This window comes from Winogradskyella sp. 3972H.M.0a.05 (assembly GCF_040493455.1).
In the GTDB taxonomy this organism is placed as follows: domain Bacteria; phylum Bacteroidota; class Bacteroidia; order Flavobacteriales; family Flavobacteriaceae; genus Microcosmobacter.
Map to the genome: position 1 here is coordinate 531,610 of NZ_JANFDA010000002.1, position 57,671 is coordinate 589,280.

38 protein-coding genes and 1 pseudogene (1 of these 39 running past the window's edge) are annotated in these 57,671 nt (G+C 36.8%); 17 read left to right on the top strand and 22 right to left on the bottom strand.

Features of this window, described 5'->3' with window-relative positions; genetic code table 11:
• The 3 genes and pseudogenes from NCE97_RS05990 to NCE97_RS06000 form a co-directional block, all read left to right on the top strand.
• Positions 1-1,026 (top strand): annotated as a pseudogene (locus NCE97_RS05990) (PorP/SprF family type IX secretion system membrane protein); the annotation flags it as partial.
• 63 nt (positions 1,027-1,089) lie between these two features.
• On the top strand, positions 1,090-9,309 hold the full coding sequence (locus NCE97_RS05995; protein ID WP_353778043.1) for a T9SS type B sorting domain-containing protein: 8,220 nt from the start codon (positions 1,090-1,092) through the stop codon (positions 9,307-9,309).
• A 30-nt stretch (positions 9,310-9,339) separates the two neighbouring features.
• Entirely contained in the window at positions 9,340-10,323 is a 984-nt protein-coding gene (locus NCE97_RS06000; protein ID WP_353778045.1) for a PorP/SprF family type IX secretion system membrane protein, read from the top strand.
• Between the two features lie 8 nt (positions 10,324-10,331).
• On the opposite strand, the gene NCE97_RS06005 is transcribed toward NCE97_RS06000, so the two are convergent.
• Complete coding sequence (locus NCE97_RS06005; protein WP_353778046.1) at positions 10,332-11,657, bottom strand: PDZ domain-containing protein; 1,326 nt, start codon at positions 11,655-11,657, stop codon at positions 10,332-10,334.
• A 288-nt stretch (positions 11,658-11,945) separates the two neighbouring features.
• On the opposite strand from NCE97_RS06005, the gene NCE97_RS06010 reads away from it, so the two are divergent.
• Entirely contained in the window at positions 11,946-12,536 is a 591-nt protein-coding gene (locus tag NCE97_RS06010; RefSeq protein WP_353778047.1) for a LytR/AlgR family response regulator transcription factor, read from the top strand.
• A 73-nt stretch (positions 12,537-12,609) separates the two neighbouring features.
• Here NCE97_RS06010 and NCE97_RS06015 read toward each other — a convergent pair whose 3' ends face one another.
• The 6 genes from NCE97_RS06015 to NCE97_RS06040 form a co-directional block, all read right to left on the bottom strand.
• Positions 12,610-13,029: a nuclear transport factor 2 family protein gene (locus NCE97_RS06015; protein ID WP_353778048.1), complete on the bottom strand. Its 420-nt coding sequence runs from the start codon at positions 13,027-13,029 to the stop codon at positions 12,610-12,612.
• Between the two features lie 3 nt (positions 13,030-13,032).
• A complete protein-coding gene (locus NCE97_RS06020; protein WP_353778049.1) occupies positions 13,033-13,995 on the bottom strand; it encodes an alpha/beta fold hydrolase in 963 nt (320 codons plus the stop codon).
• 73 nt (positions 13,996-14,068) lie between these two features.
• Positions 14,069-14,626 (bottom strand): TetR/AcrR family transcriptional regulator, encoded by a 558-nt coding sequence (locus NCE97_RS06025; RefSeq protein WP_353778050.1) that lies wholly within the window; start codon positions 14,624-14,626, stop codon positions 14,069-14,071.
• A 357-nt stretch (positions 14,627-14,983) separates the two neighbouring features.
• Positions 14,984-26,281 carry a DUF8693 domain-containing protein gene (locus NCE97_RS06030; protein WP_353778051.1) on the bottom strand — a complete coding sequence of 3,766 codons (11,298 nt, stop codon included), beginning with the start codon at positions 26,279-26,281 and terminating at the stop codon, positions 14,984-14,986.
• 15 nt (positions 26,282-26,296) lie between these two features.
• Positions 26,297-26,437 (bottom strand): hypothetical protein, encoded by a 141-nt coding sequence (locus tag NCE97_RS06035; RefSeq protein ID WP_353778052.1) that lies wholly within the window; start codon positions 26,435-26,437, stop codon positions 26,297-26,299.
• Positions 26,438-26,608: 171 nt separating this feature from the next.
• Positions 26,609-28,276: a tetratricopeptide repeat protein gene (locus tag NCE97_RS06040; RefSeq protein ID WP_353778053.1), complete on the bottom strand. Its 1,668-nt coding sequence runs from the start codon at positions 28,274-28,276 to the stop codon at positions 26,609-26,611.
• Between the two features lie 172 nt (positions 28,277-28,448).
• Between NCE97_RS06040 and NCE97_RS06045 the strand changes: the two genes are divergently transcribed.
• Positions 28,449-31,730, top strand: a complete 3,282-nt coding sequence (locus tag NCE97_RS06045) for an amidohydrolase family protein (protein WP_353778054.1) — start codon at positions 28,449-28,451, stop codon at positions 31,728-31,730.
• Positions 31,731-31,806: 76 nt separating this feature from the next.
• Here NCE97_RS06045 and NCE97_RS06050 read toward each other — a convergent pair whose 3' ends face one another.
• The 5 genes from NCE97_RS06050 to NCE97_RS06070 all read right to left on the bottom strand — a co-directional run bounded on the left by NCE97_RS06050 (position 31,807) and on the right by NCE97_RS06070 (position 36,979).
• A complete protein-coding gene (locus NCE97_RS06050) occupies positions 31,807-32,133 on the bottom strand; it encodes a YegP family protein (RefSeq protein WP_353778055.1) in 327 nt (108 codons plus the stop codon).
• Positions 32,134-32,224: 91 nt separating this feature from the next.
• Positions 32,225-33,469 carry an NAD(P)/FAD-dependent oxidoreductase gene (locus NCE97_RS06055; RefSeq protein WP_353778056.1) on the bottom strand — a complete coding sequence of 415 codons (1,245 nt, stop codon included), beginning with the start codon at positions 33,467-33,469 and terminating at the stop codon, positions 32,225-32,227.
• Position 33,470: 1 nt separating this feature from the next.
• Positions 33,471-34,478 (bottom strand): 4-hydroxyproline epimerase, encoded by a 1,008-nt coding sequence (locus NCE97_RS06060; RefSeq protein WP_353778058.1) that lies wholly within the window; start codon positions 34,476-34,478, stop codon positions 33,471-33,473.
• Between the two features lies 1 nt (position 34,479).
• On the bottom strand, positions 34,480-36,063 hold the full coding sequence (locus NCE97_RS06065) for an aldehyde dehydrogenase (NADP(+)) (protein WP_353778059.1): 1,584 nt from the start codon (positions 36,061-36,063) through the stop codon (positions 34,480-34,482).
• Position 36,064: 1 nt separating this feature from the next.
• On the bottom strand, positions 36,065-36,979 hold the full coding sequence (locus NCE97_RS06070; protein ID WP_353778060.1) for a dihydrodipicolinate synthase family protein: 915 nt from the start codon (positions 36,977-36,979) through the stop codon (positions 36,065-36,067).
• A gap of 139 nt (positions 36,980-37,118) precedes the next feature.
• Between NCE97_RS06070 and NCE97_RS06075 the strand changes: the two genes are divergently transcribed.
• Positions 37,119-37,985 (top strand): AraC family transcriptional regulator, encoded by an 867-nt coding sequence (locus tag NCE97_RS06075; RefSeq protein ID WP_353778061.1) that lies wholly within the window; start codon positions 37,119-37,121, stop codon positions 37,983-37,985.
• Position 37,986: 1 nt separating this feature from the next.
• Here the strand turns inward: NCE97_RS06075 and NCE97_RS06080 are convergent, their stop codons facing one another.
• From NCE97_RS06080 to NCE97_RS06115, 8 genes are all read right to left on the bottom strand, one after another.
• Positions 37,987-38,844, bottom strand: a complete 858-nt coding sequence (locus NCE97_RS06080) for a hypothetical protein (protein ID WP_353778062.1) — start codon at positions 38,842-38,844, stop codon at positions 37,987-37,989.
• 32 nt (positions 38,845-38,876) lie between these two features.
• The gene (gene rodA, locus NCE97_RS06085) at positions 38,877-40,157 is read right to left on the bottom strand and encodes a rod shape-determining protein RodA (protein WP_353778063.1); all 1,281 of its coding nucleotides are present in this window, start codon (positions 40,155-40,157) and stop codon (positions 38,877-38,879) included.
• The gene (locus NCE97_RS06090; protein WP_353778064.1) at positions 40,157-42,112 is read right to left on the bottom strand and encodes a peptidoglycan D,D-transpeptidase FtsI family protein; all 1,956 of its coding nucleotides are present in this window, start codon (positions 42,110-42,112) and stop codon (positions 40,157-40,159) included. The genes rodA and NCE97_RS06090 overlap by 1 nt, the downstream gene beginning before the upstream one ends.
• 38 nt (positions 42,113-42,150) lie before the next feature.
• Entirely contained in the window at positions 42,151-42,660 is a 510-nt protein-coding gene (locus NCE97_RS06095) for a rod shape-determining protein MreD (protein ID WP_353778065.1), read from the bottom strand.
• On the bottom strand, positions 42,653-43,474 hold the full coding sequence (mreC, locus tag NCE97_RS06100; RefSeq protein ID WP_353778066.1) for a rod shape-determining protein MreC: 822 nt from the start codon (positions 43,472-43,474) through the stop codon (positions 42,653-42,655). The genes NCE97_RS06095 and mreC overlap by 8 nt, the downstream gene beginning before the upstream one ends.
• Before the next feature lie 9 nt (positions 43,475-43,483).
• Positions 43,484-44,512: a rod shape-determining protein gene (locus tag NCE97_RS06105; protein ID WP_353778067.1), complete on the bottom strand. Its 1,029-nt coding sequence runs from the start codon at positions 44,510-44,512 to the stop codon at positions 43,484-43,486.
• 120 nt (positions 44,513-44,632) lie between these two features.
• Complete coding sequence (gene purH / locus NCE97_RS06110; protein WP_353778068.1) at positions 44,633-46,165, bottom strand: bifunctional phosphoribosylaminoimidazolecarboxamide formyltransferase/IMP cyclohydrolase; 1,533 nt, start codon at positions 46,163-46,165, stop codon at positions 44,633-44,635.
• Between the two features lie 255 nt (positions 46,166-46,420).
• Entirely contained in the window at positions 46,421-46,876 is a 456-nt protein-coding gene (locus NCE97_RS06115; RefSeq protein WP_353778069.1) for an XrtF-associated fRMsr-like GAF protein, read from the bottom strand.
• Positions 46,877-46,965: 89 nt separating this feature from the next.
• Here NCE97_RS06115 and xrtF point away from each other — a divergent pair, with 89 nt between their 5' ends.
• The 11 genes from xrtF (at position 46,966) to NCE97_RS06170 (ending at position 55,309) form a co-directional block, all read left to right on the top strand.
• The gene (xrtF, locus tag NCE97_RS06120; RefSeq protein WP_353778070.1) at positions 46,966-47,508 is read left to right on the top strand and encodes an exosortase family protein XrtF; all 543 of its coding nucleotides are present in this window, start codon (positions 46,966-46,968) and stop codon (positions 47,506-47,508) included.
• Positions 47,508-47,936, top strand: a complete 429-nt coding sequence (locus tag NCE97_RS06125) for an exosortase F system-associated membrane protein (protein ID WP_353778071.1) — start codon at positions 47,508-47,510, stop codon at positions 47,934-47,936. Before xrtF ends, NCE97_RS06125 begins: the two co-directional genes overlap by 1 nt.
• A gap of 58 nt (positions 47,937-47,994) precedes the next feature.
• Positions 47,995-48,408, top strand: a complete 414-nt coding sequence (locus NCE97_RS06130; protein ID WP_353778072.1) for an HYC_CC_PP family protein — start codon at positions 47,995-47,997, stop codon at positions 48,406-48,408.
• Positions 48,409-48,527: 119 nt separating this feature from the next.
• A complete protein-coding gene (locus NCE97_RS06135; protein WP_353778073.1) occupies positions 48,528-50,765 on the top strand; it encodes a TonB-dependent receptor in 2,238 nt (745 codons plus the stop codon).
• Positions 50,766-50,886: 121 nt separating this feature from the next.
• Positions 50,887-51,252, top strand: a complete 366-nt coding sequence (locus NCE97_RS06140; protein WP_353778074.1) for a heavy-metal-associated domain-containing protein — start codon at positions 50,887-50,889, stop codon at positions 51,250-51,252.
• 103 nt (positions 51,253-51,355) lie between these two features.
• Positions 51,356-51,853 carry a hypothetical protein gene (locus NCE97_RS06145; RefSeq protein ID WP_353778075.1) on the top strand — a complete coding sequence of 166 codons (498 nt, stop codon included), beginning with the start codon at positions 51,356-51,358 and terminating at the stop codon, positions 51,851-51,853.
• A 117-nt stretch (positions 51,854-51,970) separates the two neighbouring features.
• A complete protein-coding gene (locus NCE97_RS06150; protein ID WP_353778076.1) occupies positions 51,971-52,375 on the top strand; it encodes a helix-turn-helix domain-containing protein in 405 nt (134 codons plus the stop codon).
• 32 nt (positions 52,376-52,407) lie between these two features.
• Positions 52,408-52,803 carry a VOC family protein gene (locus tag NCE97_RS06155; RefSeq protein ID WP_353778077.1) on the top strand — a complete coding sequence of 132 codons (396 nt, stop codon included), beginning with the start codon at positions 52,408-52,410 and terminating at the stop codon, positions 52,801-52,803.
• Between the two features lie 16 nt (positions 52,804-52,819).
• Positions 52,820-53,368: a VOC family protein gene (locus tag NCE97_RS06160; protein WP_353778079.1), complete on the top strand. Its 549-nt coding sequence runs from the start codon at positions 52,820-52,822 to the stop codon at positions 53,366-53,368.
• Positions 53,369-53,572: 204 nt separating this feature from the next.
• Positions 53,573-54,268, top strand: coding sequence for a hypothetical protein (locus NCE97_RS06165; protein WP_353778080.1), 696 nt, complete (start codon positions 53,573-53,575; stop codon positions 54,266-54,268).
• 63 nt (positions 54,269-54,331) lie between these two features.
• Positions 54,332-55,309, top strand: a complete 978-nt coding sequence (locus tag NCE97_RS06170) for a hypothetical protein (protein ID WP_353778081.1) — start codon at positions 54,332-54,334, stop codon at positions 55,307-55,309.
• Positions 55,310-55,402: 93 nt separating this feature from the next.
• Here NCE97_RS06170 and NCE97_RS06175 read toward each other — a convergent pair whose 3' ends face one another.
• Positions 55,403-56,050 carry a DUF6090 family protein gene (locus NCE97_RS06175; RefSeq protein WP_353778082.1) on the bottom strand — a complete coding sequence of 216 codons (648 nt, stop codon included), beginning with the start codon at positions 56,048-56,050 and terminating at the stop codon, positions 55,403-55,405.
• Positions 56,047-57,671, bottom strand: partial view of a hypothetical protein gene (locus NCE97_RS06180; RefSeq protein ID WP_353778084.1) — the 3' portion only. Its footprint extends 760 nt past the window's final position; the window shows 1,625 of its 2,385 coding nt (coding positions 761-2,385); its start codon lies beyond the right edge, outside the window — the gene reads right to left on this strand; it ends in the stop codon at positions 56,047-56,049. Before NCE97_RS06180 ends, NCE97_RS06175 begins: the two co-directional genes overlap by 4 nt.

Here is a 57,671-nt window from a genome sequence, read left to right on the forward strand (position 1 = left end):
AAACTTGAAGCGGAACAAAAAGCTAAAGAAGAAGCAGAAGCACAAGCCAAACTTGAAGCTGAACAAAAAGCTAAAGAAGAAGCGGAAGCTCAGGCTAAACTAGAGGCTGAGGAAAAGGCTAAAGAAGAGTTGATCACTAATGCCAAAGATGAGCTTGGTAAAGCAATGTATGCTATCATTCAGAAAACTAAAGAATCAAAAGCAACTCAAGATGAATTATTTGATAACATCAATGATATTGTTGTGATCAAAGGTCAAGATCTTAAGGATCTTAAGGAAGAGAATGACCTCAACGAACAAGGTATTGTTACTCAACCTAAACCATTTAAAAATTCAGCTGAAGAAAACAGAAGATTAAACGCAATGATAGCTGACCTAGATAGTGTCATTAATGCACGTAGTAATGATATCAGAGAACTAAAATCACTATACGATGAACGCTATAGAGAAGTTGAAGGAGATACCATTTACCTAGATGAAGTGTATGTCTTCTATCAAAAAGAAATCAATCGTCTAAATGCTGAACAAATAGAAGCAGCTCAGACTAAAATAAGATTACAACTAGAATTAGAAAACATTAGAGCAGCTACTGAATTTGAGCGTAACAGAAGAATTAAACGTGCAGCATTCGATAATGAAACAGAACGCTATACTAGTGATAGAGCTGCATTAAAGAATATTAAAGACAATACTGTCGCTGGAAGTGAAGTCTACCAAACAGAAGATTTCGATTTTGGAGAAGAACAAAGTAGTAACATACAGATTCTCAAAAACGTAGGCAACGTTAGCAGTGGTTATTATTTAATTATTGCTGTACATAGCGACACCGAAAAACGAAATGAGTTTATCACTAAGGTTTATGCCTCTGGGCGAGCAGATGTAGACTTCTTCTATGATGTCAATACTAGTAAGTACTACATCTACTACAATAAGTTTAGTGATATACAATCTGCTAATAGAGCAATGGAATTAAAAGGAAGTCAACCATATAATGTCAACATGTCCCTCGTGAAAATAGAAAACTAAATATATAAGGCCCCAATTCCTTTTTGATGCCCCAAGCTAAAAAGGAGTTAAAAATTAAGCACTATGAAAAGACCTACATTTTCAAAAACCGCCATCACAATTTTGCTATTATTTTTTGGCCTACAACTATATGCGCAGAATTACGTCCCATTCACGCCTAGATTCGATCTGGATGTTAAAGGTGATATTATTCTTATTGGTAATAATATTCTGGGACCAGATAATAATGCGTTCAACGATAACTCTGTCTACAATCACAATGTCAATATGCAGTATATTGATATTGATAGTGATGCCTCTACCTTCAGTTCATCGAGTGCAGACTTAGACATACCAAACCCTCAATGTTATAGAATAATCCACGCAAGTCTTTATTGGGGTGCAGTTAGTCCCGGTGCCGAACCAATAACAGAGGTTAAGTTTAGAGGTCCAACTGGTGGTTACAATGACATACAAGGAACCATCATTTTTGATGCTAATGGAACATCTATCGACGGCGGTGATAGTTTTTCATATGCTTGTTATGCAGACGTTACAGACATCGTCACAAATTTAGGAACCGACTTAGGTACCTATACAGTAGCAAATGTATCTTCAGCTGAAGGGGAAACAGCTCTAGACGTACCTTATAACGGAACAGGTCATTCAGCAGGATGGTCATTATTTGTTGTATATGAAGACCCTACCTTACCTGGTAAATCAATTACAAGTTTTGACGGATTTAGTGCCATTAGTGTTCCTGGTAACAATCCAAATCTAGATATTCCTATAGATGGATTTAGAACTGTTCCTGCTCCGGCACCTGTAAGAGCTAATTTTGCGTTCGCAACGCTCGAAGGTGATAGCCCAATCCTAGGAGATCGCTTAAGATTGAATGGTGTGAGTCTTTCTACTGTAGATCGTCCTGTGGCGAATTTCTTCAATAGTTCAGTAACCCAGTTAGATGCAACACCCGTTAACGATAGGGTTCCAAACAGTACAAACACCTTAGGTTTCGATACAGGAGTTATGGCTATACCAAATCCTGGCAATTCAGTAATCGCCAATGATGCTACTTCAGCAACTGTACGATTAGAAACCAGTGGAGATACATACTTTCAGTATTTCTTTGCTTTTGCAGTAGATATCATTGAGCCCGACATAGTGCTTACAAAAATTGTAGAGGATGATGCCGGAAATGATATTGGTGGACAACTCGTTGGTCTTGGTTCATCATTAAATTATGTTATTGGGTTCCAAAATACAGGAAATGATAATGCAACAAATTTCCAGATACGAGATATTCTACCAATAAATATTATATATAACCACCCAACTGATCTTGTATTGCCTCCTGGAGTAACCGTACAAAGTTATAACCCAGCAACACGAGAACTTATTTTTAATATAGATGATTCACTAGTTGAAGAAAACGATCCAGTGTACGAAATTCGAATTGAAGTACAGGTAGTTGATTCATGTGATCAGCTAGCTGATGCTTGTTCAAATATAGTAAGTAACCAAGCTTTTGCAACTTATAATGGATTCTATAATCCTACGTTCCAAATTACAGATGACCCAAGTTTAAATAGTAACACTGGATGTTTATTAACGCCTCAAGCAACAAACTTTTTAGCCGATCTCGATTGTACTTTTACTGAGAATGTAATTTTATGTGGTGCTAGTGTAGATTTAACAGCAGCTGACGGATACGATTCATACTCATGGTCTACCAGCCCCACAGGAACTCCAGTTATTGGGACATCTCAAACCATAACGATTACCTCTCCTGGTACTTATTATGTATTCAATACTGCTCTAGCACCTTGTCAATCTACAGAGCAAGAATTTGTTGTGGAGTTATTTGGTGCAGACATTCCAAATCCAGTAATTCCTTTTGCAGATGAAGTAGTTACTTGTCCAAACGACGGAAAGCTATTGCCTAATATATTTTTATGCGGTGCGAATGATTCTAGAGATATACAAACCAATATTGCAGGTGCAACTTCAATTATTTGGGAAGTACTAGACGAAACCAGTTGTCCTCCAGTAGCAAATCAAGATTGTGCCAATGAAGATGCATCATGTACATGGAACCAAGTAGGAACAGGTCCAGATTATGAAGTAGATACAGCAGGTCAATATCGATTAACCATAAACTTTTCAGGAGGTTGTGTGGTGCAATTCTTTTTTAATGTATACACTAACTTATTGAATGCAACGGTGTCCTCTACAGATATCATCTGTACCACACCAGGTACCATAACAGTAAACAATGTACCGTCTGGCTATGAATACAGCTTAGATGATGTTAACTACCAAACGAGTAATGTATTTACTGTAACAACACCAGGCAACTATACGGTTTATATAAGACAAATAGGTGTTCCAACTAATCCGTGTGTATTCACAGTACCGGATGTACAAATTAATGAACGTGATTTCTCAGGATCATCCACTGTCCTTCAACCTTTATGTTTTGGAGATAAAGGAACTATTATCATTGCTGCCAATGAAGCAGATCCACAGTATTCGTATGCACTTTACCAAGGCGCAACACTAATTAATTCTGTTGGTCCAATAGTTGACAATACCTATACGTTTGCCAATCTAAATCCTGGCACCTATACTGCTACGCTAGTCACAGAGAATGGATGTACCTATTCTGAAGACATCACAATTGTAGAACCACCTTTACTAACGGTTTCTGCAGCAGTTACAGTACCGCTTACTTGTGAAGATGGTGAGATTACAGTATATGCTCAAGGTGGTACACCACCATACTTCTACTTTGTTAACGGATCACCTGATTTTCAAACTGTTCCTGAAATTGTAGTAACTACTGCTGGAACATATACTATAGAAGTCATTGACTCTAACAATTGTAGCGCAACAACCTCGATAACTGTAGATGATATACCAGAGCCGGAGTTTACTATAGCAACAACGGATATCCTTTGTTCAGATTCTGGAGATACAGGAACCATTACTATTAATGTGACAGCAACCAATGGCTACAGTTTAGAGTATAGTATTGATGGAGGTGTTAACTTCTTTAGCTCACCTGTATTCACAGGATTAGCAGCAGGCGATTATGATGTTGTAGTGCAATACGCTGCAGGTTCAGCTATCTGTACAACTGATCCTCAAACTGTGAGTATTTCAACAAATACTGCCATTTCTGGTACTGCTGAATTAACTTCAGATTATACATGTACTTCAACGGGAACTATAACAGTAACTGGTGTTACGGGAGGCTTACCACCATATATGTATAGTATTGATGGTGTCAATTTTCAAGCAAGTAATACATTCACTGGTTTAACTGCTGGTAGTTTTACTATTACCATACAAGATGCTAATATTTGTACTGCCGTTAGCAATACAATTACGATAGATCCTTTGGATCCTCCTTCGGATATGACCTTTGATCATACGCCTGTAACTTGTCCTTCTAATACAACAACGGTTACTATTACAAGTGTAACTGGTGGTACAGGAGTTTTAGAATATCAGATTATAGCACCAGCAGCGAGCGCGACTCCTTATCAAACATCAAATGTATTTCCTGGATTAGAGCCTGGTACTTATACATTTCAGGTGAGAGATGAAAATGATTGTGTATACTTTGAATCTTATACTATCGATCCTTTAACAATGCCAACAGTCGATGTTGTTTTAACTGAAGCTTTGGATTGTACGGCTTCACCTGACGCTGAAATTACAGGAACTATAACAGGTACAGCGCCATATACGTATGCTGTATCTATAAATGGAGGTGCGTATACGCCTTTGGGTGCAACAGGAACACCATTCAATTATACAACGTCTACTGCAGGAACTTATCAATTTGAAGTTACGGATGCCAACGGATGTACAGCCGAGTCAAGCATCATAACAGTAGAGCCTCTATCATTACCAGATATTATTTCTGTAGTGGAAACAAGACCAATATTGTGTAGTGGAGATTCAAATGGTTTTATAGATATTACTATTGATACTACAACAGGTACACCGCCTTTCACAATAAATGTAAATAACGATACTACTGGTACAAACTACGGAACACAAACTACTGGATTACCAGCTGGAACCTATACTATAACAGTAACTGATGCGAATTCTTGTACAGATACCGAAACCATTACTATTAATGAACCAGATCCAATTTTTGTTAACTACCATACTGTAGATATTACATGTTCGGCTGGTGGTGTTTCTCAAGGTTCAGTTATTGTAGATTCTGTAACGGGAGGTACAGCGCCATATACCTATCATGTTACAGGAACTAATGGATATTCTAATTCAGAATTTAATGCTTCTGGAACAACCTCCGTAAGTTTTGATGTTGTTGATTTTGGTTTGTATCAGATCAATGTGATTGATGCCAACGGATGTTCTGTATTAGTACAGGATGTTATTGTAGCCTCTCCTCCTACTGATTTGGACATTAATGTCAATGCCACTGTAGATTGTGCATTAGGCGGACAAGCTGTAGTGAGTGTAGGTTCAACGCTACCAAGTTCTGGACCGTTCTTTTTCAGTATTTATCAAGGCCCAGTATCTGTGTATCCTAACCCTCCAGGTTCTTGGATTCCAGAAGATTCCCCAGGCAGTCAATCGGCCACTTTCACAGGTTTAACACCAGGCGTGAGCTATACATTCATTGTATATGATGCGTCTACCAATTGTCATTATTATGAGCCTGCCACTACACCAATACCTACCAGTTCAACATTGGTGCTAAGTGCTATGAGTTCAAACAACATTACTTGTACCGGAAGTGCGGATGGAACTGTGTCTTTTACTGTTGATAGCAGCTACGGTATTAACGTAGATGTTGATTACGAAATATTCGATTCTTTATCATTAACAACAACAGGGATTAGCGGGTCTGGAACTATTACAGCAGGCGGTACACTTACAGTTACTGACTTAGGCCCTTTACCGTTTGGAAACTATATTGTGGTAATCAGTGAGACTTCGGGTCCTAATGCTGGTTGTGGAATCGTTACGACACCTTTCAACATTACAGAATCTGAAATTTTATTGAATTTAACTACATCTGTTGATCAAAATGCTAATTGTAATACAGCATCTGGAGTAATCAGTGCTATAGGTCAGGATGGTACAGCGCCTTATGTGTATCAAATTACAACAACTCCAGCGGCTCCACTTCCAGGAGATCCGTCATGGGCTTCAGCCAATACTTTCAATGTAGATGCTGGAAACTATTATGTCCATGTTATGGATGCCTATAATTGTATTATATCAAGTCCTGTTGTGGTTGTCCCTGCGGATCCATCTCCAGTGATTTCAGCTACGCTAAACAATCAATGTACAACTGCAGAAGGTGAGTTTGAAATTGATGTAACTCTAGATACTACAGGAACTGCACCATATAGCTATAGTATTGATGGTGGAGCTTTTCAAAATTTAACTGCTCCTTTTACCATTTCGAATTTATTCTCTGGAACACATACTATAGAAATTCAAGATGCGAATGGTTGCGGAAACTTAGTATCAGTAGATATTGCTGCACCTCTAACGATAACGCCAGAGGTAACTGGTATTGCATCGTGTAATGATGATGATGGTGAAATTACGGTAAACGCATCAGGAGGTTCTGGAACCTTCACATATACGATTAGTCCAAATCCAGCATCTGTAAGTTTAAGTGGAAATGTGTTCTCGGGAGTACCTTCAGGAATTTACACAATCACAATAACAGATACCGTTACATCGTGTACAGAAGAGGCTACGATATCAATACCTGAGGCAATTCCTCCAACGGTTACTACTACTCCATTGACAGATATAAGCTGTTTTGGAGATACTAATGGTTCATTCGAAATAAATATAAATGGATATTCTGGTGCATATACTTATGAAGTTATTGATGACAACTCAGGAACTTCTGTGACAGGAGTTGTAAATGCCAATACCTCAACAAACCCAGTAACAGTATCTGGAATGCCAGGCGGAAGTTTTACAGTAGTGATTAATGAAACTGAAAGTCCTTTCTGTTCTACTACTGCTAACGTAATTATTAATTCTCCTTCTGAAGCGTTAACGCTTTCAGCAACAGAAACCTCTAATGTTACTTGTGATAACAACCAAGGGACTATTACAGCTATTGCGAGTGGTGGTTGGGGAGACTATGAATATGAATTGACAGGAGATGCCAATGTTCCGTATTCTTCAAATGGAACATTTACTGACTTATCTGCTGGAAACTACACCGTAAATGTAAGAGACGCTGAAAACTGTATCGTTTCTGTGAATGTTTCACTTGTAGAGCCTACACCTATTGATGCTACGTTTACGCCTAGTACAAATATGTTAGCATGTTTTGGTGATCAAGATGCATCGATAACAATAACTAATGTCACAGGTGGTCAAGGTGCAGAATATCTGTATACACTAAACACTATTTTACCAGTACCTAGTTCTTCTGGACCACAAACATCTAATGTCTTTACAGATTTAGGCGCAGGAACTTATTCAGTAAGCATAACTGATAGTTATAACTGTATTCTAACATCAGTTGATATTGTTATTTCTGAACCAACTTTAATAGAAGCCGACTTAGTGCTTACGTCTTCTCAAAGTTGTTTAACAGAATCAACACTTACCTTAAGTGCCACAGGCGGAACTGGAACGTATGAATATAGTGATACTGCTTCATTTGCTACTGTTTTAGGATCCTTTACAACATCGACAACATTCTCAGTACCAGATGGAACTTACATGTACTATGTTAGAGATGCCAACGGTTGTATTTCTCAGGTGTCAAATGAAATCACTATTGACCCATTACCAGACTTAGTTATTAATCTGGAATCAGAAGATCCAACCATCAATTGTACTGGAGATAACACAGGTTCTATAGTCGCGACAGCTCAAGGTGGTTTAGGAAATTATGTATATACACTACAGGACACACTTGGAAATACAATTCCTGCTACGCAGAATAGTCCAGGAATCTTTACCGAACTAGTTGCTGGAACTTATGTGGTATTTGTTGAAAGTGGTGACTGTGATACGGCTTCGGCTCCAATTACAATAGTAGAACCTAGTAATCCATTGATTGCTGATTTCATAGTTAATGATATTACGTGTAGTGGAAATGATGATGGTGTTCTAGAGATCAATGCTTCGGGAGGAACCGGAATTATTAAATATGCGATTTCACCTCAACTGGATCAATTCTTTGAGACTAATATTTTTGAAAACTTAGCTGCTGGTGATTATGATGTTATTGTACAAGACGAATTAGGTTGTTACTTAACTTTCAATTTTACTATTTCTAATCCTGAACAGGTTATCCTTTCTATTGTTCCTGATTCATTGCTTGAAGAAGTTTGTGAAGGAGATGCCAATGGAGAGTTTAGTATTGATATTTCTGGCGGTACCTTGCCTTATAGCGTAAGTCTAGATAATTATGATGGTCCATATACTACAGGTGCACCAAACCAAACCATATTTGATTTTACTGGATTAAGTGGCGGTGACCATACTGTTTTTGTTCGAGATGCTGAAGGTTGTCAATCTGAATGGAATATTACCTTCCCAGAGTCCATTAGCTTCATCCCTATTGCAGAAGTAACTTATGCTTGTGAGAACAACACGCTGGTCAATACAGTTACCGTTACTGTTGACGAAGATAGCGTGGATCCATCTGAGCTAGATTACTCTCTAGATGGTGGTGATTATCAATTGAGTAATGTATTTACAAATGTATCTCCTGGTGATCACACTATAGATGTTAGACATACTAATGGTTGTATTCAAACTACAGAAGTAATTGTTATAGAAGATTTTCAACCTGTAGAACTTGCCTTAGTTGAAGGTGTAGAAGCTGGTCAGATTATTGCCAATGCTACTGGTGGTACTGGAATTTATGAATTCTACCTTAACGACGAGAATTATGGCACTACCAACATATTTATCGTTTCTGAGTCTGGAGTATATACAATAACAGTTATTGATAGCGCTGGTTGCGAAGCCACTGCTCAAATAGACATACAAATTCTTGGGCCTTGTATTCCAGATTATTTCACACCAAATAACGATGGTGTGAATGATGGCTGGACGGTTGAATGCCCTGAGAAATATCCTAACCTGAAGTTCGACATTTTTGATCGATATGGCCGTAAAGTTGGTTCTTATCGTGTTGGCGAATATTGGGATGGTAAATATAATGGCACCGAATTACCAACAGGTGATTACTGGTATGTCGTGAGACCGAATAGTGAAGCATTAAATGAAGAATACGTTGGACATTTTACGCTTTATAGATAAAAAAATTCGGTTGATTTAAAATCTAGAGATATGAAAAAAATTACATTATACATTCTTTTACTGTTCTGCTCTTATGGCTATACACAAGAGTTAAACCTACCTGTATGGACACAGTATCTGGCAGATAACCCTTTTATTATCTCACCTACTTACGCTGGGATTGGAGATAATTTTAGAGTTAGAGCCAATGGTTTAACACAATGGGTAGGTATTAAAAATGCCCCAGACAATCAGGCCTTATATGCAGACGTAAGAATCGCCAACAGAACAGGTATCGGTTTATCTATGTATAATGATAGAAATGGTAACACACGCCAAAAAGGTGCTAAACTATCCTATGCTCACCATCTTATGTTGAGTTATACGGAAAAGATGTATTTGTCTTTCGGATTGTCTTATAACATTAACAGTTTTAGGATTGCGATAGAAGATTTCCAATCTATTGACGGAAACCCAATTGATGATCCAGCAATTACTGATGATAGGTCACGTACCAACCACAACTTTGATGTTGGTGCCTTATTTCGTTATAAAGATTTTTATGCAAGTTTGAATGCCAATAACATTCTTCAAAAAGATATTGATGATTTCTTTGGTGCAGAGCCAGGCGATCTTTTAAATTTTCAATTATACTCTGGACTCATTATCACTAATAAAACCAATAAAGATATTGAATACGAACCTTCAGTATTTTATCAGTTATATTGGAGTGATAAGCGTTCTAGTACTGACATCAACTTTAAAACGCGTTGGTTCAATAGACAAGGTGATTACTTTTGGGTAGGTGGCTCGTATCGTTTCTTGAACGATCAATTTTTCAAGCCTCTAAATATTGGACCTATGGCTGGTATTATGAGAAATGGGTATTACTTTGCTTACTCTTATCAAATTACCATAAATGATCTTACAGCCTTTAATTCTGGTACACACTCTATCACCATCGGAATAGAATTCTTGCAAGGTGCTAGTAACTGTGAATGTACAATTGGTACTAGCTGGAGAAAGTATCGATAAGTCATAGGCTACTCCAAACCTGCCAGTTCTCTAGCCCAATTTACTATGATCATGCTAATGTCATCTTCCCATTCTCCTGGGTTTCCAACAAATGAATCTTTAGGAGTTTTATGGATGGTATTCCAATGATCTAAACCTGGATATTCATAGAGAACATGATCTGTATGGCCATTCTTTTTTAAGACATCTACTATCATTTTATTATCAAAGGAAGACATAATCCAGTCGTTAGTGCCTCTCATAATTCGCACAGGGGCTTTTATTTTCTCCCATTCGCCAGCCAAGTCATAATCTTGTAATTGCTGATAATAGGCAACAGGACGTCCATACATGTGTTGGGCACTATGATAATTGAACTCTTTTATAGCTGGGTATTCATCCTCTATTTCTTTATATGTTTTCTTTTGAATAAGCATCCCGTAATACAATGGTATGTAGTAATTGTTCATCTTCTTCAGAATTTCTGACTCGGTATCACCACGCATTTCTCTTATCCTTCGCTCAATCTCCAACATGTGTTCAAACCAGGTTTTAAAGAATGTACCATCAGATATGACACCTGCCAAATCAAACTCATTGGCCATTAATGGTGCTAAAGCACTGCCCATACTAGATCCGTAAACCACTATTTTTGAAGCATCCACATAAGGTTTTGATTTTAGCATCTGTATCGCTGCTCTATATCCTGCCAAGTCTGTATTGAAATCACTTTTAGAGCAATCGCCTTGACTATCGCCTACTCCTGGTTTTTCTATTCGCATCACAACCATCCCAGACTTTTCGACAAGGTCATTAATGACACGAACCCAATTACCTCGTCTTCCTGGGTACACTTCAATACTCGAGCAGCTCAAACCTCCAAGTAACACAACTGCTGGTTGTTTCCCAGGCTTATTGGGTTTAGTGATAATGATTCTCTGTGTAATACCGTATCTACTGGTCACCTCTTCATAATAAGTCTCTAAATCGTCATGTATTTCAATAGGCAAAGGATTGAGTTTGACTTCTTTTTTAACTACAGCACTTCCTCTGAGTGCTTCAATAACTGTCGTTTTTGTTGATCTTATACCATAGGTCATTTCTGTCCAGGCTTCATCATTTTCAACTAGAACATTGTCTACTCTAATGATGATATCATCAGCCTTAAACCCTGCTTTTTCGAGAGGGCTATTGCTTTCTACCGATACAATTTTTGCGCCTGGGATATTATCAGCTGGGCTCGAGATGTTTGCGTCCCAACTTGCTCTTCGTTCAAGAGTTTGAGAATAGCAGTAGCCTGCTGAGACTAGTAAAAGGATATAAACGATTGAAATTTTCTGATACTTTTTTAACATGACTTTTTAATTTCTGAATACCTGCTTAAAATTATATTGCTTACTTTTAATTAAATCATAAATTATACGAAGCCATTAGTATTTTATACGAAAAGTCAGATTCAGATGACTTGGATTTAATCATAACTTTAAATGAGTCCCGATAGGTTTTATTTGTTCAACTCGAGAATAGCTACTCACGTCGTTTTTTGGATAGCCTATTACATTTTTTTCAGTCTTATTTGGGCAACTGGGCAGGGTTTGAAAGCTTCTTTTTTCCTTGAGTTTATCTTACTTCCCATTCGAATCATGGCAGTATATGTAACTATCTATGTGTTGTTACCAAAGTTTTTGGTAGAACGACAGTATATAAAGTTCATTTTGGGATATGGAGGACTAATTTTATTCAGTGCCATTTTACAGCGAATCTTTATACACTTCTTTTATGAGAGTTTAATATTGAATAATCCTTCGGAAGAGTTATTCAGTTTCAAAATGTTGCTCAGAGCAATGATATTGATAAACACAACTGTGTTTCTTATTCTGAGTTTTAAGATATTTCAGCTATTTCAAATTGAAAAAAGAAAGAATGAAGTAGAAACGGCCATGTATATAGAACTAAAAGCGGATAGACGATTTTATAGAATTAACACCAACGAAATTCTGTTTATTCAAGGGAAAGGCAACTATACTACGTATCATTTGCAAGGTGGCTCAAAAATCACCACTTATGGCACTATTAAAAAAGCCTTGGAAGAATTGCCGGCAAACTTCATTAGGATTCACAAGTCATACATTGCTAATAAAGCTGAAATACGATCTTTTGACACGAACTCCATCGAAATAAAGGATCAGTTTATTCCCAGAGGAAAAAGTATTACAGATGAAGAATTGCTCTAGTGGTTCTTATGCTCATGACTTTTATTAAACTCATAAAACCTCACCTTATTTGGAGAGGTTTTATAAAAATGATCTAGTTTTTAAACTTTCTATCTTTCTCTTTTATTGGCAAATCATTAATACTCGCATAGCGCTTACTCATTAGTCCATCGTTGTCAAATTCCCAATTCTCATTCCCATAAGCCCTATACCACTGTCCGCTATCTGTCCTATATTCGTATTCAAATCTAACTGCTATACGATTACCAGAGTGAGACCAATATTCTTTTTTTAGTTTATAATCTAATTCGGTCTCCCACTTTCTTTTCAAAAAAACTTGTATTTCTTCTCTACCATTAATAAAATCACTTCTATTGCGCCATAGGCTATTAACAGAATATGATTTCGAAATTTTTATGGGATCCTTAGAATTCCAAGCATCTTCAGCCATTTGAATTTTTTGCTTTGCAGTTTCTTCCGTAAATGGTGGCAATGGATATTTCTGTTCTTTCATTGTTTATCTTATTTTATTCTTCTTTAAAAACTTAGAAATATAGTTGGCAATCTCTGCTCCTTTTTCTTCTAAAGCAAAATGCCCTGTATTGAGTAGATGCATTTCTACATTATTCAAGTCGTTCTTATACGGATAAGCACCTTCAGCAGGGAATATTTGATCGTTTTTTCCCCAAACAATAAGCGTCGGTGGCTGATGATCTCTAAAGTATTGCTGCCATTTTGGGTAAAGAGGCACATTTGTTCTATAATCATAAAACATTGCTAATTGAATATCGTTATTACCCTCTCTCGTTAAATGCTGTAAATCAATATTCCAGTTATCAGGACTAATTTTAGAAACGTCTTGTACGCCATGTACATATTGCCATTTCAATCCTTCGAATGAATTAAACTCTTCTAAAGGTTTTCTATTTTCTAATGTTTTGTTATTCCAGTATTTCTTTAGGGGAATCCAAAAGTCACTTAATCCTTCTTCATATGCATTTCCATTCTGGACAATTAATGATTGTACTTTCTCTGGGTATTTTGAAGCAATTCTTAATCCAATTGGTGCACCATAGTCCATAATGTAGATGCTATATTCATCTATATTCAACTTATCCAAAAAAGCTTCAATAACATTTGCCATATTATCAAAAGTATATTCAAATTCATCTATTGAAGGTTGGGAACTTCTACCAAAACCAGGATAATCTGGTGCTATCAAATGATACTCAGAAGATAAATCTGAAATTAAATTGCGGAACATGTGTGATGATGTGGGATAACCATGCAGCAATAATATAGTTGGCTTTTCTCTATCCCCTGCTTCACGATAAAAGATATCTAGTTCATTTACTTCAACAGTCTTGTAAGTTGTTGAAAAATCTTTCTCTTTTAACTTTTGTGACTGACCTAGTATGGTAGGTGTAATCGTGATGACCATAACAGCAGCCATTACATAATTTCTAATAATTGTTTTCATTGTTTTATGGTTTATAAATTATCATATTTTAATTTATTACCGAATGTTCGGTAAAATATTATTTTAAATTTTTTTATATGTATCTTAATCTAATTTTTTCTAAACTATCAATAAATGGCTTTGTTGTCTGTAGTGCTTTTGACATTACTAAACTTCCCTGAATCTCTATAAAAGTTTGATTTGCTTTTTCGGTTGCGTCAGTTTCAGACATACCACTGGCTAATCCAAATTGCTTAAATCCATTTAAAATTAGATGAATCCCTTGTTTAATTTGAGCTCCAAAAAGTTCTATTCCACTATCTAAAGATAATGACCTATAAATACATACCTCGCTCCCACCATCATACAAAGTTTTTATATTTCGAATAGCTTCCTCTAAGCGTACTTTTTTTCCTTTTTCAGAATCAGTCAAGACATTATAAACATGTTTTTTGATGTTTTCTTCTAAGTACACTAAAACCGCTAATGTCATGTCTTTCTTGCCTCCAGGGTAACGATGATACAAGCTTGCCTTTTTTAAACCAGTAGCTTCAGATAATTCGGCCATGCTTGCACCTTCATATCCTTTAGATCTAAACACTGACATAAGGCCATTTAGCATTTCTATATCCTGTACTTTTTGCGGTCTCATACTGCAAATATAGATGAAAATAGTTTTTTACCAAACGTTTGGTAATTATTTAACACTTGTTTAATAAATGTGACATATTGTATAAAAACCTCCTCATCCATAGACAAGGAGGCATTTATGAAGCCGCTAATTTTTCCCCTTTAAACAAAAATTAGACAGCCCTGCTTCTGTATACAGCTCGTTATAGCTATAAAAAAGCTTTTTCGTTTTAGGTTACCCAAAAGGCATGGCTACGTAAACCTGTTATATTTATACTATTAATCATTATATAAAAGAATATTACCATGCCTACTTGGTGTAACCGCTTCTAAAAATGTGCTAACATTTTTAACATGTGAGGTTAAGCTATCTTGGTTATTATCTCAATATTAGTTTCTGTGTTTTTCGTCTGTTATTGTTCTTTAACTCTACTACATACACACCGTCATTGAACATGCTCACATCAATACTCTGTACCATCGTTTGTGTCTGTAGCTCTGTATCTAACACCATTCTTCCCTGAATATCATATAATTTGAAGTTTGTGCCTTCTGAAAGCAATCCACTGATCACAATCGTGTCTTCTGTATGATTTGCATAGATGTTCAGGGTTTCCAATTCGTTTTCAACTGTGCTCAATGCATCTTCTTCAAACCTCAAATAAAAACGTCCCGTACCATCTATGTCCTGATTTGGTGTAATGATATAGGCTCCTGTGGTCAACAGGGTTATCGTATTGGTCAAAGTATCTTCCAAGTAAACATTTACAGTTCCTGGGAAGGTGGTCTCCAGAATCTCAAAACTCAATTGTTCTCCAGCATTCGCATTAACGCCCAGTGGAATCACAACATTATTGTAAAGATCATCACTGTGCAAGGCTTGTATCGCCATTGGTATTCCTGCATTGTCCTCTACCAGATGTGAGTACACTGCAAAGGCTGGTGCCGTGCCTCCCCATATCGCTGCATCATAGCCTGGGTCGAGTCCTAATGAGGCATTCTCGTTGAAGTAGAAGTCCGTCGTGTAATTATCATCATCTGAGGAGATGCCCAGTCTTAAATGCTCGGAAGTATTTCCTGAACGTCCCAATATGAAGTCATCACTATTCCCTGTAGTTCTCATACTTGGTGTAAAGGCTATGTTACCCGTAGCCTCAGCCTGTACGAAGAAGCCCTGTCCTGGGGCTATCACAGTAGATGCATCTGTTGTCAGAAGATTATAGATCGTCCACCCGTCTGATGCTGCACCATCATATCCGTACAGTCCTGTAGCGGTCTCATCGATAAGTCCTGAGTTGACCAAGTCATTCAAGAAATCTTGAACTTTCATGTAGCTTGGATATGGGTTACCGATAAGGTACCAATCACTAGTTGCTGATGCATCAACTGGTACACTCACGATGCCATTTTCAGCAGTTCCAGTAAAGGTAAATGTACTGTTATCTGTTGACCCTGTACGGTATCCAATTCCTGCTGTAAGTGCACTAGCATCATCTGAAGCATCATACGTTTCATAAGCGCCTGTAGTATTGTTGAATGGTCCGAATAAGAAAGCTGGACTACCTCCTATTGTTCCAGATAACAGGTTTGGGTTAGCTGCTCTAAACGCACCAAAGTTTTGACCTGAAAGTGGTGGGCTAATCAAGTCATTATTGCCAGTCACTGTTCCACTATTTGCTGCATTGTTGACATGACGCTTGTATTCAATATTTCCTGAAATAAATCCATCCAATATCAAACTCGAATAACTTGTTGAAATCGACTCTAGAGTCATTCCTCCGGCTGTGTTGAGTATCACTCCAGTATTCACCGTAAGACCAGCTCCTGGCTTCACTGTTATAACCTTACAATCTGTATTAGCTGTTATTGAAGCATCACCTGCTTCGATCACTATATCATTGGCCGAAGTTGATACGCCACTAGGATCTGATGGGAACCAGCCATTGTTATAGGTATAGACAGCTATAAGATCTGAACTCAACACTACATCATTACCATCCCCCTGATCATAGTAGATATACCATGTCTTGCCATTACCAGCAATAGTCGCCCCATTTGGCAATCCTGTAAAGGTTCCTACCACTGGATCGGTTCCATCATTATCTATAAGCACAAGTGTTTCAGTATCTTCAGATAAAATTCCTGAAGTGTCCAATATGTTCAAAGTAGCGCCATTAATATTCACAATACCATTGACCACGATCTGATCATAATCAATACCAGCAGTTGTAAAATCATCGACTTCTATTTCCAAAGTATCTCCTGAACCCATTTCAATATCGCTATTTATTCTTAATTGCCCAGGGGATTGACCTGGTGCCAAATACCCATCAATAGTCGTGGTTGCCACGCTAAACTGAGTTTGGACTGTAATTCCCTCTGGCGTATTGATTGGACCAACATTTGAAGTCAATGAAAGGTTTCCGCCAGTTGTAACTTCTGTTGTAGGCGAGACAAAATCTATTGCCGGAGCATTTATTGCTCCACTTGTTCCTTCTAAAGAAATATCACCTGAACCTAATGTGGAGATCTCTCCATTCAACTCTGATCCCACATGACCAATACCTTCAACATTAATGGTTCCTATACCTCCAGTTTGAATCGTTGTATTAGACGTTGTCCAAACACCAATATTAGTAAGGTCTGGTTGACTCCTTCCTATACCAAAAATATCGATATCGCCTCCATTACTTTGAATGCTTGATGTCCCTTCAATACGCACACCTCTATAATTGACATTCCCATTCTCTACACCGTTTCCTCTTATAATAATATTTCCTGTATCGGATACAACACTACTATTTTGCGCCATCCAAAACCCATCTACTGTGATGCCTACAGGGATATTTATATATATCGTTCCGTCGAGTATAATATCTCCTGGTCCTGTGGTTTCCACATGACCATTAGTCATATATATCCCCCCAGAACCAGACACAACTTCTGTACCTGCAGTCATTGTAATACTTCCCCCATTAGACTGAACTGTTCCAGCGATAGTCGTTGTACTCTTTGTAGTGGTTGTAATCAATCCTGTGGTAACGAGACCACCATCACTATCGATAGTGAAATTTCCAGTATCAAGATTGAAGTTACCATTACCGATATTGGTTGTATTGGTATCGAAACGCACAAAATCACTTTCGGTTGCAGTGATAGTCATATCTGCATCAAATCCAGTCGCTAATCCTTGTATTACAATACTTTTTGCATTATCAGTATTTGTATTATTGATGTTTAGCGAACTATTGGGATTGTTATAATATACTTTTGTTGATGTAAACACATCGATTTGATTATCTAAAAGACCTCCAGCTGATAAGGCCATATAAAAATCTTTCCCCATATTAAAGGTTCTGTTATTAACATCCAGATTGTCTATAATATGCTGATTCAAATCATCATAGCTTATCTGGCTATTCCCTGTCATTTGAATGGTTCCTGTGTGGGTGTCTGTAAACGTATGCTCGACATTCGTATAGGTGCCTGGGCCAGATATTGACATACTATTATTTCCTGTATCGCCTCCATAGAACAATTCATCTGTAAAATTACCTCCGCTTAAATCTATATTTAGGTTGTCATTCCCGTTTTGGGTATTAATAAAAATAATTCCTGTTACTGAAGCTATAGGTGCTGTAACTTCGTTTCCGTCTTGAGTAGTTCCAGGTCCGGCAATTACAGGTTTTACTGAGTCGCTAATGCGATAATTAGTACCATCTACAATAATGGTGAGATTATCATCAAATTGAAAAGGATCTAAAAACACTAGATTACCCGACCCATCTATACGAACGTTAGGAGCGGAAGTACTTAGCTGAACATCATTACTTCCTGCAAGATTGTAATAGATGTACCAGGTTTTTCCATTGCCAGATATTGCAGACCCATTAGGTAATCCATTGAATTCTCCAACTACAGGATCAGTTCCATCATTGTCAATTAAAATAAGGTTTTCAGGACTAGAAAAACTTCCCGAAGTATCAATGATATTTAAAGTCGCTCCTTCTATATTTACTGTTCCATTTACTACTATTTGATCAAAATCAGTTCCTGGAGTGTCAAATCCAGAAACTTCAATATCTAGTGTATCTCCAGTGTTAATTTCAAAATTTCCATCCACAGTCACCTGCCCAGGAGATAACCCAGGCGCTAAAGTTCCGTTTATTATTGTATTTACAGCACTAAACTGAGTTTGATTAGTGACTCCAAATGGTGTATTTATTGATCCTGTATTTGCTGTTACTGTTAAGTTTCCACCAGCATTAAATTGTGATGTAGATGAGGGTAGGAATATTGATGAATAATTTGCCGCACTACTTGTCCCTGTAATTGAAATATTACCTGTCCCAGTGGTACTCACAACACCTACCGATATAATTCCAAATTGATTCGATCCTGTATCGTCTGTACTAATTCCAATAATAGATATATCACCATTTTCGGCACTAACTACAGCGTTAGTCCGTATATCTAAACCATAGTTCGTATCTGTTCCCACACCGCCAGTTCCATTGATTGATATATTACCTGAGCCCGAAGTTTGAATACTGGCTCCATCAAACATAAGGATGCCTTTGTTGTTTTCACCTATACTATTACCTCCAGTTCCTGCAATATTTATGTTTCCGCCTTGACTTTGAATGACAGTAGAAGTCGCCATATTAATTCCTCTGTTGGAATCAGACCCCGTTGTGGCTCCTACACCATTAATGTTAATATCTCCTGTTTCTGAAATAATATTAACTTCTTGAAATTGCACTCCAGTTACAAAAGCGAATGTATCTTCTAGATATGCAGTCCCATTGAGTGTAATGGTTCCTGAACCTGTGGTTTGTATTGTTGAAACTCCTATTTCTAAACCGCTAAATCCGGTACCTGGTGCTGGTGAAGTTCCAGCATTAATGGTAATATCTCCATCAGCAGAAGATATGATATCGCCTTCTCCAACAAAAGTGGTTTCAGAGCTAGTAATCGTTACTGACCCTTGTGTAGTTATTTCAGATCTCACCAAAACAACTCTTGCCGTTATATTAAAATCTCCTGTTCCGATATCGGTATCAGTTCCTGAACCACCAGTAGTACCAAAGCGAATAACATCTTCCAATTTGGTTATAGTTAAATCTGCGTCAAATCCGGTAGCAAATCCGTCGATACGTGTAGACCCTTGTGTTTGGCCTTCGCCTTCTAAAGTCAATGAGCTATTAGGGTTGTTATAATCTATTGTAAAAACACCACTGGCAGATACTCGATTTTCTAAACTCCCAGTAGGTTCAAACAATGTAAAATCGCTTATATTGAGTTTAAAGACTCTATCGTTGACATCCAAATTATCTACAATAGCTTGTTCTAATCCAGTATATGTAATATCACTGTTTCCAGAAATATCAACTGAACCTTCGCCTGCACTATTGATTGTATGTGTTACACCATTATAAGTTCCTGTTCCTACAAATGATATTCCATCGGTATCACTTCCTGCATCATAATTAAGTATATCCGTAAAATCGCCTCCGGTTAAATCAATGTTTAGGTTGTCATTACCTGTTCCAGTATTGATATTAATATCTCCTGTGACAGAAACAATCGGTACTAATACATCATCACCATCTTGTATAGTTCCTAGACCAGCAGACAAAAACCTTGAAGCGTCACTGATACGGTAATTGGCACCATCTACTATTAGTGTTAAGTCATCATTTAAGCTACTCGCATCTTCAAAAACCATATTTCCAGCAACATCTACAAAAACATCCCATTGACGCGAACTAAGTACTACATCGCCTGTGTAGTAGATATACCAGGTTTTACTGTTTCCTGCTATAGCAGTTCCATTAGGCAATCCATTAAACGTTCCGTTAATAGGATCTGTTCCATCATTGTCGATGATGATAATATCTATATCTCCCTCTGGTAAAGGCCCACTATTATCCACCAACTCCAAAGTTGTATTTGTGATATCAACAGCTCCATTGACTTTAACCTGGTCGTAGTCAAATCCTGCGCTAGTAAAGTCGTTTATCTCAATACTCAAAACATCTCCTGTGCTCATCGCAAAGTTGCCATCCACAATAATCTGTCCTGGTGATTGCCCTGGGGCTAGCGTTCCATTAATGATAGTATTGTTTGCCACAAACTGTGTTTGAGATGCAGCCCCTGCGGGAGTCTTTATTGGTCGCGTGGTTGCCGTCATGACAAGATCACCTCCTGAAGTAATCTGAGCACTTGGGGCAACATTGATCGATGTATTACTATTACTTGGGCTGTTTACCGCAGTCCCATCCAATATCACATTCCCAGTACCTGTAGTTAAAATGAAGCCTCTAACTTGCATCCCATCATTATTAAACCCTCCTATATGAGTACCTATCCCAGTAATATTAACATTCCCATCTACTGTGCTAATCAAGGTTCCTCCATGGGCTATAACACCATAGTTACCTCCCAATGTTTCGCTCTGCCCTCCTGTTCCTGTCATAGTAACATTTCCATTGCCAGTAGTCTGGACATTTGCTGTACCTCCCATGTATATACCAATATGAGTACCTGAGTATTCATTATATGTTGTATTGGATAATCCAGTTATAACAATATTTCCTCCAATACTCTGAACGGTTGATGCATGGGTCATGTAAACTCCATAGGATTCTCCATCATCCGCTCCAGCTGTACCATCTAAAGTGATATTCCCTGTTTGAGAATAAACCCCACTAGTGTTCTCCAATAGAATACCCATCGTGTTAAAACCAGTAGTGAATGTTCCCTTACCATTAAGCGTGATGTTTCCAGATGTGGTCCTGATCTCTGACCCAAGCCTCAAATGAATCCCCCTATCTTGCGGTGCGTTGGTACCTGAAGATATGTTGATATCACCCGTTGTACTTTCCAGAGTACAATCATTTATCGCAGTCTTTCCTCTTGTGCTAGTCGTTATCGATCCTGTAGTAGTAATGGACTGGTAGATGTTCAAGGTTCTTGATAACAGATCTAGATCTCCGTTGCCTAAGTCCATTGCCACATTAATGTCTATCGTATTGTTGAGTGACGCAGCATCATGCGGACCATTGACAATAAGGAAATCTCCATCTACACCAATTCCGAAATAATCAACGCTAACTGAATTTTCCGTAGCGATGGCGATACCGTTATTTCCATAATTAAAATCTACCCAATCTTCTGTAGCTGTTCCTATACGATATTCTAATGCTGTTGGGGAGTTATTCAATAGTATAGCTTCACTACCTTCATTAACAATAAAAGCTCTAGAATTTATATTTAATTGGTCTAGAACCGCAGACTCAAGTCCAGTATAGGTAATCGGATTTCCTGTTAATGAAATCGCATTGTTTTGCGTATTATTATAAAAAGAATAGAATGCATTTTCATAAGTACCACTCCCTGATAAGGTTAATATATCGTTGTTGTTCCCTCCATCATAATTGATCCTATTTGAAAAATCACCACCGTTGAGATCTATGTTTAAGGCGTCATTTCCATTTCCTGTACCAATATTAATATCGCCAGTCACAGAAGTAATAGGCACTAGCACGTCATTACCATCTTGGGTAGTACCTAACCCTGCTATTACTGTACGAGCTGAATCGCTAATGCGGTAATTGGTGCCATCAACAGTAATCGTTAAGTTGTCATTAGCATTAATAGGATCTTCAAAAACTAGATTACCCGAATCTATGTAAACATTTGGCGCACGAGAACTCAAGACCACATCATTTCCGTCTCCTCCATTGGTATATATATACCACGTTTTGCCATTACCGAGAATTGAAGATGTGCTAAAATCTCCAGTTATAGGATCCGTTCCATCATTATCAATGATGATAATATCTGTATCTCCAGCTGGGAAAGGTCCGCTAGTATCAATTAACTCCAATGTTGCGCCTGTAATATCTACATTGCCGGTGACCTTTACCTGATCATAGTCAGTTCCTGCAGTACTGAAGTTGTTCAACTCTATACTCAAAACATCTCCTGTACTCATCGCAAAGTTACCATCCACGATCATCAGCCCTGGAGATTGTCCTGGCGCAAGGGTTCCATTGATAATGGTGTTGTTGGCTACAAATAGTGCTTGCGTCGGAATACCTCCTGCTGTCTTTATTGGCTGTGTAATTCCCGTCATCACAATATCACCTCCTGAAATGATCGGTGAACTTGGAACAGCATTTATTGCAATATTATTGGTACTATCATTTATCGCCTCACCTTCCAGTATGATATTTCCTGTTCCTGTAGTCGTAATAGTACCACCAAATTGTATCCCATCACTATGTTCATCAGTACCTTTTCCAGTGATATTTAAATTACCATTTTCTGCACTGATCAAAATCCCTCCATGAGTTATAACCCCATGATTTTCACCTAAGGCCAAGGCCTGACTTTTTCCACCTGTACCTGTAATAGTTACATTTCCACTATTAGAGTTTTGTATGCTTGCCGTTCCTGCTATCAACACACCCACTTGTCTTGGGGAATTATTATTAAATTGTGTTGTTGATAATCCTGTAATGGAAATATCACCTCCGACACTTTGAACAGTTGACGTACTGGTAATAAAAACTCCATAGGACTGTGCGTCATTTGAACTAGCTGTACCATCTATAGTAATAATTCCTGTCTGGGAGTATACACCACTTGAATCCTGGATTAAAATGCCCATGGTGTTGGTTCCGATATTGAGCGCTCCAATACCATTAAGCACTATATTTCCTGATGTGGTCCTAATTTCTGATGTTGATCTTAAATTAATTCCCCTATCTATTGGAGCACTGGTACCTCCTGACATATTAATATTACCTACAGTGCTTTCCAGATTAGAGTCAAATAGAGTCGTTTTTCCTCTTGTACTGGTCGTTATTGAGCCACTAGTAGTAATGGATTGATTGATGTTCAAAGTTCTGGATAGTAAAACCAGATTACCACTTCCTAAATCCATTGCCGTATTAATGTCTATGGTATTATTCAGGGAAGCAGCATTGTGTGGGCCGTTGGCAATAGAGAAATCAGCATTTGTTCCTGATTGAATATAATTGACACTTACTGGGTTTCCAGTCTCGATACTTAAATTTTGATTTGTATTTGAGCTTGGGTTGAAATCAATCCAATCCAGAGTAGATGTTTCCAATCTATACGCCAATGCTGTTGGGGAACTATTTAGTTCTAACGTTCCGCCACTTATAATTTCATTAAATGTTATGGCTCTATTATCCGTATTGAGATTATCTGTAATAATACCTTCTAATCCTGAATAACTTATTGTACTATTTCCTGTTATTGCTATAGTTCCCTCACTGTTGCTTGTTGCACTGATAAATGTATGAGCTACAGTATTTTGAAGGTTTGTTCCTGAAAGTGTTATGTTATCAGAACCATTACCGCCATCAAAATTGAAAGCATTTGCTGTAAAATTCCCGCCATCAAAATCTATATCTAAACTATCATTCCCATCTTCGGTATTGATATTAATATTCCCTGTTACTGAAGCTATTGAGACCAAAACATCATTTCCATCTTGTGTAGCTCCTGGTCCAGCTACTAGTGCTCGTATTGAATCACTGATTCGATAATTAGAACCATCGACAACTATTGTTAGGTCATCATTAACATTAAAAGGGTCTACAAAAATCAAGTTTCCTAAGCCGTCTACTATGACATTGACATCTGGCACATTAGGAATTAAGACTACATCATTACTACCATTATAATTGTAATGTATATTCCATGTTCTTCCATTTCCAGAAATCGAAGCTCCTTCAGGTAGTCCATTAAATATTCCTGAAATAAGATCAGCGCCATCATTGTCAATAATGACATATTCTCCATTTAAAACTGCACTAGCACTGTCAATAAAATTTAATGTAGTACCATTAATATTTACTGCACCATTAACTTTAAGTTGATCGTAATCTTCTCCTACTGCTAAAGGGCTCTCAAATTCGACCTCTAGTGTATCACCTGAACCTATATTAATATTTCCGTTTACCTCAACTTGGCCAGGAGATTGTCCTGGTGCTAGAACCCCATTAACTGTTGTATTGGCCGCATCGAATATGGCTTGGGGAGCTGCTCCATTGGGTGTATTGATTGGTCCTATGTTAGCTGTTAACGTTAAGATATTTGCAGACTGAACTAGGGCTCCAGTTGAAGTTACGTTTATAGCTGACGCATCTGTTACTGCACTAGTTCCTTGTATAAGTATATCTCCAGGGTTAGTTGTCGTTAATGTGCCACTATCTATTTGTACTCCTTTATATCCTGTACCAATGACAACGATATCAGCTGGACCTGTTGTACCTTGAATTGACCCTGAATTTATTGATACACCGATATTAGAATCATTCGCTGTATTTCTCCCTGTGCCATTAAGGATTATATCACCGCTTGTACTTTGTATACTTGCGTTACTTTCTAACCGTACGCCTCTAAAATTAGCTCTACCATTATCTATCCCATTACCAGTAATATTTATATTTCCAGCATCTGATGTCACACTACTGCCTTGCCTCATATAAACACCATTAAGCGTAAAACTTATATTATTATTTGAGTACGCAGTACCATTGAGTGCAATATTTCCCGCACCACTAGTTTGTACATGTCCATTATCCATAAGTATAGTACCAAAATCCCCAGGGACTAGCTCAGTACCTGCAGTGATGCTAACATTTTGTCCTGTGGATTGAACTATACTTCCACTATTAATACGTGTTACATTTTTACTCGAAGTAGTGATAGAACCTGTAGTAGTAAAACTGCTAGAAAAACTCAAAACGTCACAGGTTACGTTAAGATTTCCGTTTCCCAAGTCTGTGGCACTTACAAAACGAACATCATCATCAGTTTCACCATTAATGGTAAGATGAGCATTAAAACCACTATCTAATCCTCTTACATCTAAGAGATCTTTTCCAGCACCAGTAATATTAATTGTCAATGAATTGGTTGGATTATTAAAATCTACGGACTCTCCATAATCAGAATCAATTTGATTATCTAAAGTACCTGCTGAATCCAAGGTGATAAATTCAGTATTTCCAAAATCCCCTGTAAACGTAAATACACGATTTGCTCCATTTAGATTATCTGTAATGGGCTCCAGCCCAATATAATTGATAGTACTATTTCCTGAGATATCGACAAAACCGTCATTATTATTTATAAATGTATGCTCTACAGTATCGTAAATAGTATCGCCACCAATTAATACCATATCATCACCAGATGCAGTATTTTGTTCTCCTCCATTATACTGAATTGGAATTTTGATATTTCCATTGGAAAGGTCGACAGTAAAGGTATCATCACCGCCTTTGGTATTGATCACAATTTTGCCTGTTACCAAATGGATTGGCACCAAAACTTCATTACCATCTTGTTTAGTACCCTTTCCAGAGGTTAACCTCGTCGAAGAATTACTCAGGCGATAATTAGTACCATCGATGACTATACTAATATCATCATCAATGCCAGTGTTGTCAGTATAAACCAGATTTCCTGAATCGTCGATTTTCACACCATTTCTAGTGTAATTGGGTTCAATGGTTTTGTCTGTAGTTTTGAATTCTAAACTGGAAGCGTCTTGAAATTTTTGAAAGCTCCAGGTACTGATAGAAAAACAGAAGCATAAATACAGAATGCTGTAGTGCAAAAGGGATTTCATAATAAAGGGGTTGTTTTAGTTTTTGGAATGATTTCCTTTTAATTTTTTCCTCAACTTTTCTAGTGCATATAACTCGGCTTTAAGGCGTTCGTTTTCCTCCTGAATGACTTTTTGGTCTTTCAAAAAAAGGGTAGAGAAAAATTGCCTTATCGACATCTTATAGCATTTTGAATTGTTTACTTCAAAACTATTTACAGTAAGGTCTGAAAGGAAAAAAACACCATGCACAAATCATGTACAGGTTCTAAAAACTCATGTACAAATCATGTACAAATGAAGAAAATAAAATTATAACCCTTTGATTTAAAGTAATTTATATAATTCACCTTAAAATTGATTCAAAAAGGAGTTAAGATCGTCTTTTGGAGAGAGATTTAGCTTTTTTCTGAGCCTAGATCTGCTTCTGTATACAGATTCTAATGCTACATTTTGTAGCAATGCTATTTCATTATTATCGATATTCAATCGAATAAAAGAGCATAATTTTGCTTCTGTTTTGGTGAGTGTTGGAAACTGTTCGCGTAGCTTTTCATAAAAGGCTGTATTGAGAATATCTACCTTATTTTGAATATCAATCATGTTACTATCTACAATTTCTCTTTCTAAAACTGCTTTTTCTAATGCTTTAAAATTTGAATCGCCTTTAAGTGAATTCGACTTCTTTATTTTTTTGATATAGTTTAATAGTTCCTCTCTCCATTTACGGTTTCTGGAAATATTCAAGGCAAAGTCAGAAATGTCTTTTTGCTTGTAATCTATTTCCTTTTGAAGCATTTCATTTTTGAGTTTTCCAAGTTGAATTTGCTCTTTTCGCCTTCTGGACACAAAAATGATTCCTGCTATAATCAATCCAAAGATGCCCACAATTATGGCAGTAATTTTCCAGAATCTGGTAGAAGCTTGCTGCAATAAGCGCTCTTCATTTATCTTCTGTTGTTCTACTAATTGTATACTATCTATTGTTTTTCGGCGCTCATAAGTGTATTTAGCTTCTAACTCAGCAAACTCTTTAATGCTTTTTACATTCATATCTTTTATTTGCTGACGTTTATAGCCTCTATAATATGCAAATGCGCGTTCATGATTTCCCAAATCGGTATACGCATTGCTTAAGGACAAACAACGATTGGCAATGGAGCCTTCAAGCCCTATATCTATGACCAGGTCGAGCGATTTTTTATAGTTTTCAACAGCCTTTTCTGGTTGCCCCAATTTTCTGTAGGCATAGCCCAAATTCTTATAACACCTTTCCAAGCTGATTCTGTCATTATTCCTTTGACATATTTCAATATTTTGGTTCGTCAATGCAATGGAAGCTTTATAATTCTTTTTTTGACGCTCATAATTAGATAAGCGAAAAATTGCTAAAGATCTACCATAATCATAGTTTATAGAATCCGAATAGGCTAACACTTCATGGTTATATGCTGCACTTTTTTCTAACTGATTATGAGTCAAGTAATAGCCGCTAAAGGAATTTAATACGCGTACAGTCTCCTTATCGTTTTTATATGTTTTGGATGATGCAAGGGCTTTTTCATAAAATTGAAAGGCTTTAATACTATCTTTATTATGGTGATGTAGTCTACCATAAATTCGATATGTAGTGGGGAGTGTATATGTTTCGCCAATAGCTTCTTTAATTTTTAGACTTTCCTGAATAGCTTTCAGACTTGGTACATAATCGGTGTCCTTTCTATAATAGTAACCCAACTCATCTAACATCAAAGCCTTTTTAAGCAAAAAATACTTATTATTTTCATCCTTGGACAGGATACTATCATTAATAATGCCTATGGCTTTCTCAAAACTACTTATCGCTTTTTGCGCTTTTACTCTTCTGTTTTCCAAGCCTAGCTTATAAAGCTTTTCAACTTCAAGACTATCATTTTGTGCATTAAGTGGTATGGTGAATAACAATACAATTAGTGTACTGACTACATAGGCAGATACGCTTAAACTGTTCTTTAAAAAAAGAAGATTAAGTGAGTTCAATTCTTGAGGGTAATTTTCTTAGTTCTATCCAAAGATAAATAAACTGAAATAGATTAGTAAATTAAATCTTACCCTATGGGTAGAATGTTGCTCTTTATGGGCTCTCTTTAAAATGACACCTCTACTTATGAAGATAAGAATTATCTTTATAGCTAAAATTAATACATTAACTATGCGCAATTTTATATTATTTCTTGCCCTTGTTTTACTTTCACCCTCAATAATTGCACAGAAGAAAGATGATGATAAAAAAGATACTTGGGACGTAAATAATCCTCATGAAGATTGGACCTATAAAACCTTCAACCTGAATACTGATGAAGGTACCTGGATGAATTTAGACGTTAGTCCAGATGGGAAGACCATTGTATTTGATATGCTGGGAGATATTTATACCATACCTATTACAGGTGGCAAAGCAAAAGCATTACGCACTGGCTTAGCGTTTGAAGTACAGCCAAGATTTAGTCCAGATGGTAAATATATTTCTTTCACCAGCGATTTGGAAGGCGGGAATAATATTTGGGTAATGACAGCAGATGGCAAAAACGCTAAATCTATAACCAAGGAGAAATTTAGACTTTTAAATAACGCTGTTTGGACTCCAGATGGCGAGTCACTAATAGCCAGAAAGCACTTTACTTCTCAACGTTCCATGGGAGCAGGTGAAATGTGGCAGTATTCATTTTCTAATAGTGGCGGACTTAAGTTGACTACAAGAAAGAATGATCAGCAAGATGTAAATGATCCTTCTGTGTCACCAGATGGAAAATATTTGTACTATTCAGAGGATATGTATCCTGGTGGTTTCTTTCAGTATAATAAAGATCCAAACAAACAAATCTATGTGATCAAAAGGTATGACTTAGACACTGGCAAAACCATTACAATAACTGGTGGTCCTGGTGGTGCTACACGACCAGTAGTTTCCAGAGACGGAAAATCCTTAGCTTTTGTAAAAAGGCTTAGGGAAAAAAGTGTGCTATACGTCCATGATTTAGAGTCTGGTGTAGAAACTCCTATTTATTTCGATTTGGATAAAGATCAGCAAGAAGCTTGGGCTATTTTTGGTGTCTATCCTTACTTCAGCTGGATGCCTAACAATGAAGAGATCGTGTTTTGGAGTGGTGGAAAAATTAATAAAGTAAACATCGATACCAAGGCTGTAACTAACATTCCTTTTGAAGTAGATGCTTCACTAAAAATTGCTGAAACTCATCGTGTAAAAAGACCTGTATATACAGAGACATTTACATCAAAAATGATTAAGGATGCCAAGACATCTCCCGACGGCAAAACAATTGTCTTTACAGCGCTTGGGCACATCTACAAAAAGAGCTTGCCAAACGGTAAGCCAACAAGAATCACTAATCTAAATGATTTTGAAGCTGAGCCTAGCTTTTCTCCCGATGGGAAGTCTGTTCTATTTGTAACCTGGAATGATGAAAATTTAGGCAGTATTTATAAAGCCGATTTAAATGGCAGCAATGTCACTAAACTTACGAAAGACAAAGGCATTTATCGTATGCCTTCATACTCAAACAATGGTTCTAAAGTCACCTATAAAAAAGAGTCCGGAAATGGCGATCAAGGTTTTGATTATACCAAAAATACAGGAATCTATGTGATGAATTCTGACGGCTCTGAAGCAAAAAAGATTTCAGACACTGGAGACTACCCTACTTTTTCGGTAGATGATAAACGTGTGTTCTTCCAAACTGGAGGTTACTTCTTTGGAAGTCTTACAAAACATTTAAAGAGTGTAGACCTAGATGGACATAACGAGAAAAGTCATTTTAAATCTAAACTTGCTAACAGAATTGTCCCTAGTCCTGATAATAAAATGGTTGCTATTATTCACTTATACAAAGTATACATTGCGCCTTTTATACAAAATGGTAGTGAGATTAATATCGATCATAAAACCAAGGCTTTTAAAGTTGAAAGCTTATCGAAAGATGCTGGAATCAATTTGCATTGGGCTGCTAGTAGTAATAAGGTGCATTGGACACTTGGAGGTGAATACTTCACCAAGAATGTGATCAATAACACATCGGACCCTTTTGCTGAAAGTAATTTAAGTACAGAAGATGCCAAAGGCATTCAGATTAATTTAGAAGTAAAATCAGATGTTCCTGAAGGTAGAGTAGCATTTACAAATGCACGTTTAATTACCATGGAAGGTGATGCTGTTATTGAAAATGGCACTATCATCATTAAGGATAATAAGATTGAAAAACTAGGTGCATCTTCAACTGTTAGTGTGCCAAGTGATGCTAAAGTATACGACATGAATGGTAGAACCATAATGCCTGGAATTGTTGACGTTCATGCGCATGTTGGTGCTTTTAGAAATGGATTAAGCACCCAAAAGCATTGGCAATTCTATGCTAATGTCGCTTTTGGAGTTACTACAGCTCACGATCCGTCTGTGCATACCGAAGCCGCATTTACACTAGAAGAGTTACAAAGAAGTGGCAATACGGTTGGTCCAAGGTTATTCTCTACTGGATTCATTCTGTATGGTGCTGAAGGTGATTTTAAAGCAGTTGTCAATAGCTTAGATGATGCGCGTTTTGCTGTAAAACGTACTATGGCTTTTGGAGCAAAGTCTATAAAGAGTTACAATCAACCGAGACGTGAGCAACGTCAGCAAGTGATGCAAGCTGCGAGAGAACTTGGTGTTAATGTTGTTCCAGAAGGTGGATCGCATTTCTACTCTAATATGAGTATGATCTTTGATGGTCATACTGGTATTGAACACAACATTCCAGTTAATCCAGCTTATAAAGATGTGATTACGCTCTGGAAAAATAGTGAGACAGGCTATACACCTACTTTGATTGTAAATTATGGTGGTATTAATGGCGAATTTTACTTCTATGAAAAGAGCAATGTCTGGGAAAACAGAACACTTCTTAAGTATACACCAAGATATGTCGTAGATAGTAGATCTCGACACAGAACTATGGTCCCTGAAAAGGAATACATTAACGGACACATATTGTCTTCTAAAACAGTTACAGAATTGTCTAATCATGGTGTAAAAGCCAACCTTGGTGCTCATGGTCAATTACAAGGTTTGGGAGCGCATTGGGAATTATGGATGTTACAACAAGGTGGCATGTCTAATATGGAAGCTCTGAAAGCTGCTACGATTAATGGCGCTGAATATATAGGTGCTGGAGATGAAATCGGATCTTTAAAGGAAGGTAAGCTTGCAGACCTCATCATACTAGACAAAAACCCATTAGAGGACATCCAGAATTCTAATTCGGTAATTTATACAATGATTAATGGTCGTTTATATGATGTATCGACAATGAATGAAATTGGTAATTACGACAATAAGAGAACTAAATTTTATTGGGAAAGTGGAAATTACAATCAAGGTGTTCCATTTAATCTCAAAACCATGAGCTTCACAAAGCATACCTGTAGTTGTCATGAGTAGATTAATATAAAAATAACACATAATAAAAAAAGCCCTGCTTCTTAGCAGGGCTTTGATGTTTTATAGCTAATCATTTTTAAGCTTCAGATACTAAAGCATCTGGTGCATTACTCTTTACAGAAGCAATGCCATTCTCCATTGCAGATGTCGACGAATACATCTCACTGTTTCCAATGACTTGGCCATTGGCTGCCTTAAGATTGAAGTAAGGGCTTCCATCTTTGGCCGTAAGACGATCGTACATATCATCATTTTGCGAGTTGGTTCTTACCGACTCAATACCATTGTTGCATCCATCTTTAGATGCATACCCTTGGCTACTTAAAATAACTTGCCCATTATTGGCTTTTAAGTTAAAACGATACTTACCTGCTTTGTCTGTTGAGACTTCGAATTTTCCCATAATAAATGATTAATAATTTAAAGCTTCAAAATAACAAAAATGTTATGAATGCATAGTATTTTGTTGAAAAATATTATTGAAAGTCAATGATTTAAAACTTTCTATCTGGATGGTAAGGCTGTAAGTCTAAAGATGGTAATTGCTCAGAAATGATCTCAGCAACTAATTTGCCAGTTGCAGGTCCCATACTCCAACCCATCATGGCATGTCCTGTGGCTATAGTAAGATTCTTATAGGCATTAAAGCGACCAATGTATGGTAAACCATCGGGAGATAGAGGTCGTAAACCACATTGAGCTGCTGCTTTTTCAGCATCAGTAATCTTTAAACCTTTGTAATAATGTTCCGAAGCTTTTGCAATCGCATTCACTCGTACTGGATTGATGTTATGGTTAATCCCTCCTATTTCCATGGTTCCTGCAAAGCGTGTATAGCCTTGCATTGGCGTCACTGCTACTTTGGCTTCACACAAAATGGTAGGAATGCTAATATTGGTTTCTCGTTCCACATTGATACGATAGCCTTTTCCGGCTTGTAGCAGTAATTTCAAACCTAACTTCTTATTCAGAAATCCACTCCAACTTCCAGCAGCTAAAACAAATTCATCCGCTTGCATACTACCAGTTTTTGTAATGATTCTTGAAATGGCATCTCCAGATATTTCAATATCAATAACTTCTTCGTTTTGAATACTAACTCCTACAGATTTGAGATATCGCTTCATGTCCTTCATAAAAATCTCTGGTGTCATGTGCGCATCAGAATGAAAATACACTGCGCCTTTAACATCGAGGTTTGCTTTAGGTTCAAGTTCAGCAAGATCTTTCTGAGATAAGTGTTCCACCTTCAAGCCTAAATCAATTGCTTTCTGCCCTACGTCCCACTCTTCTTCACCTACCTTATCATCTTTGTAAGCTAGTAATAATCCTTTGCGTTCGTAATGGAAATCAAAATCTCCAGACGATTTCATATCACTGTACAATTCTCTGCTGAAGACATTAATATCTTTGATTGGCCCTATAGATTGTTCTACATTCTGCTTAGTCGCCGAACGTTTGAAGGCTAAAGCCCATTTTAAAAAGTCACCATTTAATCTGGGCTTAATGTAGAAAGGACTGGCAGGATTAAGCATCCATTTCAAACCTTGTGTGATAATCCCTGGTGACGCCAAAGGCACAATATGACTTGGTGTAATGTAGCCTGCATTGACATAAGAAGCACCTTCCGAACCATTGGATTTATCGACAATAGTCACCTGATGGCGTTCCTTGTGCAAGTAATAGGCTGTGCACAACCCAATGATTCCTCCTCCTATAATGACTACACTTTTACTCATTCTATATCACTTGAAATCCGTGTGCATACGGATCGTCTTCATCATCAATAATAATGGTATTATATCCATAAACCTTTGCCCAACCTTTAATACTTGGAATAATGGCTGGTTTTCCGCCCAACTCAGTTTCGGCTTCAACACAACCAATAAAGGTACTGCCGATAAAACTTTCATGACTATAAGATTCGCCCTTTTTGAGTTTGCCTTTAGCATGCAATTGAGCAAGTCTAGCAGAAGTTCCTGTTCCGCACGGTGAACGGTCTATAGCTTTGTCACCATAAAAGACTGCATTCCGTCCTGAAGAATTAGGGTCTAATGGATCACCTGTCCAAAGCATATGACTCACATCTCTTATGGTGTAATCTTCAGGGTGAATAAATGCATCTGGATATTTTTCGTAGATACGATCTCTTACAATTTGTGAATATTGAATGATCTTGCTTGCCGTAAAATTGTGAATCCCTGAAAAGTTTTCCTGTGGATCTACAATCGCATAAAAGTTTCCACCATAAGCCACATCAAAGGTGAGTTCACCAAGTTCAGGACAATCTATAGTCAAACCTTCAGCAGCTAAATAGCTTTTTACATTAGTCAATTTCACCCAATCTACTTTGCTACCTGTTTGTTGATATTCGATATGTACTAAACCTGCTGGGGCTTCCATTCGTATTTTTCCAAGAGTTTTAGGCTTTATGAGTCCTTCTTCTAAACCAATGGTAATCGTCCCTATGGTACCATGACCACACATGGGCAAGCAACCTGAAGTTTCGATGAACAAAATGGCGAAGTCATTCTCTGGATCATGCGGTGGGAATAGTATAGAACCGCTCATCATGTCGTGACCTCGTGGTTCAAACATTAAGCCTTTGCGAATCCAATCGTATTCTTTTAAAAAGTGTTGACGCTTTTCACTCATGGTCTTTCCAACGAGCTCTGGGCCACCGTGTTTCACAACCCTAACTGGATTTCCACACGTATGACCATCTATGCACTCAAAAACAGATCGCATACTATAGATTTTGAGTAGAATATTCTCCGTTTATTAATCTCGAAATCCCTAGTGGGTTTCCATTCTTTAATTCATCTGGCAGTAAATCATTTGGCCAATCCTGATAACTAAAAGGACGTACCCAACGTTTAATAGAATTAATCCCTACTGCCGTAAATCGACTATCTGTAGATGCTGGATAAGGTCCTCCATGCACCATCGATGGGCATACTTCTACGCCTGTTGGCACACCATTATAAATAAGTCGTCCTACTCTATTTTGGAGTGTCTCGATGAGTGATGGATATTGATTGGCTTCGGAAGCTTCAGCAATAAGCGTTCCTGTCAGTTGGCCTTCAAGCTGTGCAATAACAGCTTCTAATTGTGTGATATCTTCACATTGCACGACCATGGAAAATGGTCCAAAAACTTCTTGATGCAAAGTTGGGTTATTCAGAAATGTATTGCCTTCAACAGCAGTAATAACTTGTCTCGCAAAATTAGTTTGAACAGTATCAGCATAATCTACAACCACATCGACATTAGATTGCGACACAGCTTTTTGTTTGTTTTGCTCATAAGCACCAATAATATTAGGATGCAACATTACTGAAGGTTCCAATTGTATGATCTCTTTCCCTAAATGCTGAATAAAATGCTGTAAGGCTTCACCTTTAATCCCCAAAATCAACCCTGGATTTGTACAAAATTGTCCTGTGCCCAAGGTTATGGATCCAGCATAGGTTTTTGCTAATGCTTCACCTCTGGTTTTAAGTGCTTCAGGCAATATTACCACTGGATTAATGCTACCCATTTCAGCAAATACAGGAATAGGTTCTTCTCTTCGTGCCGCCAGATCTAATAAGGCTCTACCTCCTCGAATACTTCCTGTGAATCCTACTGCTTTCACGTCTGGATGTTCTACCAATTGTACACCGACTTCAATACCGCTGCTGTTCAAATTAGAAAACACACCGTTTGGCATTCCTGTTTGTTCGGCTGCTTTTATTATTGCTGAAGCCACTAATTCTCCTGTACCTGCATGCATAGGATGGGACTTTACAATAACTGGGCATCCAGCGGCTAAAGCTGCTGCTGTATCACCTCCTGCTGTAGAATAAGCCAATGGAAAATTACTTGCACCAAAAACGACTACTGGTCCTAATGGAATATTCATTTTCCTTAAATCTGGTTTTGGTGCTGGAGTTCGATCTGGTACGGCTGTATCGATAGAGGCTTCTACCCAAGAGCCTTCGGCAACCAATTCCGCAAAACTTCTCAGTTGAAAAACGGTTCTGCCTCGCTCACCTTTGGCTCTACCTTCTGGCAACCCGGTTTCTGAACAATACACTTGAATAAGTTCATCATCTAAGGCTAAAATTTCATCTGCAATCGCATTCAAGAATTCGGCCTTACGTTTCCCAGAGACTGTTCTAAATGTTTTAAATGCCTCTGATGCCAAAGCCACTGCTTTATTGATTTCGTCCTCTGAAGCTTCGGTAAAGACATGCTCATTGTCAATGTTGAGCAAGGGATTGAACGTACGATAGGTTTTCTGCCCTGTTGCAGACAATGTGTGTCCTATATAATTTTTTCCTGTAATCATCTTATAAGTTTTTGTAATCTGGTAAAGTAGGTCTGCGTTTAAGACCTTCTTCTATAACACTGAGCACGTGTTGTCGTTCTTCTCCTATTAATGGTAGTCTAGGTGCCCTTACATGCTCTGTGCCTATTCCTGTAGCTACTTCAGCTAGTTTTATATTCTGAACCAATTTAGGGTTTATATCCAACTCTAGCAAAGGCAAAAACCATCTGTAGATGTCTACTGCTTCTTGTATTCTTCCTGCTTTTTGAAGCTCATAGATGGCAACGGTCTCTCTAGGAAATGCACAGACTAAACCAGCTATCCAACCATCTGCTCCCATCAGCAAACTTTCTAAACCTAAGGTATCAACGCCTGTCATAATCTTCAAACGATCACCAAATCTGTTTTTTATTCTGGTAACGTTCGAAATATCTCTTGTAGATTCTTTCACAGCTTCTATATTATCGCATTGCAACAGGTCTTCGAACATATCCAAAGTAACTTCAATCTTATAATCTACAGGATTGTTATATACCATAATTGGTAGCGATGTGTTATTCGCCACAGCTTTAAAGTACTCGACAGTTTCTCTATCGCCTGCTTTATAGCGCATTGGTGGCAACATCATTAAACCTTGTGCACCATCGGCTTCTGCTTTTTGTGCAGCGGAGATAGCGCCTTTTGTAGACTGTTCTGCCACATTCATAAGTACTGGAACTTTCCCCTGTACCATTGCTACTGTTGCCCTGGTAAGCTCACGTTTTTCGTCTTCTAACAAAGTACTTGCTTCTCCCAAAGTACCACCTAATACAATACCGTGTACACCAGCGTCTAATTGTGCATTAATGTTGGTTTCAAACATTTGTAAATCTAACTGATCATCTGCTGTAAACTTGGTTGTTACTGCTGGCATTACGCCTTTCCATTCTATAGCCATTATTTGATTTTTTTGATAGTGTAAAATTAAACCAAGTGTATAGGATAGCTCAGTCTTATATTATCCAATACTAATACCATATATTCCGTAATATTAATTTTTGAATACATACTGAATAGTATTTGCGTATATTTACTGAATGAAAGCACTACCCTTTCAGATTCCAAAACCGACTTCAGATGCGCTTATTTATCAGGAAGACCATGAGTATGTGTTCTATGATAAGTTTCATTTGCATGAAGAAATACAGTTGAGTTATATCCATGAAGGTGAGGGCACTTTGATTGTAGGCGATACGGTTTCGGACTATAAAAAAGGTGACATTATTGCCATTGGAAGTAATTTGCCACATGTTTTCAAAAGCGATGTTACCCTTGAAACAAAGTCGTTAATGCTCACACTTTTCTTTACTAAAGACAGTTTTGGAGAGGTCTTTTTTGATCTTGAAGAACTTTCAGAAACAAAACATTTCTTCAAGAATATCAATTCTGGTTTCAAAGTATTGTCACACAATCAGGCTCTCAAAACTGTGTTTCTATCATTACGAGATAGTAGCAAACTCGAGCGGTTTACCTCATTATTGTTAATCTTGAAATCACTTGCAAAAGCAAAGAAGCTTCAATTGTCTTCTTATAGTTATGAAAAAGAATATACTGCTGTGGAAGGTAAACGCATGCAAGATGTGATGGACTATACCATGAAGCATAGCCATGAGAGTATTTCTTTAGACGTGATTGCAAATGTCGCTAACATGACCAAAAATGCGTTCTGTAAATATTTCAAAAAGAGAACGAATAAGACGTATACGCAATTTCTGAATGAACTAAGGATTGAAAATGCCTGTAAATTAATTTCTAATAATGGAGAACTGACACTATCTGAAATTGCTTTTCAGTGTGGTTATTTCAATATTTCAAATTTCAATAGACAGTTTAAAGCTATTAAATCTATGACGCCTTCTGAATACAGAATTGCTAAATTAGGTGCTTATGGTAATTTGGTATAGATTATCTATTAAACGCCTTTTTTAATTCCTCATAAAAAGCTATAGATTTCAAACGGTCAAATGCTGTGCTGCCTCCCCACGGATATATTCCTGAAGTTCCATTAGTAGTAATTTTATAGTCCAAGAAGATAAAATAAGAATCTCTGACCTCAGCATGCTTTACAAAATTCTGCTTGAGATTATTAAAAGCATGTCTGAGTTTATCTAGACCATATTTTGCCTGCAATGAATCTACCATAATATTCGCATAGTACTCATTATTCAAAAGGTATTTCATACCATATTCTAGAGCTTTATCATTTTCATTAAGGCCTTTGAATGTTTCGAAAAATAATTTTCCTAACGTTGAAAAATGATTGAGATATCCATTATAGCAAGTAAACCTCACATTAGGATTTTCTAAAAAATTATTTTCGCGCAAAAGCTCTAAAGATTTATTGTACAGCCCTTTTTTATTGTAGTTAACAACCAAAGTAGTCAATACATTAAGAGTCCTTAAGCGCTTTCTAATTTTTGGATTATCTAGTCGTAATAAGCTATAGAGCTTCTCACTACACTCTATCTTTTTTTCATTTTCTCCAACTACATCATAGTAACTGATAAGTTGTCCATAAGCTGAAAACACATTTTCTTTATCTGAGGAATTCTTGACCAAAAATGCTTCAAACTCTTTAATATACTTATTAATCTCAGACTTAATGTCTTCTGAAAACTCTTCATCAAAATAATAATAATCATAAAACAGGTCTGAGGCATAAGTCAAACCATTTTCCTCTTTATAGAAAAAAGAATCTTCTAAATCATTACTCTGAGAAATTACAAAAAAAGGAATCAGGAAAAATAATAGATGCTTGACCATAAACGTATAACGCTACTTTCTATTAATAATTATTACCACTCATTAATCTTATTGGAGTCCAGTTTTATAAAGACGAATAGCAAAATCGTGAAGCCCCAAAGCCCAGAACCTCCATAACTAAAGAAAGGCAACGGAATTCCTACTGTTGGGATTAAGCCCATAACCATCCCAACATTAATGAGAAAGTGTATAAAGAATATAGATGCAACCGAATATCCATATACACGACTGAATTGTGACTTTTGAGATTCAGCCAAATACAAGAGCCTTACAATAAGCATTACAAAAAGAATCACAGTGATACTACTCCCAACGAAGCCCCATTCTTCACCTACTGTACTAAAAATATAGTCGGTATGCTGCTCTGGTACAAACTTCCCTTTGGTACGAGTACCTTGTAAAAAGCCTTTTCCTAACATGCGCCCAGAACTAATTGCCTCTTCTGACTGAATAAGGTTATAGGCCTGATTCTTTTTCATGGCTTCCAGCTTGGCAGGATCTTTTTCCAAACGCAACCAAAGGCTAATTCTATTCTGCTGATGTTCCTTTAAAACATGCTGATAAAACAACTTCACACCATAAGAAAAGCTTATACACACCATGAATACGACTACGTATTGGAAAATGTTTCTTCGTTTTCGCCTTATGAAGAAAAAATGCAACACCAAGAGTAATATTACAGCGATGGCTGTGTATACTATCCCAAACTTTAAAACGCTAACAGCCAGACCAATCAATAATGATCCTACAACTAAATAGATTTGCTGCAACCCTTCACGATAAAACACGAAGAAGAATGCTGCATACACCATGGTACTTCCTGCATCATTTTGCAAAAGAATCAGCAACGCAGGGATTACAATAATGGCTATGGTTCGCAACTGATGGTTGATAGTGCGCATATCCGTTTGTAAATCACTGATATATTTGGCTACTGCCAAAGCTGTGGCAAACTTGGCAAACTCACTCGGCTGTATTGTAAATCCTCCGATACCATACCAAGACGTAGCACCGTTGACATTCTTTCCAAAGATGAATAATCCCAACAAGGACAATATCGAGAGCAGGTAAATAATACTTGAAAACCGTTCGTAGAATTTGGCTTCAAATGAGAGGATGAGAATAATAAGTACAAACGTAAACCCGATGAATATCAACTGCTTGCCATAAGGCTGGCTCATATCAAAATAGCTCACAATATCACCTGAATGTGAAGCAGATAAAATATTTACCCAACCAAAGCCTACTAATAGCAGGAACAGTATAATGGTTAACCAGTCAAACTTAAATCGCCTTTGATTCTCTCTCTGCATTATTCTTCAGTAATAGATTGGTTTTGTGATGCTTCTGCTCGCTTCAATTGTTCATACTCATCAACTCGCATGATTCTCGTTTCACCATTAATCTTGAAAGGTTTTCCAGAATATGGTTTCTCATACTCGTGTTCTAAAGTATGATCCAAAATCCATCGTTCCATATCGGTGCGTGTGATTTCACCTTTGATATACTTTTCAATCATTAATCCAGCAATGCGCCCTGCAAATCGTCCTCCCCAATATCCATTTTCCACAAACACAGCAATGGCAATTTTAGGATCTTCTTTTGGTGCAAACGCCACGAAAATCGAATGATCGGTAAGCTGAGTCTTAACACTATCGATGATTACAAAGTTTTCTGCAGTACCTGTTTTCCCACAGATATCTATTCCAGGAATTTTCAGATGCGCAGCTGTACCTTTATTGTACACATCAAACATGCCTTGTATCACTGGTTCAAAATGTTGACGGTCTATTGTTGTATAGTTTCGCTTTTTGAACTTACTAGGAATGGTGTCATTTTCAACAGATTTAATGATATGAGGTGTATAATAATAACCTCTATTAGCGATCGCTGCCGTCATATTTGCCAATTGAATTGGCGTTGCATCAACTTCGCCTTGTCCAATGGCATTAGATACTACATAAGTTGAAGCCCATCGTGGTCTTTTGGTAGCTTCATCATAGTAAGCTCTATCGTAATAGGCTCCATCTGGTATTCTTCCTTTTTGTCCAACGGCTAGGTCATTGCCTAAATAGTTGCCGAGTCCAAAACTTTTCGCATGATTACTCCAAACATCCATAGTCTTAGAAATGTCACCATGTTTATCTAAGATTCGTCTATAAACATTTACAAAGTAGGCGTTACAGGATTCATAGATTCCTAAGTTCATGTTGGCAGGACTACGATGCGCATGACAGCCTGTAAGCTTTCTGCTACCATAGTAATAACCTAGCCTGCAAGAAAATGTTTCTCCAGTAGTAATTACACCTTCCTGTAAACCAATCAAAGCGTTGATCACTTTAAATGGTGAACCTGGAGGGTAACCTGCTTGCAAACCTCTATCAAACAAGGGTTTGGCTATACTATCTCTAAAGAGTTTATTAAAATTCTTTGAACGATTTCTACCGACGAGAATATTGGGGTTATAGCTTGGTGCTGAAACCATTGCTAAAATCTCTCCACTGCTAGGCTCAATGGCAATAATGCCGCCTCTCTTGTTCTGCATTAACAATTCTCCATACTCCTGAAGTTTTGAATCAATTGTGATGGTTATATCTTTTCCAGGTTGTGGCAGAGTATCTAGCGTACCTTCTTTATAAGGTCCTATGTCTTTATTGAATCTATCTTTCTGAATGAACTTAATGCCTTTTACACCTCGTAACGTTTTTTCATAAGACAATTCGATGCCTTGCTTACCAATGAGATCTCCCATTCTGTAATACGCATCTCTAGCAATATTTCGTCGATTTACTTCACCTATGTCTCCAAGAACATTAGCGCCTATTGAGGTTTGATATGATCTAAGTGAGCGCTTTTGGATATAGAAGCCATCATACTTTCGCATCTTTTCTTGAAGTACTGCATAATCTTCTTTGGAGAGATGAGACAAGAATACTGAGGGAAGTCTTGGTGAGTAACGATACGCTCTTTCGTAAGTTCTAAGAAAGTCTTCTTTACTGATTTTTAAAAGGTTACAAAATTCAAGTGTATCTAAAGGTTCAACTTCTCTTGGGATTACCATAACATCATACGAAGGTTGGTTTGCTACAAGCAAAGCACCATTTCTATCATAGACATAGCCACGTTTAGGATAATCAAAGACTTTCCTTATCGCGGTATCTTCAAAAATATCGTAAGCTTTTGGATTGTAAACCTGGAGGTAGAATAATCTCGCGATGAATACCAATCCAACACAAATAACAATAGATAAAAGTAACAGTTTCCTCATGGTTCAATTTACGCCTTGGAGTGCTTCAACAGATAAATTCAACTCTTCTTTTTACTGGTAAAGAGCAATAGCAACAAGATACTCAGAATTACAGTAAAGATAGTTGAAAATAGGGTTTTCTGAAGCACTAAAAGTATTTGGGACATGTTAAATATTTCTAAAGCAAACAATACAAAATGATGGATTATAGCCAATAAGGATACATAACCTAATAAGCTTCCAAATTCGGCATTACTGTATTTTATATTTTGGTGTTCGTACAGCATTCCGAAAGAAAACTTTAGTATTACCGGTCTTACATATGCAGCAAAAACACATGCTGCGGCATGGATACCTCCCGAATCTGAAAACATATCTACAAATAGTCCTAATAAAAATGCTAGAATCAAAAAAACGATGCGATTACTATTTGCAGGATATAGAATAATAAACAACAGATAGACATAAGGGTTTATGTATCCGAATAAATCAATATGATTGAATATCAAGACTTGGGCTAAGAGTAAAACGACAAAACGAAGGGCAATATTTAATCTCAAGCTATTCATCTATACTCTCTTCTAAAACTCTTATTTCTTCGAGATCAACATTCTCAATGATATACACATGACCAATATTAGTCATATCGTTGAACAATTTCACTTGGATGATATAGGTATCACCGCTAATATCAATTTCGAATGAATCCACTACACCTATTGGCACTCCTTTTGGAAAAATAGACGACTGCCCTCCAGTGATTATAGTATCACCCACTGTCACTGGGGCAAACGTATTGACATCTTCTAACTGAACATACTCTGGTGATGTCGTATTCCATTTTAACGATCCAGAATGATCAGATTTTTTAAGCTTGGCGTTGATTCTACTCAGTGTATTCAGTATGGATTGGACTGTAGCATAGTTTGCCGAAGTGTTATCTATAATCCCAACAATTCCTTTTGAAGTAATAACACCAAAATCTTGTTTTACACCATCATTCTGCCCTTTATTTACCAATAGATAATTGTTACTCGCTGAGTAACTGTTCTTATACACCGAAGCTGGTGTGAACTTATAGTTTCCAGCTAAAGCATTAGTATCAATTACAGTGGAATCGATTTCATTGGTATTATTGAACAGAAGAGATTTTAGTCTATTGTTTTCTTCGAGAAGGACTTCATTTTCATGCCTTAAATTGAAGAACTGCTTAATCGCATTAGTGCTTTCGTATAATCCGCCAGACAAAAAATTCGCCGAATTAACAACCTTGCTTTTGTGGTAAGAATGGGATTGAACGATAAGTATCAACGAAATACCAAATAGCAACAGAAACGTAAGAAATGTTTTATTTCTTAGTATAAAATTGATAATTTGTTGCATCTAGGCTTTTTATTTTATCAGTACGCTCTTATACTTTTGAAGGTTTTTGAGTACAATTCCTGTACCTCTAACTACAGCTCTCAAAGGATCTTCAGCTATGTAAACAGGAAGATCTGTTTTTTGTGACAAACGCTTATCCAAGCCTCTAAGCATCGATCCACCTCCTGCTAAATATATTCCAGTATTGTATATATCTGCAGCTAATTCTGGTGGCGTTTGTGATAAGGTCTCCATTACAGAATCCTCAATTCTCAAAATTGATTTATCTAAGGCTTTAGCAATCTCTCGGTAAGAAATTTGAACCTGCTTTGGCTTTCCAGTTAATAGGTCTCTACCTTGAACACTCATCTCTTCTGGTGGAAGTTCTAAATCTTCGGTAGCAGCACCAATTTGAATCTTAATTTTTTCAGCAGTACGGTCTCCAACATACAAGTTATGCTGCGTACGCATGTAATAGATAATATCGTTTGTAAACACATCACCAGCAACTTTTACTGACTTATCGCATACAATGCCTCCAAGTGCAATCACAGCGATTTCTGTAGTACCTCCTCCAATATCCACAATCATGTTTCCTTTTGGTTGCATGATATCTACACCAATACCAATAGCTGCTGCCATAGGCTCATGGATAAGGTAAACTTCTTTTCCATTAACACGCTCACACGATTCTTTTACAGCTCGCATTTCTACTTCAGTAATTCCTGAAGGAATACAAACTACCATTCTTAATGCAGGATTGAACCATTTCTTTTTTAATGCAGGAATGTTCTTAATGAACATGCTAATCATCTCTTCTGAAGCAGCAAAGTCTGCAATTACACCATCCTTAAGTGGTCGTATGGTTTTAATGTTCTCATGCGTCTTTCCTTGCATCAAATTGGCTTCTTTACCAACATGAGTTATCTTTCCTGTAATTCTGTCTCTGGCTACTATAGATGGACTATCCACAACAACTTTATCGTCGTGAATAATAAGTGTATTTGCAGTACCTAAGTCAATGGCAATCTCTTCTGTTAAGAAGTCAAAAAATCCCATAGGCGTTTAATATTGTTTGGGTCGTTTGTATTAAAATTTCGAATAGTCGTAAATGTAATAAATTATACGAAATAAATTCGAATTCGGATGCCCTAAAACCGTATTATTTTAAAATCATTATTAATGCTTAAAATGACGGGTTCCTGTGAAGACCATCGCCATGTTGTTTGCATTACAATAATCGATGCTCAAAGCGTCCTTAATTGAGCCTCCGGGTTGTATCACAGCAGTGATTCCTGCATTATCTGCAATCTCTACACAATCAGGGAATGGGAAGAAGGCATCACTCGCCATAACAGCACCATTGAGATCGAAATTGAAAGACTTCGCCTTATGGATCGCTTGATTCAAAGCATCTACTCTACTGGTTTGTCCTGTACCACTAGCACAAAGCTGACCATTCTTGGCTAAAACAATAGTATTTGACTTGGTATGCTTACAAATCTTTGACGCAAAGATTAAGTCTTGTAACTCTTGCTCTGTCGCTTTTGAATTTGTGACAGCTTCAAGATCTCCTATAGCATCGGTCTTGGCATCTTTATCTTGTACCAAGACTCCGTTTAAGCAAGTTCTCACAATAGTTTGAGGTAATTCAACTTCATTCAGTGTTAAAAGGATTCTGTTCTTCTTACCTTTTAAGATGTTCATTGCTTCATCTGTAAAGCTTGGTGCAATCACCACTTCGCAAAATAATTTGTGAATCTCTTCAGCTGTAGCTGTATCAATTTCAGTATTAGAAATTAAAATACCTCCAAAGGCAGATACAGGATCACCTGCCAAAGCATCTACATAGGCTTGGTGTACAGAATCGCGTTGTGCTAATCCGCATGCGTTATTGTGCTTAAGAATTGCAAATGTTGGCGCTTCACCTTTGAACTCATTCATAAGATTCACAGCAGCATCAACATCTAAAAGATTATTGTAACTCAACTCTTTTCCATGATGCTTGGTAAACAAGGCATCGAAATCACCATAGAAGAATCCTTTTTGGTGTGGGTTTTCGCCATAACGCAAAGTCTTCCCTTTGTTTTCACTTAGCTTGAAAGATGAAATAGAATTATCTGAGTTGAAATAATTAAAAATTGCTGTATCGTAATGCGAAGACACGTTGAATGCTTTAGCAGCAAATCGTTGTCTGTCTTCTTCTGAAGTTTCTCCATTTTTGGCTTGAAGCAATTCTAGAAATTCTGAATAATCTTCAACTGAAGATACGCAAACGACATCAGCAAAATTCTTTGCAGCCGCTCTAATCAATGAAATGCCTCCAATATCTATCTTCTCAATAATATCCTGATGACTTGCTCCTGAAGCTACCGTTTTTTCAAAAGGATATAAATCCACAATAACCAAATCTATCTGTGGGATATCGAAATCTACAAGTTCTGCAATATCGCTATCGTTGTTTTGCCTGTTCAGAATGCCTCCAAAAACTTTTGGGTGTAAAGTCTTTACTCGACCTCCTAAGATTGAAGGATACGACGTTACCTCTTCAACAGGAACGACTTCTACGCCTTGTTCTCTAATAAAACGCTCTGTTCCACCTGTAGAATAGATGGTGACGCCTAAGCTATCTAGCTCTTTTACAATAGGTTCTAATCCGTCTTTACTAAAAACGGAAATCAATGCAGATTTTATGGTTTTGGTATTGCTCATGGTGTTGTGTTGTTAAGCCGCAAAAATACGTTGCTTAATGTGTTTTTCACAGCACAAATCGCATAGATTTTTCAACCAAATCAGGAAGTTGTTAACAGTGAGTTGGGTTTTGGGTATTTGGTACTAGGTTTTGGGTATTTGGTGTAAGGAATTAGGAATAAGAATTAATTATTGTCATTCTGAATGAAGCAAAGTGGATGAAGAATCTTAATTCATAAAAGTGAGATTTCTCATTTCATTCGAAATGACAAAACCTTAAAGAATCCCTGAAACTTTTTTACACACAAATTCCAAAAAGCGTTCATCTGCTTCTGTAAATGGATCTGGAGTTTTGGAATCGATGTCTATTTGACCAATGTTTTCTCCATTGACAAAAATCGGCACTACAATTTCAGCCTTAACCGTAATGCTACATGCTATGTAATTGTCTTGAGCAGAGACGTCTGGCACTACAAAGTTTTCATTACTCACTGCTACTTGTCCACAAATACCTTTTCCGAATGGAATAATCGTATGGTCAGTAGGCTCACCGACATAAGGTCCGAGTTTTAATTCTTCTTTGTCGCCATTTCTGAAATAAAATCCAACCCAGTCATAATGTGATACATTAGCCTCCAAAAGCTCACATATCTTTAACAATCGTTCATCTACATTAGTATCGCTGTTAGCAACAATAGTTTCTATCTCTGGTTTTAAGTGATCTAAGCTCATTTACAAATTTTTGGTAAAAGTATTTAAAAAGTGGTAATTTCATCAACCCTAAAACACTAAATTTATCTTAAGAACAGATTGCGTATTATTTGAAAAAACTCATCCAAAAATATAAGCTCGTTATAAAGTTTATCCTCACTTTTTTGATGGTTTACTTCGTACTAACAATCTCTTACAAGACATACCTCGATGTGTCCGATGGATCAAAGCACTACCCTGACTATGTGACCAACTTGGTCGCAAGACAAAGTCAATCCTTAATAGAATCTTTTGGGTACGATACCAACATACGTCCTCACCCTAAGGCTGCATCCATGAAACTTATCATTAATAAGAAATATGTAGCACAGGTTGTAGAAGGTTGTAACTCACTAAGTGTTATTATTCTCTTTGTGTCTTTTATTATTGCGTTTGCTGGTAAATTCAAGCCTACATTCTTCTATATTATAGCAGGAAGTATATTAATTTATGTTGTGAATTTGGCAAGAATTGCAGTAATATCGGTTGGATTGTTTCATTATCCTTGGCGAAAAGAAATTTTGCATAATGCCATTTTTCCTTTGATTATTTATGGGATGGTATTTTTGCTCTGGATGTTTTGGGTTAATCGTTTTTCTAAAGCAAAACAGTGATGAAAGGATCTTTAAAGCTTGTTGCGCTTCTCGTATTATTTGGGCTCTTAATTCTCATAAGGATTTTTGAAAACGAATTGTTCTATGATCCTTATTTACAGTTTTTTAAGAGTGATTACCTAACTATTGATTCACCTAGACGCGAAATCTTTAAACTTACCTTGTTTACAACCATCAGATATGTGCTTAATACTATAATTTCACTAGGCATCTTGTATGTATTTTTTAAGGATAAAGGCATCATTAAGTTTTCATTGTTTTTCTATGGAATAGCATATGTTATAATATTACTTCCATTCTTATACTTTGTTTACAACCCTAGACAAGAAGACTATTATCTGTTCTTTAATGTGCGTAGATTTCTTATTCAACCTATTTTTCTTATTCTATTAATTCCTGCGTTTTACTATCATAAATTGAAGCGGTAAGTGTTAAGTCGGTATTAAAAAAGAGGGCATAATTATCATTTTTTATAATTTTGTAGCGATGTTCAAAACAATTGCACATAAAATAGTTTCAGTAACAATGGCATTGACCGTGTTGTTCTCAACACTGTCGTTTACCGTAGAAAAGCATTTCTGTGGTGAATTTTTAATTGATTCTGCTATCTTTTCTGAAGTTGAAAAATGTGCACAAGAAACTTTCGAATTAGAGCAGGAAGCCATTACCAAAAAGCCTTGTTGTAAAGATGTTGTCGATATTATCGAAGGTCAGGATGAATTGAAGAATCAATCCTTTGACGACCTGGAGTTTCAGCAACAACTATTTTTGCAGGCTTTTGCGTATAGCTACATCAATCTATTTGAAGGCTTACCACAACATGTTGTTCCTCACAAGAACTACAGACCTCCTAACCTAGTCTATGACATACAAGTCTTAGACGAAGTCTATTTAATTTGATTTGACAATTTCCGTCAGGTCGAGTGATTTTCATTTGTTAAAATCACTCGAAGTGACGACACGTGTAAGGATGATGTTCTTACCCGAGATTCAATAAAAATCAAATTAAAACCAAATCATTGAAACATTTATTATTAATACTAGTTTGGCTTCCCATACTAGCTTTCTCTCAAGACACGATTGAGGGTGAAGTTTTAGAAGCCAACTCACAAAATCAAACGATTCCAGTTGTTGGAGCCAATGTCTATTGGCTGAACACTTCAGTTGGAACGATAACAGACGAGAATGGAAAGTTTTCCATTGCTTACGAACCCTCATATACTCAGCTCGTTATTAGTTATGTTGGTTACAAAACCGATACCTTAACTATATCTAGTCCAAGGTATATAAAGCATGAGTTACAACTGACAGATGCTTTAGACGAAGTCACAGTTACCTCGCGTAAGCAAGCTACAGCCAAGTCTTATCTAAAAGCTACAAACACATTTACGGTTAGTAGTGATGAACTACTTAAAGCTGCTTGTTGTAACCTTTCTGAGAGTTTTGAAACAAATCCATCTATTGACGTCAACTTTGCTGATGCAGTTTCAGGAACGCGTCAAATCAAAATGCTTGGGCTCACAAGTCCTTATATATTGATTGCTACTGAGAATATCCCATCGATTCGCGGCGCATCTCAGGCATATGGCTTGAGTTTTATTCCAGGAACCTGGGTAGAAAGCATCCAAATTACTAAAGGTGCAGGAAGCATTGTAAACGGTTACGAAAGCATGGCTGGACAGATTAATGCTGAATTACAAAAACCTAGCAAAGACAGTAAACTTTTTGTTAATGTCTTTGGCGCTAGTAATCAGCGTTTCGAATTGAATACACATTTCAATACGCAAGTTTCAGAAAAGTGGCATACAGGATTGTATCTTCATGGCAATACACATCAAGAAAAGCATGATGTTAACAATGATAACTTCTTAGATATGCCATTGTATAATCAAATTAATATAATGAATCGTTGGCAATATACAGATGCTGAAAATGGTATTGTGAGCTTTTTCAACGTTAGATATTTGTATGATGAAAAGCAAGCTGGTGAGCAGAATTTCAATCCAGATACTGATAAGTTAACCACCAATGCATGGGGAAGTGAGATCGATACCCAACGTTTTGATGTATCCGGAAAGCTTGGTTATGTCAACCCTGAATTACCTTGGCAAAGTATTGGAGCTCAAGTTGCTTTTAGCAACCATAAACAAGAATCTTATTTTGGTTTGAGACAATACGACATTAGACAAAATAGTTTGTACTCCAACCTCATTTACAATACCATTATTAGTGACTCGAGACATAAAATTAAAACTGGGATTAGTTTTACTTACGATCACTATGACGAAATTGTAGAGTCAGAAATGTATGAGCGTGATGAAAATTCTGTTGGTGCCTTTTTTGAATATAACTACGATAATTTAGAAAAGCTAAACCTCACAGCTGGGATTAGAGCAGATAATCATAATCGCCTAGGGTTCTTCGTAACACCACGATTACACTTGCGCTATACGCCTTGGGAGAAATCTGCACTAAGAGCTTCGGTTGGTCGTGGCATACGCAGTGCCATTATTTTTGCAGAAAACCAGAATTTATTTGCAACATCTCGTAATATCATTATTGAAGATACCGCAGGTAAAATCTATGGTTTAGATCCTGAAATCGCCTGGAACTTTGGAATCTCGTACTTACAAGGTTTCAATTTGTTTGGCAGAAAAGCAGATATCACATTAGACTTTTACAGAACCGATTTTCAGAATCAAGTTGTGGTGGATTGGGAAAATCCTCAGGAGATTCGATTCTACAACCTAAAAGGTGATAGCTATGCCAATAGCTATCAAGCAGAATTCAATTACAATGCTTTTGAAGGTTTTGACATGCGTTTAGCTTATAAGTATTATGATGTAATGACGCAGTACAATTCTGGAAAGCTAGCTAGACCATTAACTCCCGAGCATCGTTTCTTTGCCAATGCTGGTTATGAAACTACTCGCAAGGAGAATGGTTCGCAATGGAAGTTCGATGCAACCTTTAATTGGTTGAGTGAGCAGCGTTACCCAAGTACTGTAAGTAGTGCTGCAGAATTTCAGCGACCAGAGTTTTCACCAACGATTGGTACACTGAATGCACAGATCACCAAAGTTTTTTCTCCTAAATTTGAAGTATATTTAGGCGGGGAAAACATTACAAATGTTAGACAAAGCAATCCTATTATAGGTGCAAACGACCCATTTGGACAAAATTTTGACTCTACCTTTGTGTATGGTCCAATTTTTGGAAGCATGTATTATACAGGATTACGATTTAGAATAAATTAATATGTATAGAATGTCATTCAGAGCGAAATGAAGTGAAGCGAAGAATCTCAAAATTGTATGTTAACATAGATTCTTCAGTCGCTCGCTCCTTCTGAATGACAACAAAACAAAACATAAACCCATGAAAAAAATACTAGTTATACTAACCTTGTTTATCGGCGCAACTGCATTTGCGCAAAACAAAAACGCTAAAGCATCTTTAGAAGTAGATGGTGTTTGCATGATGTGCAAAGAACGCATTGAGAAAGCAGCCATTAGAACCAAAGGCGTAAAGTCTGCGGTTTGGAATGTAGAGACGCATGAGTTAAAACTCATCTTTGATGAGCGTAAAACAGACTTAACGAAAATACAGAAGAAGATCATTGCAGTTGGTCACGATACGAAGGAGATGAAAGCTACTGACGAAGCTTACAATTCTGTACATCCTTGTTGTAAATACAGAGACGAGGAGATTCGAAAGAATCACGATAGTGTAAAGAAAAACTAATATAAGGCCCAAACGAGAGTTTGGGCTTTTTTATATGCCTTTTCCGTTTTCAAATAAAACTCATATCTTCTTCGTTACTAATAAAAAGTAACATTGTTGTCACATGAAAGAACTTAAACGAAATCTAATATTATTTCTCATTTTAGGTTTTAGTATCAACACTATGGCTTTTAATATCAATCAGACTCAAATAGAAGTCAAACAAGATACTTTATCTGATTATCAAATATTAACCGACTCAAAAATTAAATATGATTTTGGAGACGCTTGTTATTATGGAGGGACGCCTCCTGAAGGTAGGATAGCTATTGAAAGTTTAATCTATAGGAAAGAATATCAAACAATCAAGTCCGTCCTTGATGGCAATAATAAAGAAGGAAAGATATATGCTATAGAAGCCTTATTAACCTTAAATTTAAAAGGCAAACTACTATTAAATCAAGCTGATAAAGAAAAAATCAAATCTATCATTGAGGAAGATATCTTGATTAATCGATGTCAAGGATGTTTGGTCTCAACAATTAAGTCGATTGATCTTTTTAACGAAAGACGATTTAAAATACTTTTAAAGAAAAATAATATAAAAATTGTTAATCGCTAACCGTTGATAAACTACTTTTTCTTCCAACACTTACATCATCTATAGCAATCCATCACAGCTTTTTGTATTCTCAATAAAAACTCCGAACTTAGTTAGCACAACACCCAATCCACATAGATGACGTTTTACGAAGCAGAAATAGAACGCATTCGAAATGCTGTATATTCAAACGACAAGCAGATAGAGACTGTGATTGCAATCCGTAACTTCATCAACAACAATTATGAGTCTGATATCAATTTGGACTTACTGTCTCATATTCGATTTGTTTCCAAATATCATTTGTTGCGTCTGTTTAAGCGTTATTATGGTTTGACACCGAGACAATACTTGATGGACAAACGTATAGAGAAATCCAAAGAATATTTGAAAAACGGAGCTTCAGTCACCGAAACTTGTTTTGCTGTTGGGTTCAATAGTTTGGGTTCATTTAGTACATTATTTAAAACCAAAACAGGGAAATCTCCTACCGAATATCAAAAAGAGCAACTTTCGAGAAGCAAATCTAATTTTGAATCTTGAACTTGCGGACTTTAATCATTAACTGAATTACAATGAGAGTAACTGTCATAAGCATTCCTGTGCTAGATCAGGAAACAGCCCTTCAGTTTTATACCAAAAAATTAGGGTTTCTTAAAAAACTAGACATGCCACTAGATGGTGGACACAGATGGTTAACCTTGGTGTCGCCAGAAGCTCAAGATGGCCCAGAAATCTTGCTAGAACCTGCGCCTCTACATTTTGAACCTTGTAAGGTCTTTCAAACTTCGTTAAAAGATGCTGGCATTCCGTGGACGCAATTTGACGTAGACAATGTACAGGAAGAGTATGACCGATTAATTGCTCTTGATGTTGAATTTAGTGTAAAACCAACAGAAATGGGTACCGTTAAATTTGCTGTATTTAACGACACTTGCGGAAATTACATTCAAATTGTAGAAATGCTTTAACCAAAAATCATAGATCATGAAACCAATTATAACCATCATCGTTTTAGCATTACTAATAAGTAGTTGTGTTGACCAAAAACATAACACAGAACATAACGAAGCATTAACTGCTTTGCAGGTTGAACTCGATAGCTTAAAACAGGCAAATGCAGACTTGAAAACTGGTGCTAAAGAACAAATCACGACATTCTTAACGTTTCAAGACGACAATGCAGAAGAAGCGATGAACTTCTATGTAAGTTTATTTGAAAACTCCAAAGTAATCCATATCCAACGCCATGGCTCAGATGGCCCTGGAAAAGAAGGCAGCATTTTGCATGCTACGTTTGAGTTGAATGGCAGTCAATTTGCTTGTAGCGACAGTCCTCCGATACATGATTGGGATTTCACTCCTGCCGTTTCAAATTTTGTGGATTGTAAGTCCGATGAGGACATCGAAACCCTCTTTGCCAAACTCTCAGAAAACGGACAGGTTATGATGCCATTGGGCAATTATGGTTGGAGCCAAAAATTTGCCTTTGTGGAAGATCGATTTGGCGTGTCCTGGCAATTGAATTTGCAGTAAAAGAACAACTAATTGGTAAGCCCAAACGAGAGTTTGGGCTTTTTGTTTACTTAATTCTATTAGAGCCCTCTTCTGTAAAAATCATTATATATTGTTATACACAAAAAGATAATTCTTCCTCACTAAAAATACTGTTTTACTCATTTTGACTTTTCTCAACAAGAGAGAAGAATTACTTTTAGTAAAACATAAAATGAACTTCTTTTGAAAAAAGCTTTATTTCTAATTTTTGTTTTGAACATATCATTTTTAGCGAATGCTCAAATAAGTGGAAGGTATAAACACAACATCTGTAAATTTGGACCAAACTGTTTTGTATATAAATTCAATAAGAATGGAACATTTGAATATCTATACCACCAAGATATTTTAGGTAGTGGAACATTAAAAGGAACATATAAAAAAATAGGAGATACATTAAAACTAAGCCCAAACAAGGTGTTGTATGCTTCAAAATCCAAAATAATCGAGAAAGAATATGAAAATTCGGATTCTACAAAGATTGAGATAAAATTTCAACGATTAGCTGAAAAAGGGGAAACTGACATAGAAATTTGGGATTGGTATGTATCAATTAATAGCCAAGAATTTATTAAAACTAACAAAAATGGTGTTCTAATTATTCCAAGAACTAAAATTGAAAAAATTGAAATTAAAGACATTTTAAAAATGGCAGTTGAAAGCAATTTACTAAAACTCACAGACTCTATTTTCAGACCGAAAACGGATAAAAATTACATTGAAATTTTTGCATCAGAAAGTGAAGAAACTGGAGACATTGCAATAATTGAATGGATGACTAAGACTTTTCTTCTAAAAGGCAGAAAATTATATCCGCTAACATTTGAGCCAGAAGTTGGTTTTTTAGGAAAAAGTAAAACTTATTATAGAAAATTTTAATAAACATTAGTAATCAACTATATATATAAATCATTAGAGGATATAATAGTTATGAGAAATAAGATGAAACACTACAGATACATATTTACTTTAATATTAATCCTAACATTCGGAACTGTTTTCGCACATCAAGATTTTTGGGTTACCAAAGATTTTGGAAATGTCAAAGTGAGGATTAAGACTGGATATAATTATGAAGAAATTAATAAGGTTTTTATTTTCGGTGAATTAGCAGAGAAGCTTGCCCTCGAACTCGGGTATAAGGATCAAATATTTCTTGATTTTAATCATCATTACACTAGTGATTGCCCCCCTGATTACTTTATTTCATTTGATAAAGGAGAGATAGAATATACTTGGGGTGGTGCCAATAAACCAAAACCAATTTTATCAAAAAGATCAATAGTAATTAGACAAGTTTCACGTCAGTTTGATGCCAAGACAACATTAAAGCTTGTGGAATTCGCTCTTAAAAATCTAATTAAGGTTAAATCCAATCAAAAACAAATTGAATACAATAAAAACTACTGCCAGTGGAAAATTCAAACAATGGATACGATGAAAATCAAAGAAATATTCAAAAAACCTTTAAGTGAAGAAGTGAAAATTGTGATGTCTAAAAAAATTGAGAGGCCTGAAAAAGATTTTAGATATGGCACTTCCTATTATTGGCAAAATGATCGCTATACAGTTTTTACTCGAGATTATAACAGAGAAGATATTGACATTAAAACAATTAATAATATCTACGATTTTCAAAAGATAAATAATAATTCAACAATTATATTTGACTCAGATAGCAGTTTTTATTTTGTTAGCAGGTATGGTGAGAAAAAAATCTCTACTAGGAATATCATTGAAAATACATTCGATTTTTACAGACCTTATACGGTTAGAGATATAGGTGGTGATAAACTATCAATCTACTTTTATTACTATTCAAGAGAACTGGGCCTGCAACCAAAAGAAAGAACTTTAATTTACTTAACTGATAAGGATAAATTGATTCAGAATTTGGACAAATTGATTGAAAAGGAATAGAAACATCGCTTCAAACATAGTACTTATTATATAGGCACTTAGTGATATAAACCAAGCACGAACAAGTTAACTAAAACCCAAAATCGCTTTGACCTAAATCTCCTCCTCCAACACCTTAATCAAACTATCACAACTTTTAATGCCTTGCTCTGTGGCTTGCTTTTTTAGCATCATGGAACCACGCATTCCTTGGATGATATTCTTTAAGAGCTTTTCATCTGTAAACGGAAATTCACCTTTGCTCATCACATCGTAATTGGCATTGTGGATTAAATAATGTCCTCCGTAATCGCGTACAATACTTTCTTGTCTTTGGTAGGATTTCAACATTTCTTCATATCCAGAATAATGTGCTTCTATAGCAGCTTTGAGATTAAAGTCGTCTATCAGTTTTAAATCTCCTGAGTTTATCAAGGTTTGATAGGTAATATCCTTGGCTTTAAAATTGGTGAGATTCATGACATTAAATACCTTATTGACCACACTCATCTTCGCTGGAGAATCATTATCCAAATGTGGTAAAATGGCAATCGCATCATCAATCTTGGTTTGTAGTTCTTCAATATTCTTGGTCAAGATTACCTTATCGGCTTCAAGATCGTTCTTAAGGTTGGTAAGGTATTGGTTGCGTTCCTTTTTGGTCTTGGCATTATCGGCACATTTGTTCATGCTAAAGGCAATTGTAATACCGATAATCACGATAAGCACTTCGCCAAAGGCATAACGGAATTGTTTTTTCATTGTTGGCTAGCTGTTATGGTTTTAACCGTGGTACATAGCGTACCATCGGCTGACATGCCTTCAATATAAAAAGTAATTGCTTCAGTATTGGTATTTTTTATCGTAAAAGTTGCAGACGTAGTATCGATTGTCATGTTAGGAATCCAATCGATATCACCCAAATACTTAAAAAAACTAGTATCGTAAGCCAGGTATTTTGGCGTGTATTGCTCTTTCGCACTTGCAAAGCCAATTGCAACGGGTTTGGCTTCAAAGGATTTATTAGGACCTCCTCCTCCACTACCCGAATAGTCTGACACCAACACCTTATCTTTTGTGTAAATCTTTATGGTACCTCCCGCACCTCTAACACCTTGTCCTATGCCGCTTTTATCAATGGTAATTTTCTTGACAGCATCGGTTTGGAAGTTGTATAAAATGCTAAGGTCGTTTATCACAACATCATTGAGATAGACAATTGGCGACGGATGTGTGGGGCCTCCAAAGCCTATGCTTAGTGCGTTTCTGGTTTGTATTTCTATTCTTCCAAAATTCTGGGTGACGTTATACCCATTGGTTTCTATATAATCCAAGATATTGGGATACAGAGACGCTACATCTGTAGATATCTCGGTGGTATTGTTCTTGAAACCCAAAGATTCTTCTGGTGCTTCAATGGTTTTGGTGGTTTCCAAAAGCACCTCATCGAGCTTTACTGGGTCGTTGGCTGATTTACCAATGTTCATATTATCAAAAGACAGCGCTGGTCTATGCACCAAAAGGTCTTTATCTATATGGTCTTCAGAATTAAAAACATCGAAATTAAGGCTCAGGCTTGGTCTCAGAAATTGATTCTCTTTGTTTAGGTATGAAAAGCGCAATACTTCATCTTCATCAATAAATAGATTTGCCATCTTAAAGCTATTATCGCCATCTAAGGCTATGAACTGAGATGGATGATACTTCGTCGCATACATGTATACACTGTCAATCTTTGTAGCTGGTTTGTTAACGCGTCCGTTGATGGCGATGCCTGTTTCAAACTTGTTTGTCATCTTAGGCTTGTTACCAAAAATGTTATCCCAACGGTAACGGCTCCAACCTTGGGTAATCAGTAAAATATCCAATTCGTATTTCTTTCTTCGGTCACTATTCAAAAAATAATACCCAGCGTCTTCAATCTTCCCATTTACATAAGGTCGTAAATAGAAATAGGAATACATGTTATGGTCTGGGTTATTCGCCAAAGTTGTTTCGGGTAATACAGAAATACTAATATTAGTTGGCTTTGCATTAGGTCTACCTAATCTCACTTCAAACTGTAACGAATCTTTAGTAGCGCCTTTACTAACCACGTTTATCGTATTCGTTTTGATGCCTTTATCATTATAAAACAAGCGCTCCAAAACTGGCTGTTCTTGCGCATTGAACAGCGTTATGATATTAATCCCAGGGAACAATCCGTCTTTAGAAACCGATATTTCTTTCTTGGCTAGACCAGCAAATGCTATGGGAATGCTTTTAATCTTTCCGTTTTTGTGAATCAGTAACTTATAGTCTTCCATCACATTGTTGGCGAGTGTCTGCGCGTTGGTGTTCAGTGTAATGAGCAGCCTATCCTTGTGTGTATTGTTCACCATAA

Excerpts from the sequence above, each read along its gene's own strand:
- NCE97_RS05995 (WP_353778043.1), top strand. The coding sequence starts at position 1,090 with ATGAAAAGACCTACATTTTCAAAAACCGCCATCACAATTTTGCTATTA.
- NCE97_RS06000 (WP_353778045.1), top strand. The coding sequence starts at position 9,340 with ATGAAAAAAATTACATTATACATTCTTTTACTGTTCTGCTCTTATGGC.
- NCE97_RS06005 (WP_353778046.1), bottom strand. The coding sequence starts at position 11,657 with ATGTTAAAAAAGTATCAGAAAATTTCAATCGTTTATATCCTTTTACTA.
- NCE97_RS06010 (WP_353778047.1), top strand. The coding sequence starts at position 11,946 with ATGGCAGTATATGTAACTATCTATGTGTTGTTACCAAAGTTTTTGGTA.
- NCE97_RS06015 (WP_353778048.1), bottom strand. The coding sequence starts at position 13,029 with ATGAAAGAACAGAAATATCCATTGCCACCATTTACGGAAGAAACTGCA.
- NCE97_RS06020 (WP_353778049.1), bottom strand. The coding sequence starts at position 13,995 with ATGAAAACAATTATTAGAAATTATGTAATGGCTGCTGTTATGGTCATC.
- NCE97_RS06025 (WP_353778050.1), bottom strand. The coding sequence starts at position 14,626 with ATGAGACCGCAAAAAGTACAGGATATAGAAATGCTAAATGGCCTTATG.
- NCE97_RS06030 (WP_353778051.1), bottom strand. The coding sequence starts at position 26,281 with ATGAAATCCCTTTTGCACTACAGCATTCTGTATTTATGCTTCTGTTTT.
- NCE97_RS06035 (WP_353778052.1), bottom strand. The coding sequence starts at position 26,437 with ATGTCGATAAGGCAATTTTTCTCTACCCTTTTTTTGAAAGACCAAAAA.
- NCE97_RS06045 (WP_353778054.1), top strand. The coding sequence starts at position 28,449 with ATGCGCAATTTTATATTATTTCTTGCCCTTGTTTTACTTTCACCCTCA.
- NCE97_RS06050 (WP_353778055.1), bottom strand. The coding sequence starts at position 32,133 with ATGGGAAAATTCGAAGTCTCAACAGACAAAGCAGGTAAGTATCGTTTT.
- NCE97_RS06055 (WP_353778056.1), bottom strand. The coding sequence starts at position 33,469 with ATGAGTAAAAGTGTAGTCATTATAGGAGGAGGAATCATTGGGTTGTGC.
- NCE97_RS06060 (WP_353778058.1), bottom strand. The coding sequence starts at position 34,478 with ATGCGATCTGTTTTTGAGTGCATAGATGGTCATACGTGTGGAAATCCA.
- NCE97_RS06065 (WP_353778059.1), bottom strand. The coding sequence starts at position 36,063 with ATGATTACAGGAAAAAATTATATAGGACACACATTGTCTGCAACAGGG.
- NCE97_RS06070 (WP_353778060.1), bottom strand. The coding sequence starts at position 36,979 with ATGGCTATAGAATGGAAAGGCGTAATGCCAGCAGTAACAACCAAGTTT.
- NCE97_RS06075 (WP_353778061.1), top strand. The coding sequence starts at position 37,119 with ATGAAAGCACTACCCTTTCAGATTCCAAAACCGACTTCAGATGCGCTT.
- NCE97_RS06080 (WP_353778062.1), bottom strand. The coding sequence starts at position 38,844 with ATGGTCAAGCATCTATTATTTTTCCTGATTCCTTTTTTTGTAATTTCT.
- rodA (WP_353778063.1), bottom strand. The coding sequence starts at position 40,157 with ATGCAGAGAGAGAATCAAAGGCGATTTAAGTTTGACTGGTTAACCATT.
- NCE97_RS06090 (WP_353778064.1), bottom strand. The coding sequence starts at position 42,112 with ATGAGGAAACTGTTACTTTTATCTATTGTTATTTGTGTTGGATTGGTA.
- NCE97_RS06095 (WP_353778065.1), bottom strand. The coding sequence starts at position 42,660 with ATGAATAGCTTGAGATTAAATATTGCCCTTCGTTTTGTCGTTTTACTC.
- mreC (WP_353778066.1), bottom strand. The coding sequence starts at position 43,474 with ATGCAACAAATTATCAATTTTATACTAAGAAATAAAACATTTCTTACG.
- NCE97_RS06105 (WP_353778067.1), bottom strand. The coding sequence starts at position 44,512 with ATGGGATTTTTTGACTTCTTAACAGAAGAGATTGCCATTGACTTAGGT.
- purH (WP_353778068.1), bottom strand. The coding sequence starts at position 46,165 with ATGAGCAATACCAAAACCATAAAATCTGCATTGATTTCCGTTTTTAGT.
- NCE97_RS06115 (WP_353778069.1), bottom strand. The coding sequence starts at position 46,876 with ATGAGCTTAGATCACTTAAAACCAGAGATAGAAACTATTGTTGCTAAC.
- NCE97_RS06125 (WP_353778071.1), top strand. The coding sequence starts at position 47,508 with ATGAAAGGATCTTTAAAGCTTGTTGCGCTTCTCGTATTATTTGGGCTC.
- NCE97_RS06130 (WP_353778072.1), top strand. The coding sequence starts at position 47,995 with ATGTTCAAAACAATTGCACATAAAATAGTTTCAGTAACAATGGCATTG.
- NCE97_RS06140 (WP_353778074.1), top strand. The coding sequence starts at position 50,887 with ATGAAAAAAATACTAGTTATACTAACCTTGTTTATCGGCGCAACTGCA.
- NCE97_RS06145 (WP_353778075.1), top strand. The coding sequence starts at position 51,356 with ATGAAAGAACTTAAACGAAATCTAATATTATTTCTCATTTTAGGTTTT.
- NCE97_RS06150 (WP_353778076.1), top strand. The coding sequence starts at position 51,971 with ATGACGTTTTACGAAGCAGAAATAGAACGCATTCGAAATGCTGTATAT.
- NCE97_RS06155 (WP_353778077.1), top strand. The coding sequence starts at position 52,408 with ATGAGAGTAACTGTCATAAGCATTCCTGTGCTAGATCAGGAAACAGCC.
- NCE97_RS06160 (WP_353778079.1), top strand. The coding sequence starts at position 52,820 with ATGAAACCAATTATAACCATCATCGTTTTAGCATTACTAATAAGTAGT.
- NCE97_RS06170 (WP_353778081.1), top strand. The coding sequence starts at position 54,332 with ATGAAACACTACAGATACATATTTACTTTAATATTAATCCTAACATTC.
- NCE97_RS06175 (WP_353778082.1), bottom strand. The coding sequence starts at position 56,050 with ATGAAAAAACAATTCCGTTATGCCTTTGGCGAAGTGCTTATCGTGATT.